Genomic DNA, 57,671 nt, shown 5'->3' with positions numbered 1-57,671 from the left:
GCTTGCGTCCTTGATGGAATCATAGGTGGCGACGAAGTAAATGGTGAGAATTGCGATGAAAAATCCACTCGCCAGCCCGTTGACCACCGAGACTCCGAAGCCGGCGACGCCGGACCCCAGCACGGCCCACACTGCTGGGTTCCTAATCTCAGTCGCGATCGAGTTGACCAGTCCGCCCAGCACACCATTGCTCGTTTCATTGGCCTGGTCAAACCATCCTTGGGCTCTCAGTTGCGAAATCTGCGCTGGGATGGCCGTGGCGAGCAACTGCATCTGGCGGATGAGAAGTGGCAGTAGTCCCCACACCAACGCCACAAATATCCCGACGATAATCAGGATGACAGTAACCATTGCCCACGTCCTGGACATGCGGTGCCGTTGGAACCAGCGCACAAGCGGATCGACTCCGACGGCCGCAAACAACGCCGGAAACACCGCCGGAAACACCGAGAAAACTATCGCCCGCAGCCCATAGAGCGCGAACCCGGCGGCAATCCCGCCGATGCCGCCCAGCGTCATGACGTAAGCGGACAGCAGTGGTCCGCTCCGTGCCCTGTCCGGCTGTGCTGCTGCTGGAGGCAGGCTGACGGCAGGGTTCTTCCTTAGCATTCTCATGTCATGGAACTTCCGTGTTTGCAGGGGCCTTGAGGCCCCCCGAAGTGTCTTTGGACAGGCTTGGACGTTTTTGGACCAGTTCCAGGATGGCGATCATAACCACGGCGATCAACAGTGTCCAGACCACCAGGCCCACCGTCAGTGGCCAGGTAAAGACGATGACCGATGCGGCGGCAATCGCCACCACTGCACGCACAAGAGCACGCAAGGAGTAGATCCACTCCCCCACCCGCCCGGTGGCAATTCCATGGTTGGCGGCCCTTTCCCGGATCCACACAACGCCCGAGACGAAGAGGCCTCTCCATTTCCTCGGACCCCTGAAGGGACCTGAAAACCAGCCGACAATGGCCACAGCCACGGCGAGCACCAGCACAGCCTTGGAGATGGCGAGCAGGGTGCCCAACGTAGTTGAGAACAGCAGAGATGCCACGTCCGCTGAAAGCGGGGCCGGGCTCACGGACGGCGGAAACAGGATGCCGCCAATTCCGGCTGCAGCCAGGATGGCTGCCAACGCCAGCGCCAGGAGAAGGGCTGCCCAGACAAGTGCCATGGATCGGCGCCGGGCCACGAGGACACCGGCGGCAAAGAAGAGCACCGCAACCCAGGGAAGCCAGGAGCCGGCGGCAAGTGCAAGGTTGTAGCCAAGCTGGATGGTGGGGACCGCATCCACTTGGGCCACGGTGATCGTCCGATCAATGGCCGGTATCTGGCTGGCGAACGCAATGCCGTGTTGCACCAAAGTTGTCTTCACGACCTCAATAATCGGTGCGAGCTGAATGCCAATCGACCCATCCGAGCCCAAGGCGACGGCTGCCTTGGGGTTGTTGGACATGGCTGCGATGAATTGGGCGTGACTGACGTGCAATGCGGTCGACCAGACAGCCGCGAAGTCCGGAAAGGCCACGAACGCAGAAACGCGGGACTCGATCAGCGACTCAAGTCCGGCGGCGATCGGGCCTTCGAACGTTTTCAAGGCCTTGGTCGCCGCGGGTCCTGTTCCCAAGTTGGTAATGCCATCGACCCCCTCCGCGGTCAATCGCTTAATGTCGACGTGCTCATTGATCACGTCCATGGTTTTGTCGGTGATGAAATCTTGAAAGGCCGGGTCCTGTGCCAGCGGCGCAAAGTTCGCAACGAAGCGTGTGGTGTCAGCAAGTTTGACCTTGCCCACGCGGAAACAACAGCAGCGGGGGCCAGCAGCGCACCAATGACTACCAGTACCGCGGCCAGCAGGGTCCAGGCCCAGCCTCGCTCACAATCAGTGTTGTCCAGCTGCGCCTTCCACAGCGCCCCCTTTAGAGTGAGAATATAGCCGATATCCGCAACCGGCGTCTTGTGGAGAGGCTTGCTGCCGTCACATCGTGCAGCCCGAGGCAGGCATCCGGGCTAAACCGCCCGCACGTCAAATTGTGCCGACGGCCAACGTCGCGCCGTCTGGGACGGGAGTGGTCTTGACGGGGTCCAGGATGCGGTACGCGAGAAGCTTGACGCGGTCGCTCGCCAACGCCCAGATGATGGCATATCCCCAGACGAATGCCGCCCATCCCCAGCCCAGCGGGGTCATAAACAGGCCGTAGACGGCGATGAGCGTTGCAAGTGCCTGGGTACCGAGCACAGCGAGCAGCAGGATGCGGGCGGGGCGGATGGACCAGAACGGGCCGCGTGTTCGGGTCAGGAAGATGGTCAGGTGCCCGGCCACCGAGAGCATCAGGTACATCATGGTCTGCAGCTGGGGATGGCCAATACCGAAGACCCGGTCTCCAAGAAAGAACAGGCCAAAGGCCGCGATCGGCCCAAGGACGCCCAGCACTGTCGCTATCCCGAGCACGAGGCGCATGTTCCACGCTTCGGGTTGGCTGCGGTAACGGACGTTGTCGTAGGCGATCGAGAGGATTGCGCCGTCGTTGAGCAAAGCGAGCATCACGATCATGATCGCGGTGACCGGGTAGAAATTGAACACGAGGATGGTGAGGGTGACGAACAGCAGCACGCGCAGCGTCTCGGCAATGCGGTACATGGCGTAGGAGTTCATCCGCTGGAAGATCCTGCGGCTGATCTTGATCGCATCGATGATCACCGACAGGCCCGGGGTGAGCAGCACAATGGCTGCGGCTGCCCGGGCGGCGTCGGTGGCGCCAGAGACGGCGATGCCGCAGTCCGCTTTCTTCAGGGCCGGGGCGTCGTTGACCCCGTCGCCCGTCATGCCGACGATGTGGCCGTGCTGCTGCAGGACGTCAACAATGTGGTATTTGTGTTCCGGGAAGACTTGGGCGAAACCGTCGGCCCTCTCAATGGACTCGGCAGTTGCGGCGCTTTCAGTCTTCGCCACCTCCCCCAGGCCGGCGGCGTCGAGGATGTTTGCTCCCAGTCCGACTTTGACGGCGGTTTCCTTCGCGATCGCCAAGGCGTCCCCCGTCACCATCTTCACTTCCACGCCCATCTTCCGGGCGGTGGTGATGGTGGCCGCAGCATCTTCACGCGGAGGATCGAACAGCGGCAGGACACCCAGAAAGCGCCAGTCTCCACCAGGGCCTGTCCGGGCCACGCCGAGGGAACGGTACCCGCGGGCGGCGAAGTCGTTAACCGCTGTGTCGACAGCGGCCTTCACCGCGGAGGCGTCCGCGGCCACGGCCATGATCACTTGTGGCGCCCCCTTGCTGACCTTGAACGTGTCCTGCTCGGTTCCCGTGCCGATGGCGGTGACGGTCGCCTCAGTACGCTTGCTGACCGGGTCAAAAGGCTGGTAGCCCGTCACGGTGTATCCGTCCAGTGCATTCGGGTCGCTGAGCCCGCCCAGGATGGCGAGATCTATGGGGTCGTCATTGTCTGCGCGGGAGGCCAGCGCCCCTGCGATGATCACTTCGCTGGCGGTGGCTCCGGCGGTGCAGAAGGGATCCCCCAGTGTCAGTGAGTTTTGGGTCAGCGTGCCTGTCTTGTCGGAGCAGAGAACGTCAACACCGGCGAGTTCCTCAATCGCCACAAGCCTGGAGACGACGGCCTGTTTCGCGGCAAGTATCCTGGCACCCACGGCCATGGTCACCGACAGCACGGTGGGCATGGCGACAGGAATCGCTGCGATCGTGAGCACCAGGGCGAACTGCAGGGTGGTCAACAGCGGATCATGCCGCAGCAGCGACACGAGAACTATCACGGCAACGAACACCGCTGCGAGAATGATGAGGTAGTTGCCGATTTTCAGCACGGCCTTTTGGAAGTGGCTGACGGTGTGCGCACCCTGCACCAGCTCGGCGGTTTTGCCGAAGTAGGTGCTGGCGCCTGTGGCGTAGACCAACCCGTCAATCTCGCCACGGCGGACAATCGAGCCGGAATACACGGGATCGCCGGGCGCACAGGTGAGCGGCAGCGACTCGCCGGTCAACGCCGATTGGTCAACTTCGATCTCATCGCCGTCCAAAAGACGGGCATCGGCGGGAATGATGTCGCCGAGCCGAAGCCTGATGACGTCTCCTGGCACCAAGTCGCGGGCCGCCGGGGTGACCCACGTTCCGTCGCGTCGGACGCGGGCTGTGACCGCCAGCTTCGCCCGCAATGCCTCGATGGCATTGCCGGCCTGGCGTTCCTCGCTCCAGCCCACAAGGGCGTTGGCCAGCAGCAGCACCAAGATGATGAAGAAGTCCGGCCAGTGCCCCACCACAGCGGACAGGATGACGGCGGCCTCGATCATCCAGGGGATCGGCCCCCAGAAGTAGGACAAGAACTTCAGCAGCGCATTCGCATGGTGCTCGGCGATCTCGTTCGGACCGTAGTGGATCAGCCGCTTCGCAGCTTCCCTCTGGCCCAGCCCATCCGGCGACGTTCCCAGCTGGCGCTGCACTTCCTGCATCGGCAGCGTCTTCAGGATGTCCGCAGACGCGGTACCGGTCCCGGAGACGGGTTTCCCCGGGTTGTCGACCGCCGGTGTCTCAGTGGCCACAGCCTGCTCCGGTGGGGTTCCAGGTCCAGTTGCGGATCTCTGGCAGGTCCGTACCGTGTTGGTTGATGTAGAGGTTGTGCTCGACGAGCTTGTTAGTCATTTCTTGCTTGAGGTAGTCCGCTGTGGCACCGAGTTGGGGCAGCCTGTCGACGACGTCCTGGACAAGGTGGAATCGGTCGAGCCGGTTTTGCACGCGCATGTCGAAGGCGGTGGTGATGGTGCCCTCTTCGATGTAGCCGCGCACGTGCAGATTGTGGTTTGTCCGCCGGTAGGTGAGGCGGTGGATCAGGGACGGATATCCGTGGAAGGCGAACACAATGTGCTTGTCCTTGGTGAACAACGAGTCGTAGTCCGCATCGGAGAGCCCGTGCGGATGCTCACTCGCTGATTGGAGCTTCATCAGGTCCACGACGTTGACCACCCGAACCTTCAGCTCGGGCAGGTGCTCGCGCAGAATCGAGACGGCCGCCAGCACCTCGAGGGTGGGCGTGTCACCGCAGCATCCAAGAACGACGTCGGGCTCGGCGCCGCGGTCGTTGCCCGCCCACTCCCAGATCCCGATTCCCTTGGTGCAGTGGATCTCGGCGTCATCCATGGAAAGCCATTGGGGCATATCGCGCTTGCCGGCGACGATGACGTTGACGTAGTGGCGGCTTCGCAGGCAGTGGTCGGCAACGGTGAGAAGGCAGTTCGCATCCGGCGGGAGGTACACCCGGACAATGTCTGCCTTCTTGTTCACCACATGGTCAAGGAAGCCGGGATCCTGGTGGGTAAAACCGTTGTGGTCCTGCTGCCACACGTGGGAGGCAAGCAGGTAGTTCAGCGAGGCGATGTCGCGCCGCCACGGCAGCGCCTTGGTGATTTTCAGCCATTTGGCATGCTGGTTGAACATCGAGTCGACAATGTGAATGAAGGCCTCATAGCAGTTGAACAGGCCGTGGCGGCCCGTCAGCAGGTAGCCTTCCAGCCAACCTTGGCACTGGTGCTCGGAGAGCATCGAGTCCAGCACCAAACCAGACGGGGCCAAAAACTCATCGTTTACTTCTGTGCGGGCATCCCATTGGCGGTCGGTGACCTCGAACACCGCTCCCAGTTGGTTGGACAATGTCTCATCCGGACCGAAGAGACGGAAGTTCCGCCGTTCCGTATTCAACGCGATCACATCGCGCAGGAAATCCCCCAGCACCAGCGTGTCCTTGGCCTCGACGGCTCCGGGTGCGGCCACGACGACGGCGTGCGTCCGGAAGTCGGGCATGCGCAGGTCGCGCAGCAGCAGCCCGCCGTTGGTGTGCGGATTGGAACCCATCCGCCGTTCACTAAAGGGTGCCAGCGCCTCCAGATCCGGCAGCAGCCGCCCGTCCGCGTCGAACAGCTCTTCGGGCTTGTAGCTGCGCATCCACTGCTCCAACTGGTTGACGTGGCCGGGGTGGCCCTCGTCCACCAGCAGCGGAACCTGGTGCGACCGGAACGTGCCCTCGACCTTCAACCCGTCAACTACCTGGGGCCCTGTCCACCCCTTGGGTGAACGCAGAACGATCATCGGCCAGCGCGGCCTGGTGGTGCTGCCACCGTCACGGGCGTCGGATTGAATGGTGCGGATGTCCGCAACGGCCGAATCCAGCACGCCGGCCATCAGCTGGTGCATCTCCTCCGGGTCGCTGCCTTCGACGTAACGCGGGTCCCACCCGCAGCCATGCAGGAACGCATCCAGTTCCTCGTGCTCGATCCGAGCCAGCAGGGTGGGGTTGCTGATCTTGTACCCGTTCAGGTGCAGGATGGGAAGGACTGCCCCGTCGCTGGCGGGGTTGAGGAACTTCGTGGACTGCCACGATGTGGCCAACGGCCCTGTTTCGGCCTCGCCGTCGCCCACCACGCAGGCGACCACCAAACCTGGATTATCAAACACCGCCCCGAACGCATGGCTGAGCGAGTAGCCCAGCTCCCCTCCCTCATGGATCGATCCCGGTGTGGTGGGGGCCACGTGGCTTGAAATACCGCCCGGGAACGAAAACTGCTTGAACAGTTTCTTCATGCCGGCCTCGTCCTGGCTGACGTCCGGGTAGATCTCCGAATAGCTGCCCTCCAGGTAGGTGTTGGCCACCAATGCCGGTCCGCCATGCCCGGGCCCGGAAACGTAGAACATGTCCAGCCCGTACTTCACGATCGCCCGGTTCAAATGCACGTAGATGAAGTTCTGTCCCGGCGTGGTGCCCCAATGCCCCACCACCAGCGGTTTCACATCCGAGAGCACCAACGGTCTCTTGAGCAGCGGATTGTCATAGAGATAGAGCTGCCCCACCGAGAGGTAGTTCGCCGCGCGCCAATACGCATCCATTCGGTGCAGCAGTTTGGCGCTCAGCGGCGACCCCGGCAGGGCACTCGCAGTGGACGCTTCGACGTCAATGTTCTCTGTCATGGCTTCATCCCTTGAGAATTCCAGCTGGACGCTGCCAGAGTGGGGTTCGGCCACACTGCGTCGTACTGGAGAATTGGGCTCAAGCCCTCAGGGACCAAGCCGCGACGTATGAAGTTCGCTGGCGGGTCCGGGCCAGCTGGGGGCTCGGCTGCGGGCCGGCCACGTTCATTCCAATTTGCGGCGGCGCTGCATTGGCTCTTCTCGTACTAAATGCCGTCGATACGATTTATCCTACGCCGGTCCGGCACACCCGCGACAAGAATACTTTTCAGCGCAGATTTCATGTCCCCGCACCAGGAGAGATCTCCGTTTCAACGGGCTCGGCAATCGAGGAGAGTCTGGCGGTCGCCACGGCCGGCAAGAGCCCTCGCCTCTAGTAAGTTGGCGCCGCACTACCCATACTGAGGAACATGACAGAACCTGCTGACCACGCGATTTGCCACAGTAGCGCCAAGGATTCGGAGCCACTCGCATGAATGCCCACCTTGAACGCCTGGCCCAGGTCGCAGAGATTCTGAGCAGACATGGACTTGGCTCTCTCGCAGCGGCGACGGGGGTGGACAGGTGGCGCGTGGTGCAGGCCATGGGATCGAAACCGCAGATCTCCAACCCCCACCGCATCAGGCTTGCACTGGAAGAACTCGGACCCGTGTTCATCAAGCTCGGTCAGATGCTGTCCACCCGCCCGGACCTGATGCCCACGGGCTACATCACCGAACTCTCCAAACTTCAAGATGGCGCGCCTCCCGTGGCAGCGGATGCTGTCCGCTCAGTCATCCAGCAGGAGTTGGGCGCACCTCCGGAGGGACTGTTCGCTGCTTTCGACGACGCTCCCCTGGCCAGTGCGTCGATCGGACAAGCCCATGTGGCGACACTTTTCGACGGCACCGACGTCGTCGTTAAAATTCGCCGACCGGGGGTTGTCGCCCAGATCAACGAGGACTTGGAGATTCTGCAAAATCTGGCCACGTACGCCAGTCATAATTGGCCGGCAGCCGTCGACTACAACGTCAGCGGAATCGCCGCTGATTTCGCAGCAACCCTGCGCGCAGAACTTGACTACCTGCAGGAAGGACGCAACGCGGAACGCTTTGCGGTAAATTTCGATGCCGTCCCTGGCATTCACATTCCCAAAATTTATTGGGACAGGACAACCTCTCGGGTGCTCACCATCGAACGGATCCGCGGGATCAAGGTCGACGACATCCAAGGGCTTGCGGACGCCGGGATCGACAGGCACGAACTTGCCGACCGCGCGGCCCGGGCCGCAGCCAAAATGGTCTTCGACGACGGCTTCTTCCACGCGGATCCACACCCCGGCAACTTGTTCGTCGAAACGACGGGCACCATTGGCCTGATCGACTTTGGCATGGTCGGCGAGATCAGTGACCCGCTCCGCGAACGTTTGGCCAAACTCCTGCAGGCCTTCACCGCAAACAGCCCCGGTCGAATCAGCAGCGCACTCCTGGAACTTTCCACAGCTCCGCCAACAACCGACCGAAGTGCACTGCACCAGGACACGGCCATATTTATCCAGCTGTACCAAGGCAAAAAATTGGGACAACTCGAAATCGCACCATTGGTGGTGCAGCTGCTGGCCATCCTGCGCAACCACCACCTCCAACTTCCACGCGAAATGGCACTGCTCGCCAAGATGCTGCTGATGACCGAAGGGATGGGTGCGCGCCTGGATCCGGATTTCAGCTTGGGGAAAGTCCTCAAGCCCTATGCCACGCGATTGGCCATGGAACGTTTTGAACCCCGCAACCTGGCCCGGGCCCTCTCCCGGCTGGGCTTGACGGTGGCCGAGCTTGGCTCGGACCTGCCGGAAAAGCTTGAAAGCCTGGTGGGGCACATGGACAACGGTGTCGAAGTGCATTTGCGCGCCTCCGAATTGGAACCCCTGGTGCTCCGGGCGGAACGCATAGGCAACCGGCTGGTTGCCGGGATGGTTGCGGCCGCATTTATCCGCGGTATTGGGGACGTGGCGACGGCGGACAGTGAGAAACTAACGACGTGGGGCAAGCCCCTTGTTGCCGGCGCAGTTGGTGCAGTGGGTGCGTTGACCACCTATCTGGCGTGGACGGGTCGACGCCGACCGCGAGGCAGACACTGACAACGGGGGTCATCACCTCAAGGCACCAAGTGATGACCGCAGCACTGCGGAATCTGTGACGGCCGCCTCCCAACCAAGTGTTCGGAGCGCAAGGTGCGCGCTTTTCACTAGGACGGAGGCACCGGCAGGGACATCAAAAACCTCACCGTCGAATTGGCCCGGCAGAGGGCACTTCAGTGCCGAATTCGTAGCGAGCAACGCTCATCTGGCGACCGAGTCCCACGGTAACGGCGCGAAGGGTCATCAGGGCCAAGGCCCAGCGCGTGCTGTGGGGCAGGTAAACCACCTCGAGCTTCCCGTCAGCGGGAATCCTGGAGTCGCTCACCGTCCCGTATTCTGCCATTCGGTGGATGTTGGCCAGAATCAGGGTGTCGAACCGGGCACGGGCCCCGTCCGGCTGCTCGATCTCAGAGGACTGCAGCCCGGGAAGTGTTCTTGCCACACCCATCAGTTCACGCACCCGTCCCCTCCCACCAATTTCAACAGGTCCATGCGGCGGATTTGCCCGGTGACGATCCCGTCGACGACGGACACTATCAGCACCGGCAACCCGAGCGGGCCTTCTCCTCCAGATTGGGAAGGCGCGGACCACTGTGCAGCCGTCCTCGCCAGCTCACGCCCGTGCGACTCGAAGACCACCACTATCCTGGAGAATCGAGCCTTGCCAACCATCTGCCATGTCATGGTTCCGTCCTGGAAAAATGAAGTAAAACTGCCCGGCGCCACACGGTGGCAAGAAACGTGAGTGCGTCCGGACATCCTACTTTTAGTAACCGGTGAATTCTTCGGTGCGGATGTCGTCGTCGTCGACGCCTGCACTGTTCAGGAGGCTGCGCATGGCCGTCACCATGCCTGCAGGCCCGCAAAGATAGTAGATCGGCGCGGCCAGGCCCTCGATGTGCCTGGCCAGCATGGCTTGGTCGATGTACCCGGTTTCCCCGGTCCAGCCATGTCGAGACTTTTCAGGCTCGGTCATGGTGGCCACGACGGTGATATTGGCTTCGCCGTCGGCGACGCGTCCCAGTTCGTCCAGAAACGCCGCATCCTCCGGGCGCTTGTTGGAGTAGAACACAATAATCCTGTGTCCGGTCTTGTCATGGACCGACTGCAAGATGATGCTGCGCACGGGCGTGATTCCAATTCCCCCGGTCAAAAAAACAGCGGGCCTGTCCACCTTGTTGTGCAGGGTGAAGGATCCGTAGGGAGCGTCCAGCTCCACCTCCGTCCCGATCGGCAGGTCCTTGAGAACCCGCTTGAATGCCGTGTCGCGCATGCGGGTTGTGCACATCAGATTGGGCTCGCACGGGGCGCTGGAGAGGGTGAATCCGCGGGTGTTTCCCTCCGCATCGGTGTCCGTCGGGTCGATCAGCGTGTAGTCGGCGAATTGACCGGCCTTGTACGTAAAGCCTTCCGGCTTTTCAAATTGGAACAGCATGGTCCCTTCAGCTGCTGCTTCCTTTTTCACGAGCTTGGTTCTTGGCAGTGACATGGTGAATTCCGTTCCGATGATGGTGTTCTACTGGCCACTGGCGGCCAGTTTGTCGCCCTTGCCTCCGATGCTGGCCAGCAGGTTCCTCCACGAGGCGTCAAAGGATTCCGTTCCTTCACGCTGGAGTTGCCCGGCCAGCTCGTCATGATCGATGCCGACCTCGGCGAAAGACGCCAAGGCCTGCTTTGCGGCCCCAGCTTTGGCCGCTGCCAGGTCGCCCACCACTCCGTGGTCTCCGAAGGCAGAAAGCGTCGCCTCCGGCATGGTGTTGACGGTGAAGGGTGCGGCCAATGCCTGAACGTACAAAATATCCGGCGCATCCGGGTTCTTCGTGGAGGTGCTGGCCCAGAGCAGGCGTTGCGGCCTGGCGCCCTCGTTGGCCAACCTGCCCCAGCGCGGCGAATCAAGCAACGTCCGGTAGGCCTTGTAGGCAAGCGTTGACACGGCGATGCCCAAACGGTCTTCAAGATGGCCCGGGACCCTGCCGTCGACAGCCTTGTCCCACCGGCTGACGAACAGCGAAGCAACCGAGGGGACAACGGGGTTCAACCCGGCGGCCACCCGCCGCTCGATGCCGCGAAGATACGCCTCGGCGGCCTTCTGATATTGCCCGGCAGAGAACAGCAGCGTCACGTTGATGGGGACACCGGCAAAGATGCATTCCTCGATGGCTGGCAGGCCCTCGTCCGTCCCGGGGATCTTGATGAAAATATTCGGTCGCGCCGACCTGGCGTGCAGCGCCTTGGCTTGCTCAACGGTGGCATCCGTATCGCGGGCCAGCAGCGGGGAGACTTCAAGGGAGACCCAACCGTCCACCCCGTCGGTGCGCGCATGAATCGGCGCGAAAAGATCCGCGGCCCGCCGCAAGTCGGCCAGCGCGAGAGCGAAGAAGACCTCCTCATCTTTCTTCCCGGCACGTTTGCCGGCGGCTATGTCATCGTCATAGTCGGCACCAGCGCCGATGGCCTTGTCAAAAATGGTCGGATTGGACGTCAACCCGGTGATCGAGTCCTCGGCAATATAGCGCTCAAGCGTGCCGGAATCGAGCAGGTTCCGGGTGATGTTGTCCACCCAGAGGCTCTGGCCGAACTCGTGAAGCTGTTGTGTGGGTTTCATCGTATTTTCTTCTCTGTCAGTGCCCGGCCAGTTCGCGCGCGGCCGCCACAATGTGTCGGCAGGATATGCCCGCGGCGTCAAGGAGCTCGGCCGGCTTGCCGGAGCCGGGCAGGCCCTGCACTGCGAGGTGTGCAACATGCAGTGCAGGCACGGAGGCATTGGCCAGCGCTTCGAGCACGGCGCTGCCCAGTCCCCCTTCGGGATAGTGGTCCTCCACCACCACCAGGCGGCTGCCGGTGACCCGGCAGGCTTCAACCAGGGCAGCCTTGTCGATGGGCTTGACCGAGTAGGCGTCGATGACCCGGGCCTTGACGCCCAGCTTCCCGAGTTCCTCGGCCGCGGCCAGGCACTCGTGCAGCGTCACACCGGCCCCGATCAGCGCCACCTGGTCCTCGGTTCCGGCATGGTGGACCTTTGAGCCACCGATCGGGAACGTCTCCCCCGCCGGGTAGATCACCGGGTAGGCGCCCCTTGTGGTGCGCAGGTACACAATTCCGTCGGTGTCTGCCATGGTCAGGGTGAGCCGGGCGGCACAGGCGGCGTCGGCTGGGTAGAGGACAACGGAACCGTGCACTGCACGCAGGGACGCAAGGTCTTCCAACGCCATCTGGGACGGTCCGTCCTCCCCGATCTCAACTCCGGCGTGGGACCCCACCAAGCGAATGTTGACTTCCGAGATCCCGGCCATGCGGATGAAGTCGAAAGCGCGGGAGAAAAACACGGCGAAAGTGGAAGCAAAGGGGACGTAGCCGCGCACCGCGAAGCCCACGGCCGATGCGACGAGCTGCTGTTCGGCGATGAACATTTCAAAGTACCGTTCCGGGCACACCTTCTGAAATTCTTCAGCGTGCGTGGAGTTCCCAACTTCCCCGTCAAGGACAACAACTTCGGGGCGGGCCGCCAGAGCGGCGATGGCTGCACCGAAGGCCACCCGGGTGGCCACCTTCTCGCCGAGTTCATAGCTGGGAAGAACGACGTCGGCACCCGGGTTGGCCTTGCTGGCCGGGTCCGCCGTGCCCGGGCTGGGCGAAGCAGTGGTGATCCGCAAGTTGGTGGGTCCGCCCAACGCTGAGATGGCCCGTTCCGCCATCTCGGGAGGGAGGGCCTTTCCGTGCCAGCCGTTCTTGTCTTCCAGCTCCGGCACGCCCTTGGCCTTGACGGTCTTCGCCAGGATTACCGTGGGCATATCGATGCTGTCGCGGGCCTGGCCCAGGGCCGCGTCGATGGCAACCAGGTCGTGGCCGTCCACGACGATGGGCCGGGCACCAAATGCTTCCACCCGGGCGGCATACCGCTGCACGTCCCATTGGAGTTCGGTGGGGCCGCGCTGGCCCAGCCTGTTGATGTCCACAATTGCGCTCAGGTTCCCCAGCTTGTAATAGCCGGCCTTGTCCAGGGCCTCCCAGATGGAGCCTTCGGCAGTCTCGCTGTCACCGCACAAAACCCACACATGGTAAGGCAATTTGTCCAGGTATTTGCCAGCCAAGGCGATCCCGACGGCATCGGGCAGGCCCTGACCCAGGGAACCCGTGGCCACATCAACCCACGGCAGTGCCGGGGTGGGGTGCCCCTCCAGACGCGCGCCCAGCCTGCGGTACGTGTTGATGAGCTCTTCCTCGTCGACCACCCCGACGGCCCGGTACATGGAGTAAAGCAGCGGGGACGCGTGGCCCTTGGAGAAGACCAAGTGATCATTGTCCGGGGAATCGGGCTTCTCCCAGTCATAGCGCAGATGCTCAGTCAGCAGGACGGCCATCAAGTCTGCCGCCGACAAGGACGAGGTGGGATGTCCGGAGCCGGCGCTGGTGCTGCACCGGATGGAATCCACACGCAATTGCACGGCCAGTCTCCGGGCAAGGTCAAACTGATCTTCATTCATGGTGGCTCTCCTGCCAAAGAGGTAATTTTGGGAAACTTCCCTGGACGTAAAAGGTCCATGGGCATAAAAGACAGGGAGCTGCAGGGTCCAGGCGGCACCTATACCCAAGCTACACCCGCGGGCACCCACCGGCCAGAGCCCGGAGCACGGCCAAACAGCGTCCCGCCGGTGCTGTTGCGGCGATTGCTGCAGCACCTGCTGCCCCTGTTGCCTTCCTGGGCAAAGTGGTACATTTCCCCCAAGGTTGCCGAGCTGCAAGGCAGCTGGAGGCCACAGCCCAAGCACCGGCCCTGCTGCGCTATTGACCACCCAAGAGGGCCAGGATCGCGGTGCACCGTGGGAACAAGTCCAGCAGGGAAAGCGGCCCCAAGCCCCGGGGCTGAAGGCAATCCCCACATGGGAAAAATCATCATCATCACCATCGCGGCCGCATTGGGCGGTCTGTTGTTTGGTTTCGACACCTCCGTCATCAACGGAGCGGTCAATTCGATCCAGTCGGACTTCAATCTAGGCTCCGCAGCAGTGGGGATCACCGTCGCCATCACGCTGATCGGGTGTGCCGTCGGCGCTTGGTTCGCCGGCCAGCTTGCCGATGTTTGGGGCCGCAAGCCCGTCATGGTTTTGGCAGCATGCTTGTTTGTTGCCAGTTCGATCGGCTCGGGGTATGCCTTCGCCATTTGGGACCTGATGTCGTGGAGGTTCATTGGCGGGCTGGCCATTGGCATCGCCTCGGTCATAGCACCCGCCTACATCGGTGAGATGGCCCCTGCACGGATGCGCGGCGCACTCAGCTCGCTCCAGCAATTGGCCATCACACTGGGCATCTTCCTGGCGCTGCTTTCCGACGCCGGCCTGGCAAGGGTTGCCGGCGGCGCCGGCAACGAGCTGTGGTGGGGCATGCCTGCCTGGCGGTGGATGCTGCTGGTCGGGGTCATTCCCGCCGTCGTCTACGGCCTGGTCTCCTTGACGATTCCCGAGTCGCCGCACTTCCTCATCCGCAAGGGTCGGAGCAAGGATGCGCTGGCCGTTATCCGCCGTGTTGCCAATCCGGCGAATCCGGACCAGCGTCTGAAGGACATTCAGGAGAGCCTGGAAAACGAACGGCGTTCCACCTACCGTGATTTGCGCGGCCCCGCACTCGGTCTGCAACCCATTTTGTGGATTGGCATCGGCATGGCTGCCTTTCAACAGCTGGTGGGCATCAATGCGATCTTCTATTACTCCACCACGTTGTGGCAGTCGGTGGGTTTCAGCCAGGAAGACTCGTTCACAACATCCGTCATCACCGCCACCATCAATGTGCTGCTCACGTTCGTTGCCATCTTCTTCGTCGACAAGGTTGGGCGCAAGCGCCTGTTGCTGGTTGGTTCCGCCGGCATGTTTGTGGGACTGATAGCGGCCGCAATCTCCTTCTCCCAGGCCACGGGTTCAGGGGACTCACTCACGCTCGCTGCGCCGTGGGGACCGATCGCGTTGGTCGGCGCCAATCTGTTCGTCATCTTCTTTGCCGCCACGTGGGGGCCGGTGATGTGGGTGGTCTTGGGGGAGGTTTTTCCGAACAAGATTCGTGGCCTTGCCTTGGGAATCGCGACAGCTTTCAACTGGATCTTCAATTTCATCGTGACACTGCTCTTTCCGATCATGAGCGCCGCCGTCGGCCTTGGCTTCGTGTATGCCGGGTTCGCGTTCTTCGCCGTCCTGTCGTTCTGGTTCGTCAAGGCCCTGCTTCCTGAGGTCAGCGGGCTGGAACTTGAGGACAAGAACAAACTGATCCGCCACAAACCATCGACGAAAACATAGCGTCCGCAAACACTGGGCCGGATCGAGCCACCGGCCACGGTGCACCGCACAAGCCCTAGCCGTTCCGGGTCTGTGAGGATACGCTCGATTTTATGGAACCTCCCCCAGGCCCTCATCCGGAACTCCCACCAGAAACGTCATCCTTCTCTCCGGAGGATGCGCACGCTCAGCTGCCGCCACCGGCAGCCGATGAGGGGCCGCACGCCTATAAGAGCTTCCAGTCGGAGCTGACGCACAAGGACGACGACGTCATCGACGCTGAGTGGGCCGGCTCGATTCCGGCACAGTACGGGGTCGCTCCCCGGGTGCGGATCGGTGCCGGCAAATGGTTCAACCTGCTCTGGCTGATTCCCATCGGTTTCGTGCTGCTTGTCATCGGGATCGCGGTGGCGAAGGGCATCCGCGGGCTCCCGGGGGTGCAGGCCTTCATGACGGCGTACCCCGGGACATCAAGCCTTCCCGAAGGTGCACCTGTGGGTTTCCCGGCATGGCTGGGCTGGCAGCACTTCCTGAACCTGTTTTTCATGATTTTCATCATCCGATCCGGCTGGCAGATCCTCGCCGACCACCCCCGGTTGTACTGGACTCGTCACAGCACCCCGGGGCGAAACTGGTTCCGGATGCAGAAACCAGTACCCTCCGATCCGCTGTACACCGCCAAGCAGGACTCCATCACCCTGCCCTCCGGTATCGGCTTGCCGGGCAGGCGCCACACCATCGGGCTGGCGCGTTGGTGGCACCTGGGCATCGACACGCTGTGGCTGCTCAACGGCCTGGTGTTCTATGTCCTGCTTTTTTCCACCGGGCAGTGGCTGCGCCTTGTCCCGCTGCACTGGGATGTCATCCCCAATTCCATCTCGGTCGCGCTCCAATATCTTTCGCTGAACTGGCCTGTGGAAACCGGCTGGACCAACTACAACAGCCTGCAGCTCATCGCGTACTTCATCACGGTCTTCGTCGCCGCCCCGCTGGCCCTAATCACAGGACTTGGAATGTCACCGGCACTTTCCACCAAATTCAGGTGGATCAGCAGCATTTTCAGCATTCAGGTGGCCCGGTCGCTGCACTTTTTGGTCATGTGCTGGTTTGTGTTCTTCATCGTCATCCACGTCACGCTGGTCCTGACGACGGGCGCGCTGCGCAACCTCAATCACATGTACGCCTCACAGGACAACGAATCCTGGACAGGGTTCTGGATCTTCGCCGCGTCCATGGTGGTCGTCATTGTCGGATGGGTGGCAGCCACCCCGCTAACGTACCGCTACCCGCGGAAGGTCCAGCGGATCGGGTACGCCCTGATTGGCCCCGCACAACGATTGTTTGAGCATATTGATTCCAAGCCGGGCCAGTACACGGAGAAGGACATCTCCCCGTACTTCTGGCACAACGGCAAATATCCCGAATCCCGGGAGTACGCAGATCTGCGGGACGGAAACTTTGCCAACTACCACCTGCAAATCAGCGGGCTGGTGGAGAACCCGGTGGACCTGGACCTGATGCAGTTGCGTGCCCTCCCCATGCATGAGCAGATCACCCAGCACTTCTGCATCCAGGGCTGGTCGGGGGTCGCCAAATGGGGCGGCGTCTCCATGGCGACCATCCTGGATCTCGTCAAGCCGGCACCGGAGGCGAAATGGGTGATCTTCTATTCCTTTGCCGAAGGATCGGACGAGGGAACGTACTACGATGCCCAACCCATCGAGCAGATGCATTATGGGCTGACAATGCTCGCATTCGACATGAACGATCAGGCCCTCTCCTACGGCCACGGCGCGCCGCTGCGGCTGCGCAACGAGGTGCAGCTCGGGTTCAAAATGGTCAAGTGGATCAAGGGCATCGAATTCGTCGAGGATTTCTCCGGAGTCGGCGGCGGCCAAGGCGGCTACAACAACGACCACGAGTTCTTTGGCTACAGCCAATCCATCTAAATGAATCACCGCTGAGTGGGGACAAGAGAAGAGGGGACATGGGGACACGGGAGACTTTCGCGATTGTTGGCGCCGGGCTGGCGGGGGCAAAAGCCGCCGAGGCACTGCGCGGAGAGGGCTTTACCGGACGCGTGGTGCTGATGGGGGAGGAACCCGAACGGCCCTATGAGCGGCCGCCGCTCTCCAAGGACTATCTGCAAGGCAAGTCTGAAAAAGAAAAGATCTATGTTCACCCCAAGGACTGGTATGCAGAGCACGACGTCGAACTACGCACCAGCACAAAGGTAACGGCCATTGAGCGTGCGGGCCATCGAGTCAGTTTGGCTGTCGGGGAACCAGTGGGTTACGACAAGCTGCTCATCGCTACCGGTGCGTCACCGCGGCTGTTGCCCGTACCCGGCGCCGACCCGCATCGCGTATATTACCTGCGGCGGATTGAGGATTGCATGCAGCTCAAGTTCGCTTTTACAACCGCGTCGCGTGTGGTGATCATCGGTGCCGGGTGGATTGGACTGGAAGTCGCCGCTGCCGCCCGGGCCGCCGGTCTTGAGGTGATAGTGCTCGAGCGCGGCGAGGTGCCGCTGCTGCACGTGCTGGGTGCCGAGGCAGCTGAACTGTTCGCGGACTTGCACCGCGCCCACGGGGTGGACCTGCGCTTGGGTGTCCAGGTCCGGAAAGTCTTGGGTGATGATCCGCGCCGGGCGGCAGGGCTGGAACTCTCCGATGGGTCGCGCATCGCTGCTGATCTGGTCGTGGTCGGCGTCGGCGCCGTACCCAACACTTCATTGGCCGAGGCTGCCGGCCTGGTCCTGGACAATGGAATCGTGGTGGATGAGCACCTGCGCACTTCAGATCCAGATGTCTACGCCGCAGGGGATGTCGCCAACGCTTTCCACCCCCTGCTAGGCAAACACCTCCGCATTGAGCACTGGTTCAACGCAATGAGCCAGCCGGCTGTGGCAGCCCGGTCCATGCTGGGCATGGATGCATCCTATGACGAAGTGCCGTACTTCTACAGCGACCAGTTCGAGTTGGGAATGGAGTACTCCGGCTACGTGGCACCGGGAGACTGCGACAAGGTTCTCTTTCGTGGGGACAGGGAAAAACTGGAATGCATTGTCTTTTGGCTCAAAGACCGCAAGGTGTTGGCTGGGATGAACATCAACGTCTGGGACCAGACCGAGACCATCAAGGCGTTGGTGCGCTGCGGCCGCCGTGTCGACACGACGGACCTTGCGAACACCGACACCGAGTTGGCAGACGTCCTGGCCGCCGCACAACACCCGCACACTCAGTAGTTCAAGGGCGTCCCGAGCAAGTCAACAAGTTCATCCCCGGCCAAGTACTTGCGGAGATTTTTCGTAAACACGGCTATCAGTCGTTCGTTCCCGTAGCGGGAAAAGGCGGCAGCAGGGGGACCGATGAAGACGTTGGACAAGGACCGGAGCGCGCTCCCGGATGACAATGTTTTAGCCGCAGACGCATCCAGAACGGCTGCTGCCGGCTGGCCGTGTTCCAGGCCCTTGACCAGCGCGTGCTCGTCAATGACAGCCCCGTGCCCAATGTTCACCAATACCGAATCGGCACGCATCCGGCTCATCGCACCGGCACCGATCATGCCCCTGGTCTTCTCCGTTAGAGGCGAGGCCAACACAAGCGCATGGGAGACCGGGAGCAGGTCCCCCAAAAACCGTGCGGGTCGCAGCTGGTCCACGTTCGGCGCCTGCCCGTTCCCTGTCCGGGTGACAGCCAGCACATGCATTCCGAACGCCTTGCCCAGCCGGGCAACTTCGGCGCCCGTCGGGCCGAGTCCCACAACAAGTAGGCTCTGCCCGGCAAGCTCAGCCATTTCAGGCTGCGCCGAGTGCCCAAGGGAAGGGTAGCCCAGCGGCGGAAGTCCCTGGGTAAAAGCGAGCAAGGCAAACATTGCGAATGCCGCCCGCTGGCCGGCAAGGATGCTTTCGAACCCGGTAATCTGTAACCGGTCTCGTTCTTTGGCGCTCAACCCGGCGGCCCCCACCCGGCTGGCCGCATCACCCACCGTTGCCTGTACCCAGCGCAGCCCGGTGTTGTTGCGCACCAAGTCCGCCAAGCCCTCCGGGGTGTTTTGGGGCCAACCCAGGACGACCTCTGCCTCGGCCAACGTTTTCTTCCAGTGGAATTCATGGTCCAGGGTCTGGTGAGATCCGCCGATCCCGCTCCCGGGCCTGGGGAAGCCCGCCGCAGGCAACAGTTGCGGTTCATAGCGCACATCAAGGCGGTCATCGACCGCCTTGATGGCGGCCACCCATCTCGGTTCGATGGCCGCAGCAACTGCCACAACGATCCGTCTGCTGTCCACCATTTTCCTATCCGTGGTCACCACTTCAGCGTAGATGAAGGCGACCATGCGGTCGAGGGGCCGGGTCGCGGTCAAGGGCGGGGTGCGACGCCGGAGTGAACACCGCTGTCTCTTCCCGTGACTTCATGCCGATGGCCGTCCTCCCTTGCCAGCTGATCATCCGAGACGCGACAACTGGCCCCTTTACGTCGCCCGGACTGGGCAATAGCCTGAGAAGGTCCACCATGGGCTCCATGGTGGGAATTGCGTTGACAGAAAAAGGAATCTTTCCAGATGAATGCAGAGAATTCGGGAAAGCCGGGCAAGTCCCGGGAGAGCGTCCCAGGTGAACGGGTTCCTTCGGGTCAGGTTGGAGGCCATCCCCTGCAACTGGCCTCGGCCGTGATGTTTGTGTCTGAACTCGACCGCTCCGTGGCCTTCTACCGGGAGTTTTTGGGATGGGATGTCACTGTCCACAATGAATCCGTGGCGTTGCTGGTCAGCACGGACGGATACCAGCTGTACTTGCGCACCAGGGGAACCCGGGCGCAGCATCCGCTAGGGCAAATCGGTCTCCAATACCTCATCTGGACGGCCCGGGATGAGGAAGACCTGGACCGCTGCGAGCAGATCCTGCGGAAGTTCTCCACCCAGGTGACCCGCCAAACAATCGATGGTTTCACTCTGGTGGAGGGACAGGGGCCGGACCGTGTTCCGGTAATGGTGACCTATCCAGGGCCGGACAAGGCACCACGGCATGAAATCGTGCAACGAATTTACGGATGGTAGGCAAGATCTCGACGACACAGCCGCCTGAGCAAAGTGTCCCCGGTCCACTCTTGTGTTTCGCCCTCGTCCAGGCTCCGACCAAACCCGACTCCGACAAGGTCCACGGTACGGTTGCCCAATCTGGTTCTAGGTGTTGTGCCGAAACCCTGCAGAATGCCGGCGCGTTGACCACGGGTGTCCTTGTGAGCCTGTTGAAGTGGCAATGATCATGGCCGGGCTCTCAAGTCGGTGGACACTGGGATGACAATCACCGGGCAGGCGGCGTGGGCCACCACATGCTGGCTCACCGAACCCAGCAACGCCCCGACGAATCCGCCATGGCCATGGGAACCCACCACCACCATGGCAGCACCCACCGCACTGAACACCAGAATCTGTGCTGGATCGCCCTCAAGTGCCTCGCAGCTGATCTTCACATCTTTTCCCGCCACTGCGGCCTTCCCGTAGCCGCTCACCTGTGTCAGCGCGGCGTCGGCCAATTGTTGCGCCGATTCCCCCGATGGCCCCTTCCGCGGGGACCAGTCGTTCGGAGACGGGTAGAACTGGGGAGGCTGCCAGGCCAGAACCGCGTGAATGGGAGCCCCACGCAGCATTGCCTCAGCCACGGCCCACGTCAAGGCCGCCATTGATCCTTCCGAGCCATCGACCCCGACCACGATCCTCCCAGTCCTCACCGGGGTGCCGGAACACGCGCTGGATCCGATTGCGTCCGGTTTACTTGCAGGCTGGTCTTCACTCATCGTGGCAGTTCCTTTCACACATTTTTTTCTTGGTCCAACATTCCATCCTTCGACAGCTGCAGCCCTCAGGTCCTGGGGCCACCGGATCCACGCCCCCGGCCCTGCCGTGGTTCTCGTGCCTGAGAGCAATGAGTCGTCCCCGATATTAGCTCAGGGGTTGTCTTCGGCCCGGTTCCACTGGGAATCCGGGATGATGACCACCGGGCAACGCGCGTGGGCCACCACATGTTGACTTACCGAGCCCAGCAGCGCGCCGACGAATCCGCCATGGCCGCGGGAACCCACCACCAGCATGGCCGCGTCCTCGCTGGCACGAATGAGAACCGCCGCGGGGTGTCCTTCAACGGCTTCCCACGTGACCGCTGCACGCTCTTTCGCGTTTACCTCGGTTCCGAGCCGGGCAAGTTCGGACGCAGCAGCATCAGCCAGTATTGCTCCCGCGTCAGCGGAAGGGTCCATGCCCAGCACCATACTGTTGCCGGCACCGTCATACCTGGGCTGCTGCCACGCCATCACGAGATGGATGTCGGCCCCGTGCAGTTGTGCTTCGGCCACCGCCCAATGCAGCGCGGCCAGTGATCTTTCGGAACCGTCCACCCCCACCACAAGAACTTGCCGGTGTGCAAGTTCCGCACCCTGGTTCTCGTTATTTTTGACCGCCTCAGGTGTGTTTGCCTTCGTAGTCATGGTTCGCTTCCTTCCAAAAGGTTATTCCAGCGTGGGCATCTCCGGGCCGTTGTCGGTGGAGCAAGCCAACGAAGACGGTCACCCCGCTGACGTCGTCAGCCTTGCAGACAGTCATCAGTGTCAGCCTCCCGGATGGGGCAGGTTCACGCGAGTTCTCCAGGGCCCACACGCGAGCGTCGGCCCGGATGTTGCTCTTGCAACCTCCGTTAAATTTAGCGAACTTGGCGGGGTCATGGTCGTACCACTTGCGTAGTTCCGTTGACGGGCGAGACCTCTTTGGACCAGGCGTACCGGAACGCCGCCCCCTTTGACATCGCCCAGCCTCCTCGCTGACGGCGCGCACGTATAGAGTGCTTGCCGTGGAACCGTGAAGCCTGAAAACCTCGACTCGGCGCCAACCGTGTGCCATTGGGTCTATTATGCTCCCACAGGGAGTCCGGGCTGAATTAGCAGCACCAAATTGTCGTTTTTCCACGCAGCCATCACGAGCGAGCAATTACCGTCAGAATGTGCAGGTGCTTAGCACCGAACGGTGTGTCCGCGGGTCCCTCGGTCTCGGTTATTTCAAAAATCTCGAACCCATGGAGAAGAAGTTCGATCCCCTCCCTACTGTGAAAGTTCATGTCGGAACGACCAAACCACGAGTCATTCAATCCGAAGAAGTCACCAACGAACCAACCGGACGGTCGAATGGACGCACGAATGGCACTCCACAGACTGGGGAATACCGCCTCCGCGCAGAAGGGCAACGACCGGCCAGCATACGTCAGATCATTGCGGGGCAGTGCATGGAGCTCTTCGAATTCAATGCGGATGGGTGTGATGCGCGCAGCATCCAACTGTGTCAAGCCGGCGACAGTTCTCGTTTGGGTGTCTGGGGCACTGTCGAAGGAATGTACACGCCAGCCGTTGACGGCGAGAAACCGGGATTCGGTACCGTCCCCGCTACCCAGGTCCACAGCTACCCCGGGGGGCGTCTGCCCGCGCAGTTCAAGTACTCGAGGAACCAGCGCCCGCACATCGCGACCCGGGGAGCCGTCGATAAAATTTGTCCAGTCCACCCCTCAATTCTAGCCATGAGGTGTGGAGTATCAGCGGGAGCACGATTGCAGTCCACACGTGCTTGGTCTTGGTAACCGAAAGCCATTCGAGCAGTTGTCGGCGTTGAAGGCGGCACCGTCTGAATGGGATCCCACGATCCAAATATTGTCCATGCGTCCTGTTTGGTCCGTATCTGATGGTCGTTGCGTAATGGCAATTCAGCATTTGTCACCGGTTCCCGCAGGCCTGTCCTCGACAGGACACACCCGCCTCTGAGCTGCATATTGCAAGCACTCGCTGCTGAACGTTCCGTATGCCCCGTACGGTGTGTCGGACACATGCGGGAAGGGATTTCGAGCCAGTGTGGGTACCTGAAATGACTATCTTCGTGTTGCCTTGGTGCTGGCCGTGGCCTGTTGGATCCAGGGCAGCCCAAGCAACGACGGGGCACGGAAATGGGTGCTGAATTTCCGCCAATGCTTGAGCTGCCCATTTGGTGGTTTGTTTTTGCTGGATCCATTCACGGTGGGCGTGAGCGCATATCGGCGCCGGGGCAGGGTTTCCGCAGGGCTGCCGGGCAATCACCCGCGCCCGCTGCAACACCAGCACCGCGTCATAGCCGTAGCCGCGCGCACGTGGCTTCCGCTTCAGCTCCCAGTCCGGCCCGCGCCGGATCAGCGCGTTGTGGAGTTGGCGGCGGGCATAGGCCCGGGCCCAGCCGATCTCGGACATCAGGCGAGTCAGCACCTCACTCTTGCCCTGCATTGAAGCCCAGGAATATTCAGCAGTTTCTTAGTTCGTGAGTCCCCTGCGCGCAGACTTTCATCAATCCATAACCCGTGCCTCCAGCACGCCAAGGGTGCCCGGCAGTGATCAGAGGTTTCATGAGCATTTCGCAGATGCGGCACGCGCCCCGTTTCGCGAGCACTTTGGCTAAGTCTCATCGCATGCTGGCGTGTTGGCTGGGCCGGGCTTATGGTTGGCACATGGGAACGGGCCAGCTGAGAAGTGTACGCTCCACCGCGGTGCGGTCATCGGTGATGTTGCATGCTGCGATGGCGGTCACCGGGCTGATCATGATCCTTTTCCTGCTGGCCCACATGTACGGCAATCTGAAGGTCTTCGAGGGCCAACAGGGGTTTGACGGGTACGCTGCGTACTTGCGGGAGATCGGTCAACCCCTGCTGCCGCACGCCGGAGCGTTGTGGATACTGCGGGTGATTCTGCTGGCCAGCGTCCTGCTCCATATCTTTTCGGCGTTCGTCCTCTGGCACCGCTCGCGCCATGCCACGGCAGGCAAGGGCGGATGGAGATACGAGACCACCAGGAACCGCCGCGGCGTCCAACGAAGCTATGCCTCGTTCACGATGCGCTGGGGCGGGGTGGTCATCGGGCTTTTCGTGATCTACCACCTCCTGCACCTGTCGGTGAATGCCATTGCCCCCGGCGGCGCCTCGGCAAGCCCGTACCAAAGAATGGTCAACGGCTTCGAAATCTGGTGGGTGGTGCTCTCCTACGTGATCGCCCTGATCGCCCTCGGTTTCCATTTGCGCCACGGGATCTGGAGCGCCTTTGCCTCCTTGGGCGCCAACAAATCAGTGGCAGGGCGACGCTTCCTCAACCAGCTGGCCACCATTGTTGCGCTGTTGATTCTGGTGGGCTTCTTGGTTCCACCGTTGGTGATCTTTGCAGGATGGGTGAGCTGATGGAGCAATTGTTCACGGTGGGAGAACCGATTCAAGATGCGAAGGCTCCCGCCGGCCCTCTCCAAGACCAGTGGGAGGCCCGCCGTTTTGGTGCCAAGCTGATCAACCCTGCCAACCGGCGCAAGCTCTCCGTCATCATGGTCGGCACCGGGCTGGCAGGCGCCTCGGCGGCAGCAACCTTGGGCGAGGCCGGCTACCACGTCAAGAGCTTCTGCTACCAGGACAGCCCCCGGCGTGCCCACAGCATTGCAGCCCAAGGTGGGATCAATGCAGCCAAAAACTATCGCAATGACGGCGACAGCATCCGCCGTCTCTTCTACGACACCGTCAAGGGCGGCGACTACCGGTCCAGGGAGTCCAACGTCTACCGGCTCGCAGAGGTCAGTTCATCGATCATCGACCAGTGCGTTGCCCAAGGGGTGCCCTTCGCCCGCGACTACGGCGGGCTGCTTGACACGCGATCCTTTGGCGGGGTTCAGGTGTCCAGGACGTTCTATGCCCGCGGCCAGACGGGCCAACAGCTGCTGCTTGGCGCCTATCAGGCCCTCGAACGCCAGGTCAACGCCGGAACCGTGGAAGTAAACACCCGGCACGAGATGCTCGAACTCATCGTCATCAACGGCAAGGCGAGGGGCGTTGTGGTTCGGGATTTGGTGTCCGGAACGCTGGAGACTCACCTGGCCGACGCCGTCGTGCTTGCCACCGGAGGCTACTCCAATGTCTATTACCTCTCCACCAATGCCATGGGGTGCAACACCAGTGCCACGTGGAGGGCACACCGCAAGGGCGCATTGTTCGCCAATCCGTGTTTTACGCAGATTCACCCGACGTGCATTCCGGTAAGCGGCGAACACCAGTCAAAGTTGACGCTGATGAGCGAATCGTTGCGCAATGACGGGCGCATCTGGGTGCCGGTGAAGGCCGGGGACACCCGTGCACCCGGGGACATTCCCGCCGCCGAGCGGGATTACTACCTCGAGCGCCAATATCCGGCCTTCGGCAACCTCGTCCCCCGGGATGTCGCCTCGCGTGCTGCCAAGAACCAGTGCGACTCCGGCCATGGGGTGGGACCGGGCGGGCGTGGTGTGTACCTCGACTTGGCGGACGCCATCGCCCGGCTGGGCAGGGACGCGATCGAGGAGAAATACGGCAACCTCCTGGACATGTACCAAAAGATCACCGACGAGGACCCGTACCGCGTGCCGATGCGCATCTACCCGGCCGTGCACTACACGATGGGTGGGTTGTGGGTCGACTACGATTTGGAGAGCTCCATCCCCGGGTTGTTCGTCATCGGCGAGGCCAACTACTCCGACCACGGCGCCAACAGGCTCGGCGCCAGCGCGCTGATGCAGGGCTTGGCTGACGGCTACTTCATTCTGCCCAACACCATCAACGACTACTTGGCCAAAAACCCGGTAGCCGCCGCCGACTCTTCCCACCCGGAGGCAGTGAAAGCGCTGGACACGGTCCGCGGACGCCTCGAGCGCTTCCTCTCCATCAACGGCAGCAGGACCGTTGATTCGTTCCACAAGGAGCTTGGGGCCATCGTGTGGGAGTACTGCGGGATGGAACGCAACGCCGAGGGCCTTGAGCATGCCGTTGGTCTGATCCGCGCGCTCAAGGAAGAGTTTTGGACGGACGTCAAGGTCACGGGTGTGAACGAGGAGCTGAACCAGACCCTGGAAAGGGCCGGCCGCGTTGGCGACTTCTTCGAACTGGCCGAGCTCATGTGCATCGATGCACTTCACCGGGCGGAATCCTGCGGCAGCCACTTCCGCACGGAAAGCCAAACGGACGACGGCGAGGCGTTGCGGGACGACGCTGAGTTCGCCTACGTCGCAGCGTGGGAATTCACCGGCGAGGACTCCCCTCCACGGCTGCGCAAGGAGAACCTGGAGTACCACAACGTCGAGCTGGCCCAGAGGAGCTACAAATGAACATCACCGTGCGCATCTGGCGCCAACACGACCGAGCCGCAGCCGGCCGGATGGTCAGTTACGGCGTGGACGGGATCTCACCGGACATGTCCTTTTTGGAAATGCTCGACGTCCTCAACGACCAGCTCACCGCCGTCGGGGATGATCCCGTCGCCTTTGACCACGACTGCCGCGAAGGCATCTGCGGCATGTGCAGCCTTGTCATCAACGGCATCGCCCACGGCCCCGAGGCTCTCACCACCACCTGCCAGCTGTACATGCGCCACTTCAACGACGGCGACACCATCGACGTCGAGCCCTGGCGTTCCCAAGCCTTCCCCATCCTCCGGGACCTCGTGGTGGATCGAAGCGCCATGGACAGGATCATCCAGGCGGGCGGCTACATCAGCGCCCCGACAGGATCGGCGCCGGATGCCGCGGCAACACTCGTGCCCAAGAAAGACGCCGACCGCGCCTTCGACGCCGCCGTCTGCATCGGCTGCGGAGCGTGCATCGCCGCCTGCCCCAATGGCTCGGGGATGCTCTTCACCGGTGCCAAGGCAAACCACCTGGGCGTTCTCCCACAAGGCCAGACAGAACGCCACGAGCGGGCACTGGCCATGGTCAACCAGCACGATGCCGAGGGCTTCGGCGGTTGCACGCAGATCGGCGAATGCACGGCCGTTTGCCCTGTCGGAATCCCGCTGGACATGATCTCATTCCTCAACGCCGACGTGCTATCCGCATTGCCCCGCAAGCAGGACTAAAACACACCGCGGGGGCGAGGTTAGTGGTCTTGCCGTTTCTTGTCCCGGTGTCCTTTGCGAACGTTGCTGAAAGCGGTGAAAAACCGGCCCTGTGGCACGGTTCCGGCTGAGGGCTTCCCTGTGCTCCCTGCGTAGTACGCCCCGCCAATCATGATGAGGAAACCTGCCACTCCCAAGGGGACGGCTTCCAGGCCCACCCCGAACAGGAGAAGAACCACCCCTGCCAGCGCCAGCAGCACGCCCCAACTCATCCGCCTTGTGGGCCGGGCATGGACGGGGCGGGGACCCAGCGACCTCGCAAACTTTGGATCCTCGGCATCAAGCTGCCTTCCCAGCTCATCCAGAACCCTCTTCTCATGCTCCGACAGTGACATGTTGCTCTCCTTCACACAGGATCGAAACGGACCCAGACAGCAGGGAAGATGGACGTCCGCGGAACGCGTTTGCGCAGGCTTCGCGTGATGATGCCAATGGGCCGTTTGAGGGGGTCCGAACCCAGCCATGGGCATCGTGCAGGGGCTGGGAGTGTTCATCCCCGAGGGTCGGGTGTAAGACGTGGCTGGCCGCGCAACCCGACAACGGAGATGGTGCCACCGGAGCTGTCATCGCTCCTTGAGCAAGCATGTCTGACGTTTGATCCATGGGATCGGTCCCCACCACTAGTGTGCAGCAAGACACCGCCGGGTCCAGGGCAGGGGCGCTATTTGGAGCGCCTACTTAATTACTTTAGTCCCGTCGGCGGGCCGGGTAAACATGCACTTCGTTCTTATTGAGGGGGCTGTGCCAGTTGCTGTTGGCGGTATGCTCATTGCGGTAGTCGCCCTTGGGGAATTTTCACCCAAGTCAAGCGCTTGTCGGCCAGGTGGGCGCCGTGTGGGGACACGGGATCGAATCGTCGCGGTGGGGTTTCGCCTCTCACCAGAAAGGGTTGAGATGTCGGCAGGCGGGCAATCCGGATTCTTGCAGAGCTGCTGGCGCCTGCTTCAGATTCCAGTCTCGACGGACCACCATGCATCGACTCCTCCGTGTCGAGACGGCGTGTTCTGCCAACGCGATCTTGGCAATTTCGATGCCGTTGATTGACGGAGGCCACGCAAACACCAAGGATTGAACAATCGAGACTGCCGACGGTGATTGAAAGGGTATTTGCCATGACACGCTTGGGGCATTTGGGCGAAGTATTCGTTGAGCTGGCTGACACACTTGTCAAGGACTTCGATGTTGTTGATTTTCTGCACAACGTCACGGTGCGCAGCGTGGAGCTGCTGGAAGTTGACGCGGCTGGATTGATGCTCGCCAATCAACGCGGTGCCCTGACAATAATGGCCACTTCGGATGATCGTGCGCAGACCCTTGAACTCTTTCAGCTTCAGCATGACCAGGGCCCCTGCTTAGACAGTTTCAGCACGGGCAACGCGATCGTCAACATCGATCTTGAATGCGAGCAGGTCAAGTGGCCACGTTTTGCGGCGGCTGCCTGCGCCGCCGGATTCAGTTATTCACATGCCCTTCCCCTGCGGTTGCGAGACGAAGTAATTGGTGCACTTAACCTGTTCTGCACCGCCCGCGTCCCGTTGACTCAAGCCGACATAACCTTGGCGCAAGCCTTGGCCGATGTCGCCACCATTGGATTGTTGCAGGAACGCTCCGTAAGAGAGCAATCGGTGCTGGCCGAGCAACTTCAAAGTGCGCTCAATAGCAGGGTCTTGATTGAACAGGCAAAAGGGGTGTTGGCCGGAAGAACCAGTTTGGACGTGACGGAGGCGTTCAGGCTGATGCGTTCGCATGCTCGCACAAATGGCCTCGGATTGAGTGCAGTCGCCGCCTCGGTCATCAACGGAACCATCGATGCGCAGGCGCTCCTCAACCACTGAGCCGGAGCCTTGTGTGGCTAACACGCCAAGAACAAAGTTTTGGCGGGATTCATCGTGCTGCACCATTCAGAGTCCATGCGGCCATGCTGCGTGCCCTGTTGGCTTGGAGCGCCACTGCGGTGCACGTTGATCCAGCAGTGAAGCCTGCACAGCCGCACCCCTGCCGCGCTGATACTGGACGGCCGAGGCACCGGGAGGGATGGAGCAATGGAGAAGCATCAGCGTGGCGGGGTTTCGCAACGGTGCGTCCGTGGTTACAGTGAGAGCAGGAACCGCCTTTTATGCGGAAGCGACAGTGCCAGCGGGCGTCCTTGCTTCCGCGGCGATCCTGCAAGAGCACAATGCAGAAGCACGGAAAACGTTCAGGCAAGGAGTCATTGATGAAAGCAAAATTAGCCTTCGTAGCAGGTCTGGCCGTTGGATACGTGGTGGGCACCCGCGTGGGACGCCGCGGCTATGAGAGCCTGAAGAAGAATGCGCGGGCCGTCTGGGAGATGGACACCGTTCAGGAGACCGTCCAGAACTTGGAAGGCTCCATCAAGGACGAAGCGAAGGAGCTGGGCTCCCGTTTGGTGGACAAGGTGTCCGGTGGCGGCCAATCCGCCGACGACACGTCCGAGTCGGGAAAATCAAGCGGTGCGGAATCGGGGCGCAGAGCCTCGCGTGACAAGCCTTCCACGGCCGCCGGGCAGAATACTCTCCCCGATGTGGAGTCCGACCCGGCCTTGAACAGTGAAGTGGGCCAGGATTGGGCCGACGAAGGCGGAGCCCTGCCTTCCGGTCCGGCAACTTAACCAAGGCGCATTGGCCAAGGCGCATTGACCAATGCATGGACGGCGGCCAAAGCGCGGACGGCCGGAAACCGCACCCACTTTCCGACCATCCCGGCAGTTCCCTATTCCCACTTCCCGTTTCCCGGGCACCAAGTAGCGTGACAACGATCAAGGAGAAGTTCATGAGCAACGATGCGACGAGCAACGATCGGGCCGACAACAAGAACCAAAAGTCCGTACCGGCAGAATCCGGCTACGGGTCCCCTGCCCCGGAGGATGAAATGCCTCCCGCAGACAGCAACAATCCAGGTTCGCCGGACCCCACGCTCCGCGGACAGGAGACGGACGCAGAAGCCCTGGATGCAGATGCCAGCTTGGGTGTGCCCGACAGGAACTTCCTGCAGGACGAAGAGACTGGAAGCGACGGTGAACCCGGTGCCGGGGCCTTGGGCGGAACCGAGGACCAGTTGCACGCCGAAATGGACGAGTCCGACGCCGATGCAGCACACGTGGACCCCGCCGATGAATCCCCCTTGGAGGCACCTTCAACCGACGCCCCGCTGGACGAAGGCAACGCCGGCCCCACGCGCTCGGGCCGTGACTCCTTCTCCTCCGAATCCGACGACGACGCATCAGGGCGCTAACGCACGGACCGGAGCCCTCCGGTCAAGCAAGCACGAACGTTGAGGCGGGGACCTGACCGGCAGAGTCCGGCTCCGGGGAGACTGCCATCCAGCGCCGGACGTGATCGAGCACACCTGGAACCCGCCCAGGAGCAGAGGCAAGGAAAAGCGCAATGCAAATAGGAATGATCGGTCTCGGCAGGATGGGGGCCAACTTGGTGCGACGGCTGGCCCGCGACGGGCACGAATGCGTCGCCTACGACCCCGACCCCAAAGCCGTCAAGGCCCTCTCGGGCGAAGGAATCACCGGAGTGGGTTCGATGGACGAGCTGGTCCAGGGGCTGGCAGCACCCCGGGCGGTGTGGGTGATGGTGCCTGCCGGGGAAATCACCACTTCCGTGATCGAGCAGCTGGCCGGTGCACTGGATGCAGGCGACACCGTTGTTGATGGTGGAAATTCCTATTACCGCGACGACATCCGCCATGCGAGCAAGCTTGCCGAGCACGGCATCCGGCTGCTGGACTGCGGGACCAGCGGCGGGGTGTGGGGACTGGAGCGAGGATATTCGCTGATGATTGGCGGAGACGACGACGCCTTCGCCCAAGTGGAACCGGTGTTTGCGTCCGTGGCACCCGGCGTGGAGGCGGCCGAGCGCACCCCGGGACGCGACGGAGAGGTGGCGCCGTCGGAGAAGGGCTACCTGCACTGCGGACCCACCGGTGCCGGACACTTTGTAAAAATGGTCCACAACGGCATCGAATACGGAATGATGGGCGCCATCGCGGAGGGCCTGAACATCCTGCACAAGGCCAACATCGGTTCGGAGACGCACCAAGGGGATGCCGAAACCGCTCCCATGGAGAACCCGGAGTATTACCGCTACGACATCGATCTTGCCGAAGTGGCAGAGGTCTGGCGGCGCGGCAGCGTCATCGGTTCCTGGCTGGTCGACTTGAATGCGGCTGCGTTGGCCAAATCACCGGACTTGGCCGACTACGCCGGCCGGGTTTCGGACTCCGGCGAAGGACGCTGGACGGCCATTGCCGCCATTGAAGAGGGAGTCCCGGCGCCCATCCTCGGTGCGGCGCTGGACTCGCGGTTCTCCTCCCGCCATCTGGATGAGTTCGCGGACCGGGCATTGTCCGCCATGCGCAAGCAGTTCGGCGGGCACGACGAGAAACCATCCGACTGAAGACGAGGGTCCACAACCATGGCACAACCACTAGCGGTGCTGTTCGACATTGATGAAACCCTGGTGCACACAGGCGGCTCCGGGGCACGGAGCTGGACCTGGGCCTTTGAGCAACTCCATGGGGTGTCCGCCGACATAGGCGAACACAGCTCCGCCGGGGAGACCGATCCCCAAGTGGGCAGGGCAACGTTCAAGGCCGTGCTGGGCCGGGACCCCGGCCATGCGGAAATGAGCCGGCTGTACTCGAAGTATCTCTGGCACCTCTCCGAGGACATCTGGACCGCGGACGGATACCGGGTGCTGGACGGTGCCACGGACCTGCTGGGCCGGCTTTCCGATGCGGGAGTGATTCTGGGAGTGATCTCCGGTGCCATGGAGGGCGCTGCTCGGATGAAGATGGAACCGGGCAACCTCAACCGGTACTTCGTCTTCGGCGCCTATGGCTCGGACTCCCCCGACAGGACGGAAGTGACAAGGCTCGCCATCGCCAAGGCCTCACGGCTGCATGGCCGGTCCTTGGCACCCCGGGAGGTGTTCGTCGTCGGCGACACACCGCACGACGTCGATTCTGCCCGCGCAGCCGGCGCCACCGCCGTCGGGGTTGCCACGGGCCACTACGCAGCCGAGGATCTGCAGGCAGCCGAGGCCGACCACGTGCTGCGATCCCTCACCGAACCATTCCCGGAATTTTAATCACACCCCCCTATCATCAGGAGCAAAACGATGTCGACACCAGCCCCGGACAACGGCACGCACGGCAGCCCCGCAGCATCACGCGCCGAGCCGCGGAGCCGCAAGGACCTTCCAGCGTGGCGGAAGCTGGAGGAGCATGCCGACCGGATGGGCGAGACAACGCTGCGCGTACTCTTTGACTCCGACCCGGAACGCGCCTCCGCGTTCGCCGTCGAGGACCTCGGGATGTACGCCGACTTCGCCAAAAACCGCATCAACGCCGAAACGCTGGCACTGCTGGCGGAGCTGGCGGAACAGTGCGGCCTGAAGGAAAAGATTGACGCCATGTTCAGCGGCGAAAAGATCAACGTCTCAGAAGACCGCGCCGTGCTGCACACCGCCTTGCGTGCCTCGCGCCAAACAACTATCGAGTTGGACGGCCACGATGTGGTGCCCGAGGTCCACGAGGTGCTGGAGAAGATGGCAGGTTTCGCCACCGCAGTTCGCAGCGGGCAGTGGAAGGGCCACACCGGCCAACGAATCCGCAACGTCATCAACATCGGCATCGGCGGCTCGGACCTGGGCCCCCGGATGGCATACCAGGCACTGCACCCGTTCACCGACCGGGACCTGCGGCTGGAGTTCGTTTCCAACATTGACGGTGCCGAATTTGCCGAAACGACCCACGGCCTGGACCCGGCCGAGACACTGTTCATTGTCAGTTCAAAGAGTTGGCGCACCTTGGAGACGCTCACCAATGCCGCCACCGCGCGCGAGTGGACGCTGGCCGCGTTCGACGGCGACGCCTCCGCCGTCGCCCGGCACTTCGTAGCTGTGTCCACCAACACCGAAGGCGTCACGGAGTTTGGCATCGATTCGGCGAACATGTTCGGCTTCTGGGATTGGGTGGGCGGACGGTACTCGGTGGATTCCGCCGTCGGGCTCTCCCTGATGGTGGGGATCGGGCCGGAGAACTTCACCGAGATGCTGGGTGGTTTCCACGACGTTGACGAGCACTTCCGCACCACGCCGCTGGAACGCAATATTCCGGCGCTGATGGGACTGATCTCCGTCTGGTACAACAATTTTATGGGTGCACAATCCCAGGCCGTGCTCCCCTACAGCAACTACCTTTCCCACCTGCCGGCGTACCTGCAGCAGCTGGAGATGGAAAGCAACGGCAAGCACGTCACCCTCGACGGTGCACAGGTGGACTACCAGACCGGCCAGATCATTTGGGGCCAGCCGGGCACCAATGGCCAGCACGCGTTCTACCAACTCCTCCACCAGGGAACCAAGCTGATCCCGTGCGACTTCATCGCCGTCGTCGAACCCTTTAGCCATTTGGAGCACCAGCACGATCTGCTGAACGCCAGCGTGTTCGCCCAAACCGAGGGGCTGGCCTTTGGCCGTTCCGAGCAGGAACTGCGCGACGCCGGCTCGCCCGAGGAACAAATCCCGCACCGCGTCTGCAAAGGAAACCAGCCCACCACCACGCTGCTGCTTGACCGGCTGGACCCGCGTAGCCTGGGCACGCTGATTGCGCTGTACGAGCACAAGGTCTTCACCGAAGGCGTGGTGTGGGATGTGGACTCCTTTGACCAGTGGGGCGTGGAACTGGGCAAGCTGCTCGCGGACACCATCGCCGGGGAACTCACCGCGGAGCACGTGGCGTCCATGGACCACGACGGCTCCACCACCGAACTCATCCGCCGCTACCGCACGGGCCGGGGACGCGGGTGAGACCCTGGGTGTGAACTCCAGCTCCATTGAATCCTTCATCGAGCAGCTGGCCGCCGCCAATCCCGGGCCGAATAGCTTCAACCCGTTTGACGGTGCCGGGGACAACAACGCCCTGCGACGGCTGAACCTGGAAAAGTACCTGCGCAAGATGGCGGACCGCGAGCCCAAGGTGCTGCTCCTGGGCGAGGCTCCCGGCTACCGGGGCATGCGCATCACCGGCGTGCCTTTCACCGACCGCAGGTTCCTGCTCGGGAACGGTTCCAGCTGCTTCGGCCTCTTCGGGCCGGATGAGGGCTACGCGGCTCCGTCGGACCTGCCCACCATCATGAACGAGCCAACCGCAGCCGTGATGTGGCGGACGCTGACGGACTTGGACTTCCTTCCGCTGCTCTGGAGCGCTTACCCCTTCCACCCGCACCGCGCGGGCCTGCCGTTGACCAATCGCGCCCCCACTGCGGCCCAGTGTGCCGCCGGCCGTTTGCACTGGCAGGCCCTGGCGGAGCTGTTCGCCATCAAGTCCATCGTCGCCGTGGGCAACGTCGCGCAACGCAGCATCGTTCTCGGTGGCGGATCGGCACCCAAGGTGCGGCACCCTGCCCATGGGGGAAACGTGAAATTCAAGGAGGGATTGGTAGAGCTGCTGGTCGGCGGCATCAATGACTGACGATGCATCAATAGCCGGCGGGCAAAGCAATTTGCCGGGAGCCGCCAGTTTAACTTGCCGGTGACAACGAACTTCGTAAGATGGGAAATGGACGTCTCACTGCTGTGGCGTCCGCGCAAAGGAAAGGATGAACCGATGTCAGAGGATCTCTACCCCCAAGCAACTCCAGAGGTGGCACAACGCCGCAAAGAGCTTTCGCCGAGTGCCACAGAGGCTTTCGAGAACTTCTCCAAGGCGGTCTTCGCCGAAGGGGCCCTGGACGAACGGACCAAGCAGCTGATCGCCGTCGCGGTGGCACACGTGACTCAGTGCCCCTACTGCATCACCGGGCACAGCAAGATGGCCAAACGGAAGGGGGCAAGCGCCGAGCAGATCATGGAGGCCATCTGGGTGGCGGCAGAAATGCGGGCCGGCGGCGCGTATGCCCACTCCACGCTCGCGCTCAACGCCATCGGTGAAGTGCCCCACGAGCCCGGGCCCCACGTCCACAGCGTGTAGACGCCGGACAGCCTGACGGACACGCTGCGGGTCAATGCCCGCAGCGTCTCCCCCGGTGAGGCCACGAGGACAAGAGGACAAGAGCCCAGGGGGGTAGTGTTCTTGTCCTGACAGAAAAAATCTACTGCAAGGAGCAGACCCACCATGCGCGGAGTCATCATGCACGCCCCCGGCGATGTGCGCGTCGCCGAACGAGAGCACCCCACCATCATCGAACCCACCGATGCGATCATCCGCGTCACGGCGTCGTGCGTGTGCGGGTCCGACCTCTGGCCCTACAGGGGTGCAGATGAGGCAGCGGACGCGCCCATGGGCCACGAATACGTCGGTGTGGTCGAAGAAATTGGCCCCGACGTCAAAACCGTCAAGCCCGGCGACTTCGTGGTGGGCTCCTTCATGGCTTCGGACAACACGTGTGAAATCTGCCAGGCTGGATACCAGTCCCGCTGCGTCCATGTTTATCCCATGGGAGGCATCGGTACCCAGGCCGAATTTGCTCGCATCCCGCACGCCGACGGCACCCTCGTGGCGACGCCCGGGATGCCCGATGCGGACTTGATCCCGTCCTTGTTGGCGGCCTCGGATGTTTTGGGCACCGGCTGGTTCGCGGCCGTCGCCGCCGAGGTTGGACCAGGCAAAACTGTCGCCGTTGTTGGAGACGGGGCCGTTGGCCTCCTGGGAATCCTGTCCGCCAAGCAGCTTGGCGCCGAACGGATCATCGCGATGTCGCGCCACGCCGACCGGCAGTCGCTGGCACGCGAGTTCGGTGCCACCGACATTGTCGCAGAACGCGGGGAAGCGGGCGTTGCGAAAATCAAGGAACTCACCGGCGGTCTCGGAGCCCACTCGGTGATCGAGGCCGTTGGCACCCAAGAGTCCATGTTGCAGGCCATGCGCTCTGCCCGCCCTGGCGGTCACGTCGGCTTTGTCGGCGTCTCACATGACGTTGAGCTTCCCGGCAAGGAACTGTTTTCCGCAACGATCCACCTGCACGGTGGGCCGGCGCCCGTGCGTCGCTTCCTTCCCGAACTCATCGCGCTGATTTGGGATCGCAAAATCAACCCTGGAAAAGTCTTCGACCTCACGCTGCCCCTGCACGAGGCAGCCGAGGCTTACAAAGCCATGGACGAACGGCGCGCCATCAAGGTGCTCCTGCAGCCATAACCGGGTTCAGCAGCCGCCGAGGGAACGACGAGCTGTGCCGTGCCGTTCACGGCGTCCCACGCCTTGGGCTTTGGGACGCGGCCAGATCGGCACGCCACAGCTTCTCATTGGCCTGGGCGCTCGCAACGGCGTCGTCGATGACCAATGGCGAAGCCGTGTCGATCTCGGTGTGGGATTCCATCGAGTAGAAGCGAATCTCGTGGCCGTCGGGGTCGTGCAGCATCGGCAGGATCCATCCGATCGTGGCGAAGTGAACCCCGGCATGTTTTTCACCAAGGCTGCTGAGGTGGGTCGCCAATGCCTCGATCCTTTCCCGGTCTGGCACTCCTATCGAGAAGTAGTCGAATCCTGCCGACGCAAGCGCCCGGTCCGGCTTCAGGTTCAGCGCGAAGTCGGGCCCGCCGTCGGGATGCGCCATTGCGACGCCAGTGAGTCGGCCGTGTTCGCGGAACTCGATGACAACGTGATAGCCGAGCCGAGAGCCGTACCAACGGATGGACTGGTCCAAATCTGAGACGGGCAGCTTGAGGTGGTGCACCCCGGATAGTGTCGGAATCATCGCAAAACCTCTCTAACTACAGTTCAACTGCATCTATACAGTTATACTGCAACTTATGAGTGAAAACGTCAAGCGGCAATCCCAGCCCACTCCAGACCTGAGAGCCATGCGGGTGGCCCGGACCGAGGCCCGGCTCATCGAGGCCGCCGGTGCGCTTTTTCTCGATCAGGGTTACGTTGCCACCACTCTTGCGCAGATCGCCGAGCACGCCGGAGTCGCTGCCCGCACCGTCTACATCCGTTTCGGGACGAAAGCAGCCCTTTTCAAGCGTGTGGTGGACCACGCCCTCGTGGGAGACGCAGAGCCAATCGATCTCGCCCACCGCGCCCGGACGCACGACGCGATGACAGCCGATACCTTGGCCGAACGGATTGCGAGCTTCGCCGACCTCTCAGTGGGCATCGCGGGCCGTGCAGGGGCTCTGTTCGAAGTGGCCGCCCAGGCTGAGGGTCTCGAACGGGAGCTCGCCGAAGCCGCCCAGGCCGGACGCCGCGCCACCAGCGGGCTGTGCAGGTCGTTCTGGGACGATGCTGCCGCCGATGGCCTCATCACGGAGGACTTCAACCCTGAACGCCTCGCTATCCTCACTGATGTGCTGCTCTGCGCAGACACCATCGTGCACCTTCGCAGGACCCACGGCTGGTCTGCCTCCGCGCACCGGTCGCTCATCACCGACACGCTGACCGCACTTACACATCCCCGCGCATGACAGCCGTCCGGTGGCCTCCCCAGCCGGACGAAAAAGTTTCCGTTTCCCTGTGGGGCGGAGGTCGCGGCGCCGTAAATGCGACTGGCCCGGGAGCGACTTTCCACGGCATTCAAACCCTCGTCCGTCCGGCGGCGGCCTTGGCGCGCCCCGCCGGACGGGCGTCGGATTGCTTAGCTCTCCGGGACCCAAGACGGGGCAGCGGCCCCTGCGCCGGTGAGAGCGTCGCAGCGGACAAATTGAGTTCCGATCCTGGTCTGCTTGCAGTGTTGGTTGGTTACAACCGTCACCGTGCCTTCCAGTGTTCCGGGATCCTGGCGAGCATTTGCCGTGGCTGGGACGGTGAGGGACATCAGCAGGGCTGCGACTGCAATGCTCGCCGGACGCAATGCCCGATGTGTTGCATTCATGGTCTTGCCTTTCATTGAGTGTCTTTTGCGATACCTCTACAGTCCTCCCCGGACCGCCCTCGACGCATCGGGGCTTCCCCCTCAGAAATCCAACAAAAGCCCTCAGATTCCCTCCCTTCTGGCACAGCTGTGGGAAACTTGTAAAGTGAGCCAAAACGTGGAGGCGATTGATCCCGACCTCGTGGGGCGGGCGACGGAACTGGCTGCAGCAGGCGCCTTTCTGGCCAGCGTCTGCACCGGGACGGCAGGAACGCTGGTGGTCTCCGGGGACCCCGGCGTCGGAAAGACGGCACTCGTGCAACGCGCCTGCGCTTCCCTTCACTCCCCGGCCTGGGTTCTCGCCGGGGCTTGTCTGCCGTTGGCGTCAATGACGGTCCCGTTCTTGGCCCTCCGATCGGCATTTCGCCGGGCCCCACAGTTCGACGGCGTTGCTTACCCCACGCTGAGAACTGCCGGTGAGGCGTCCCATGACGTGCCGGGCAGGATTGACGACTGGCTGGACGAGCTCTGCTTGCTCCGGCCGGTGGTGCTGGTGATTGACGATCTGCAATGGGCGGACCAGAGCACCCTGGATGTACTGATGTACCTCATCGCCGGGCCACCCGAACGGCGCCTGGGCATCGTCGCCACCTTGCGCAGTGGCGAAGTCGGCGAGGGCCACCCATTGCAGCGCTGGCTCGCCGACATCCGGCGCATGCCTCGAATCCATTGGATGGCACTGGGACCTTTGGACCGCTTGGACACCGGAGCCCAAGTCTCACATCTACTGGGCGCTCCCCCGCACCAGACCTTGCTGCAGGAGATCTTCACCCACACCGCAGGAAACGCCTACCTGAACCGCCTGCTGGTTTCGGGCATTCCTCCGGAGGCCCGGCACCTGCCTCCGAAGCTGCCCCTGGACCTGAGAGCTGCGGTCCTGGCGTAGCCTCTCCCCCGAAGCCCGGCAGCTCACCGCGCTCATGGCTGTTGGTGGCCGGCCACTACGCGCTCAGGATCTCGCCGCCGTCGCACATCCACAAAGAAGCCAGGAGAACGTCCTCGCGCTCCTGAAAGAGGCAGCCGATGCGGGTATCGCGGAGTGCGGCGCGGACGGAACGCACTGGTGGTTTCACCATCCGCTGATCGTCGAGATCCTCGAGCAGGAGCAGGACGCGGACGGGCGGCAAAGCTGGCACGCAGCCTTCGCCGCCCACCAGCAGGACCAGATCAACGCTGAGAATACACCGAACTTTGAGTCACTGGTGGCGCTGGCGGATCACTATTACAGCGCAGGTCACACAGCCGATGCTTACCGGTGGGCCCTGCGCGCTTCCACTGCTGCGGGGGATGCCGGAGGTGCGGCAGAGATGCTGCGCCTGCTCCGCCGCGCCGTCGCTCTTCGTAAAGCTGTGCCAGAGGCGCATGAAAGCGAGCTGGAGTTGTGGTCCAGGCTGCGCGCTGCCGCAGAGACGACTGGGGCACTGGAGGAGGAACTGACCGCGGTACAGGAACTGCTGGCAAGGATCGACGTCGGCGCCCAGCCATTGGATGCAGCCGAACTGCTGGTGCGCCGGACGCACCTGCTCTTTTCCACGGGACGGTCCTTTATGACCGTCGAAGACATGCGCGAGGCCCTCCGGCACGCCAGCGCAGACCAGTCCAGCTGGCAATATGCACTGGCACTGGCTGAACTTGCCCACGTCGAGCTGTGGAAAGACAAGCCCGACGCCGGAAGCCACGCAACCCGAGCGCTCACCATTGCCCGCGCTGCTGGCAACCCCCGCGCACTTTCTTACGCACTCACGGCAAATGTCATGGCCTCGGTGATCAAAGGCAACTCACTGTCGGCCCTGGCTTGGGGGCTCGAGGCCATGGCGGCCGCTGCGCAGGCTCGGGACTTTTGGGCCTTTGTCCACGCCGCGATGTGGCATGCCAATGCCACCGAGACGTGGACCAGCGAGCAGTTCGCCAACCTCATGCACAAGGCGCGGCAACAGCTGGCGACGGTCGGGGCGCCGCACGTCTATATCGCGAAAATCGCCGCACAAGAGGGGGACAGCTATTTGGCCATCGGCCGCTGGCGAGGATGTGAGCAGGCCCTGCGAGTGGCACTGGGATCGGACCCCGGCACCATCGGCGATGTTGCCGCCCGGTTGTCGGCCGCGCGTCTAGCCCTCTGGCAGGGCCGTCAGGTGGAGGCTCAGGCGCACCTTGCCCGGGCGGAAGAGCTCTACGCACATACTTCCGACTTCATCAATATGAACTTCGATGCCATCCGCGCCGAGGTCTGGCTGGGGGCCGGAAACCCCGAGGCCGCCTACGCTGCCGCCATGAATGGCGCCACCGCCACTGGCATGAAGCCGACCATGTGCGAATGGCTCATTCCCCTTGCGGCCCGATCCCTCGCCGACCGCATCCAGCATGCCCACGATGCTTCCGCCCCCGCGGACGGCATCATGGTACTCGTTGACGAGCTCGTGCGTCGCTTTCCGGCCGCACTCCGGGAACCTGGCGACGGCACCGAATTATATGACCTGCAGGTTACAGCCTTCAACCAGCTCTACATCGCCGAGGTGGGCCGCGCCCGCAACAGCGCCAACAATGCCAAGGACTGGACCTGCGCCGCCGACGCCTGCCGAGCAGCCACGCTTCCGTGGGAAGAGGCCTACTCCTGCTGGCGGACCGTGGCATCGCTGCTGTTGCACGGACACGGCCAACGCGAGCAGGCCAAGTCCTTCCTGCGGCGCGGCCTGGTGCTCGCCGAGGACCTTCATGCCGAGTCCATTCGGACGCAGCTGGTTGCATTTGCTGCCCGGGCCCGGATCAACATCACCCTTCCGGCTGCAGGGACACCACAGGGCGCCCACGCCGAGCTGCCGGGACTCACACCGCGGGAACGGGAAATTCTTCACTACGTTGTCGCCGGACGAACCTATAGTGAAATTGCACGGGCCCTGGTGATCAGCGAGAAAACGGTGAGCTCACACATCTCCAACCTGTTGCGTAAAACGGGAACCTCGAATCGGCTGGACCTCTCGCGTCTGGCGACCCTGCCAGCCAGTGGCACAGCTGGGGGAATCCCGGGCGTTGGCTGACAGATGGTGATCTTCAGAATCCCGCGTCCGCTTCGTTCAGCGGCGCGGCCAAGCCGTGCTGGAGCGCATAGAGGCTCGCTCCGACCCGGTTGCTCGCCCCGACCTTCGTGTAGGTTCGTTCAACGTGGTTGCGGACGGTTTTTTCACTCAGGAACAACCGGCGGGCGATCTCGCGGTTGGAGTATCCGCGGGAGACCAGTCCCAGGACCTCGCGTTCGCGTGAGGTAAGCAGGTCATCTCGCCGGAGCCGGAGCCTGGGCGTGGGCGTGCGGTGCCCAGCGACGCTGAGGATCGCTTCCACACAATCGGGATCGAGCAACCCGGACGCACTCCGGCCCAGCAACCGCTTCTTCGCCTGCTCGGGGTTCATCGCTTCGCGGTACGGCCGTGGCTCCAACGCCGACTGGTAGGCCACAGCTGCGGCGAGGATACGCTCGCTGCGCCCGAGCATCGAACCCACGGCCCCGCGCTGGTACCCGGTGCCGTCGAGATGCTCATGGTGCGCACGGGCTACGGTGCGCACATCGGCCAGCCCGGGGATCCGGTCCAGAACACGCTCGGTCAGGTAGGGGTGCAGCCGCACCCGCTCCCACTCCGAGGGACTCAGCTCGCCGGGCTTGGACCACACTTGGTTGGAGACCCCGAGCCTGCCGAGGTCATGCAGATGTCCCGCCTGTTGGAGCGTGCGGATCTCCGCGGCACCCAGGCCCAGCTGCTTGCCGGCCGACGCCGAGAGTGTCGCCACTGCCCGTGAGTGGCCCAGCGTGAACGGGCACTTGAGATCGACGAAGTCGCCGATCGCGCAGACCAGCCGGTCGAAGTCGCCGTTGTTCATCCGCACCTCCGGGTCGGGCGCGTGGCCGAGGGCTTCCTCCCACACATCCCCGTGCGGAGAGGCGGCAAAGATCCCTTCAGGGGAGGCTAGCACGGCGTCGACCACGGCGGGGTCGAAGTGGCCTCCGCGCCTGCTGCGAGCCATCGCCGTCACCGCGTCCAGTCCGTACATCCGGTGGTGCACCTCGGCCGTGTCGGCGAACTGCGCGATCCTCATCTCGATGGGGATCATGTCCCCTGAAGCACCGACCGGCAGCCCTTCGCCGTCGTACCGTTCGAAGGTGTAGGCGAGTGCGTTGGCAACCTCCTGTGACAGGCCGATGTGCGCAGCCAGGACTGCCGCCGATGCGCAGTGCGAATGAATCAGTTTCGCCAGCTGTCCGCGGGCGTCCCGGAAGAGCGTGCCCATCACCTTCAGCCGCTGCGGCAGCGGTTCACCCTTGCCGACATTGCCAAGCAGGAAAAACATGTAGGGCAGGCCGGACCAGTCGACCAGATAGGATTCGCGCCGGACCGCGATGTCGTCACCGAACCAGCGGGCGTACTCTTGGGAGTCGGCGTGGCAACCGATCCACATCACCAACGTGGCGTAGTAGACGGTGCGCAGCTGCTCACGATCCAACCCGAGCCGGTCGGCAAGCCGACAGGCGATCGTTGCCGAGCGAAGCATGTGCTCAGCGGGTTGGCCCAGGCCCAGATCGATCGCGACGGAAAGCCCTGCCAGTACTTCGACCCGGCGGGGATGATCTTCGCCGCCGTTTTTCGCCGGACTCGTCATGATTCATTTTACGCCCGTGCAACTCCACTGGGAGTTCGAAGTTCATCAAAGTTCTCCTGCAGCGTCCGGGTCCAGACCACACTTCCAGGGCCCCGTTGAAGTTTGTTTCCGCGTTCAGCCATTCACGGGCGCAGTGGCCGCCGAGGCGGTGAACCGTGCCTGGCCAACGAAGAACAGGCCCCGCTGGGGAAGCCAAAAGTCGCCAAGCCGGGATTGTTCGGCCAACGGACCCAGGGCACCCAGACTGGTTCCGTCCAACTCGGCGTCTCCGTCAATGACTCGCCACACTTGAAGTGGCGCTGCTTTGAAGCCTTGGCCGTTGGGGGTGCGTCCGTGCAGCCGGACCCGCCCGGAGCGCAGGACACCGCCCGCCATCGGTCCCATCGAGCCCAGCACAGCGTCACTGTTCCAGGCACGCTGCGGCATCACGGCGCCCATCGTCGTCATGGCACGGGTCGCCGATGTCGCCTTCAGAGCTAGCCGCCACGAGAGGCGGGTGCCCATGGTGGCGTGGACCCTCCAATCGTCCCGCCAGCTGACCACTATCGAGGGGACTTGTTCGACCTCGGCCACCGAGCCGAAGTAGCGAGGACAACTAACAGCCGGATCTGCTGTCGTGAAGGTAGTCCACCGTCCGGTCGGATCTCGATGCCAGATCGACCGGCACGCCGTACCAAGTGAGCTCGCCAGCATGTCCCGAAGGACTAGATAGTGCCCGCTGGCGTAGGGCACTCCCATCACCCCGTACCCGGTGAATCGTTCGTCGGCCCCTTGGACGAGTCGTGGGCCGGCTGCAGCTGCAGTGACTGATTGTCGTGGTGTAGTTTTCATGTCCCCAGTATCGTTCCGGAATCTGCACCGTGGCGTGAGGCATCCGCCTCAATTCCTGGAATGCCTGCTGGCTTGCCCAAGTTCAATGAAGCAACTGTTCAGTGCAGCAACTGTTCAGTGCAGCAACTCGCCCTACCGGCGGGAACCGGATGGTGAAACAATTGTGGGAGAACGCAAGGAGGATCTTCCATGTCCATCATCAACACCCCCGACGAATCCGACGATGGCGTGGCCGACCTGTATGGCCCCGAGTTGGAAGACCTTGGTTACGTGCCGAGCCACACCCGCAAGATGGCCGCCAATCCCGAGGCTTTCCGTGCCTTCCAGCAGCTGATGCGCACCATTGTGTCGCAGCTTGGCGAACGCCGATTCGAGCTCGCGACGCTGGCCGCCGCGGACGCTGTGGGCTCACAGTCGTGCCGGCACGCCCACGGGCGCAAGTCGCTGAAGCTATTCGAGGAGGAGCAGCTGGAGCGCATCGTCCGCGACTACCACGACGCATCCCTCAGCGAAGCGGACGTTGCGCTGATGGACTTCGCCACGAAGCTCAGCAAGGACTCGTCGTCGATGACGGACGCAGACAGTCTGCGGCTAAGGAAGGCAGGGTTCACTGACCGCGAGATCGTCGACATCGCCCTCGCGGCATCCGCACGCAACTACTTGAGCCGCGCCCTGCAGGCGCTCGCCGTCGAGGTCGATGTTCCACCCGGACTCAGCCTGACTCTCAAAGACGCACTCACTTCGAAGTGACCCTGAATGAGCAGGGCAGACTGGTCTCGAGCCATACCCGATGGAGCTAGAAAGCCGTGTTGATGGCAGTCCAGCCGTTCCCCACCTGGACTCGGGCAACCCACGTTCCTTGTGCAGTGCGCGGGTACAGCCAGAGTGCGCCATTGGAGTCGTACCCCAGAACATCTGTTGTCCCATCCCCGTTGAAGTCACCGGGGCTCATCAGTGACGGTAGGGAATTCCAGCCGTTTCCTATGAGTACTCGCGAATTCCAACCACCCGCAACCTTTCGTGGATACAGCCACAACAGGCCCGTGGCGCGTTCACGTGCCAAAATGTCAACCGTCCCATCGCCGTTGAAGTCACCGGGTCCCAGCAACGTGTTGAATATGCCCCAGCCGACACCCACAAGAACTGGAGGGAGCCAACCGCTGCGTCCATTGCCCGGGTACAGCCACAGCCTTCCCGTCGCCGTTTCACGCGCCAACACGTCAACCCTTTGATCACCGTTGAAGTCTCCGGGCCCCACAAGGGAGTCGAACCCGATCCAGCCGTGCCCTATTTGAAGAGGAGGCAACCATCCGCCCTTGCCATTGCCTCGGTAGAGCCACAACAGGCCTGTGGCTGGAACCCGAGCGATCACGTCGCCATAGCCGTCACCGGAGAAATCGCCAACCGTCTCCAGCACATTGAAACCACCCCAACCCGTTCCAATAGTCGCAGCCTGCCCGAACGTGCCGCGGCCCGTTCCCGGATACAGGCGCAGCTCATTCGTCGTTGCCACCCGGCCCAGAACGTCATTGTTCCAGTCACCGTTGAAATCCGCAGTGGAGCCGGGCAAGACCGAACCCGGCATCGGAAGCGCCAACATCGCATAGTTTGAACACGTGATGTCGTAGTCGCGAACATCGTCATACCACTGGGACAAGTAGACCCGACCGCCGGAGAAACTCGGCTGCACGCAGCGGTCTTGAGCCTCCGTGGGGTAGTCCAGGCGACCTGCGGTGGCCCAGACCGGCACACCCGGGAGGTGCCAGGAACCAGTGATGGACTGCCAACCGCTGGCATAGGAGTACAAACCGTAGGAGTAGCCAGCATCCCGCAGCGCCCGCATCATCCCTTCAACAATGTGACGATTTTCACGCTGCGCAGCAGCGCTCGCAGTGGGCCATGGCTGGGCGGGGCGTGGTTCGACGTCGATCCAGACCATGGCGGGGCGGAAACGGTTCCGGGCCATGCTGGCCACGGCGGATGATGCCTCGGCATAACCGACATTGGATAGTTGACCGGCCCTGGTAGTTGCAGACCACGGACCCTTCGAACGGTAGTTCAGAAGTTGCGCTGCGGTGGGGAAGGCCGCCATGGCGTACGCATGGGCAACTTTTGAGTGAGTCCGCACCCACGTGAGTTGGCTGCCCAAGCACGGATTCTCTGTAAACGGCAGACCCTGAGTCAAACCAAGAACAACAAATTGTGTTGTAGTGGGTGGCATCGGCAAGCCGTACCCTCCAACCGCGGGGGAACATTGAGGCCAAGAAATATCATGTCCTGAAAGTGGTGTGGCTTGGGCTGGTGTTGCCGCGACGAGGACACTCATGATCAGTCCGAGGGCGACAATCATGCTTTGTATCAGAACCCGGGCTGGCACCTGCGCCATCGGGGATCGCCGCTGACGTCTGGTTCCGCCGTAATATCGGTGCATGATGTCACTTTCCACACTTAGTTAACCACTTGCGGGCGCTGTGCGCCAGATGTCTTTTTGACCATGCCCTGAGCTACCAAGATCTGGATTTTTTACGATCAGTCCGGGTTGGGAAGCTCATCGTGAATGGCATCCACACTGCATGGCATTCACCCTGCAAAGTCGGCGGCAAAGCTGAACACGGCACCCACTCCCACCTTGAGTTTGAAGGCATCGTTCGGCTGCCCTTTCCGAGCTCAGTATCCAGTGCCGCGGGCGGGCTGGGGAGCGATAAACTTGTGTCAGTGACGTGCACACCATTCTCTGCAGTGTGTGCGCAGGAATGGGACATCCATGACACCTCAGGTGATTGCAAGCAAGCTGTTCATTCCCACGCTGAAGCACGGCTTCGTTCCTCGCCCAAGGATTGGTGGGCCGCTGCACCAGGGAGCTGAATCACGGCTGACGCTGCTCTCCGCACCGGCGGGGTTCGGCAAGACGACTCTCCTGACCCAGTGGCTGCACCAGACAGCTGGCGAAGACCGTAGGGTGGCGTGGCTCTCGCTCGAGTCCTCAGACAGTGATCCTGGGGTATTTTTCACGTGCGTCGTGGCCGCACTCCAAGCGGTGGTGCCAAGCCTTGACCCGTCGTCGCTTGACCAACTGGCGGCTTCGCCCTTGCAAATGGAGCGAGTACTCACCACCGTGCTGAACGAGCTCGCCGCGGTGACGCATGAGGTGTGGCTGGTGCTCGATGATTACCATTTGGCCGATGGCCGCGAGGTCGGCGAGGGCATGACTTTCCTGCTGGAACACCTTCCGCCACACGTGCACGTCGCCATCAGCACCCGTGCTGACCCCGAGCTGCCTCTCTCCAAGTGGCGCGTGCGTGGGGAACTGGTTGAAATCCGTGCTGCGGAGCTCCGCTTCACCACCGAGGAGACCGCTGACTACTTCAAGGCCGTGCCGGGACTGGATTTGACCGCGGAGGAGATCACAGTCCTCTCTCAACGAACGGAAGGGTGGATTGCCGCACTTCAGCTCGCTGGGCTCTCGCTTCAGGGACGCACGGACGTTGCAAGTTTCATCTCCCGGTTCGACGGGGATGACAGGTACGTCCTGGACTACCTCCTCGAGGAGGTGCTGGCCCATCAACCTGAGCAGGTCCGCAGTTTCCTTCTGCAGTCATCAGTTCTGGATCGGCTGACCGGTTCACTGTGTGATGCCGTGACCTACCGGGCCGATGGCAGCGGCACGCTCTTGGCCTTGGAGCGCGCCAACCTGTTCCTCATCCCGCTGGACGACCGGCGAGAGTGGTATCGCTACCACCGCCTCTTTGCCGATGTGCTTCGGGCACGCCTGCGCAGCGAGCAGCCTGAGCAGGTTCCGCTGCTGCATCAACGTGCCAGTTGCTGGCACGAACAGCATGGCATGACTCATGGCGCAATAGAACACGCTTTGGCCGCACTGGACCTTGACCGCGCCGCGCACCTCATGGAGCTGGCCGCTTCCCGGATCCGGCGCAACCGGCAAGATGCCCTGTTCCTGGGCTGGCTGAGGGTACTGCCCGAGGCCGTCATTCGGCACAGTCCTGTACTCAGCGTTTTCCAGGCATTCAGTCTCATGGCTTCCGGCAAGCTCGAGAGCGTTGAACCCCGGCTCCGGGATGCCGAGCACGCCATGGCTGGCGCACAGCAGGGGCACCTCCCCCTGGTCCGACATCGAAGAGTTCCAGACGTTGCCGGCGACCATCGCCATCTACCGTGCCTCCGTGGCGCAGGCGCGAGGCGATGAAGCCGAGACGATGAAGCAGGCGCAACACGCACTGGCGCTTGCCGGTCCGGGCGATCACCTGGTTCGGGGTGCAGCGTCCGGTTTTCTGGGCCTCGCCGCTTGGTCTCGGGGCGAGATTTCAGCGGCGCTGGCGACGTTCACCCAGGCCGTGGCAAGCCTGCATAAAGCCGGCAACCTGGTCGACGAGCTGGGCAGCACCGTGGTGCTCGCGGACTTGTGGCTTGCCGCAGGCCGCCCTGGCAAGGCCCGAAGGATCATGCTGCCCGCGCTAAAAACAGCCCAGGGGCAGGGTAGAACCGCAGACCGGGCGGCGGCTGAGCTGCACGTGGGGCTGAGCGAGATCGACTGCGAGGCGGGAAATCTTGGTGGCGCCCGGCTGCACCTTGAGACCGTCGCCGCCTTGCAGGAACGCACCCCATCGACTGAGAGCCGCTACCGGTGGTTTGTTGCAAGCGGGCTGCTCGCCCGTGCTGAGGGGGCTCCGGAGCGGGCCGTTGAGCTGTTGGAGCAGGCGGAACCGCTCTACCGGCTCGGGTTCTTTCCGGAAGTACGCCCAATCCCGGCCATGACGGCACGGATCTGGATCGCGCAGGGCAGGCTTCTCGATGCCGAGGACTGGGCACACGCTCGGGGAGTGTCCGTCACTGACAGGGCGAGTTATCCGAGGGAGTTCGACCACCTCACTTTGGTGCGCCTGTATATCGCCCAGCACCGGGCGCATCCCGGCTCTGACATTGCCGTGGCCGCCGGTGACTTGCTGGACCGGTTGTTCGACGCCGCCCGGGCTTCCGGACGTGCCGGAAGCCTGGTGGAGATCCGCATGCTTCAGGCCCTGCTACATGAGGTGCAAGGACACCGGCCCCAGGCTCGACAAGCATGGTGGCTCACGCTCGCAGAAGCACCCGAACCCGGTGAGTTGGTGCGGCTCTTCCTTAACGAGGGCGTCCCCATGACGGCACTGCTGCGCGATGTAACCAACGACGCCGGGCACGACACCGGTCCCGCCGGTGAGCACACCCTCCGCTTGCTCCGTCTGGCAGCTTCGGCCACAGCCGTAGCCGACGGTTCAGTGCCGGGCCAGGGGCCGACGTCTTCCGCCGGCCTGCTGAGCGAACGGGAGCTGCAGGTGCTGCGACTCCTCGGCGGCGGGCTGAGCGGTCCGGAGATCGCCGACGCGCTATTCGTCTCGTACAACACCCTGCGCTCCCACACGAAGCACATCTTCACCAAGCTCGAGGTTGGCAACCGCAGGGCCGCCGTCCGCCAAGCACGCGAACGCGGCCTGTTCTCACTCCGCCTGTAACCTCTGGGGTCAGGGATCTCACCCCGTCATTCACATCATTGGGTGATGCCGTTTCACCCTGCGGCTTCCTACATTTGAGTTATCCCCCGGCGCCCCGCCGCGGACACTGCGAAACCAGGAGTCGACATGTCCATCACCACCTCCACGCTCATCCGCACGGCCGGACTCAGCGCCGTCGCAGCAGGACTGCTGTTCATCGGCATCCAGATCAACCACCCGCACCTGGATGCCACCTTCGCCACCACCGCCGAGTACACGATCAGGCAGTCCTTGAAGATTTTGATGGCCGTGCTCTCGCTCATCGGTATCACCGGAATGTATCTGCCGCACGTGAAGAAGACGGGTGTGCTTGGCCTCCTCGGCTATCTGGTTTTCGGCGCCGGCTACCTAATCATGATGAGCGTGGAAGTCATTGGGGCCGTGGTTATTCCCGCTATCGCGAGCAGTGCGCCCGGCTACGTCAATGACGTTTTCGCCGTAGCCACCGGCGGCTACCCAGCAGGCGACATAGGCTTGTTGCTGCCCCTCAACACGGCTTTGGGCTTGACGTACATCGCAGGCGGCGTCCTATTCGGGATCGCACTCTTGCGCGCCAACGTCCTTGCCCGGTGGGCTGCGGCCGTCTTGGCCGCCGGCACTGCCGCCACCATGGCGATCCCGCTGCTGCCGATGGTCAATGAGAGGTTGTTCGCCCTACCGACCGGTGTGGCCCTGATTGGGCTCGGCTACTCATTGTGGCGCCGGAGGAGTTCTTCCGCTGTTTCCATGACGCAGGCAGCTGATACGGCGCTTGACCCGGCTGGCACCAAATGAGCACGGAGGCGCTTTCCTGGCCGGACACGACAGGAACGTGGGTGCCATTCGCACTTATCGCGCCGATCCTACTCCCCGCCATGGCAGGCTCCTTCCAGCTGCTGAAGCTGTCCGGCGGCCCGCACCTGATGCCCACGAATCCGCAGCTGACAGCCTCGCCGATTCCCGTCATCGTGCACATCACCAGCGCCATCAGCTGCGCCGTCCTTGGCGCCGTCCAATTCTCCCCGGGCTTTCGTCACCGCCACCCGAAATGACACCGGCTGTCAGGGCGGGCTGTGGTGATTTTGGGTTTGGCCGTGGCGTTCTCGGCGCTGTGGTCGACACGTTTCCACACCGCCCAGCCCGGCACCGAAGTCTTGCTCTACCTGTTCAAGCTCGCCTTCGGCTCAGGCCTGGCCCGCTGCCTCGTGCTCGGTTTCGCCGTCATGAGGCACGGTGGTTTGGCCCGACACCGGGTGTGGATGATACGGGCCTACGCGCTGGCAGTAGGCGCCGCCACGCAAGTGTTCACCCAAAGGATCGGCAATGCCCTCTTTGGTACCAGCGGACTGACCACCACACTCATGATGGGGCAGGCTGGGCCATCAACCTGGCTGTGGCGGAATAATTCATCCGTCGCGGCGGCCGGGCAGGTCCCCGCTGGGCGAGACATCACAGACCAGGCGGAACGACGGCGGAGGCCTGAACCTCATGACACGCTCCCCCGGCCGGTGGCGCCCGCCGCCTACCGTCTTCAAGTCGCGGGCCACCTCGACGACCACTGGTCGGCCTGGTTCGACAAACTCACGCTGGACCAGCAAAGCGACGGCACCACGAATCTGGCCGGGTTCATTTCCGACCAGGCGGCGCTGCACGGACTGCTCAACAAGATCCGGGACCTTGGCCTTGTCCTGGTCTCCGTGGAATCGCTCCGCCTGCGCGGCCAGTCCGCGCCGCCCCGGACAGGCCCGAGCACTTGATGGTCCCACCGCGCTCCCTGTCTTAGTCGTGGTGGGACTTCGCATGAACGGCAGCCAGGACGTGGCTGGCGTTGAAATTGTTCCACCTCAGAATCTTCCACTCGACTCTTCAGGTTTTCCAACCATGTGTCCTGGACAAGATGGCATTTGCATGGTCCATGTTTCAGGTGCGCCATTGAACTTCAAGCAGACCGGCGGGCCAGCCTTTCCAGGACAAGTTCACAGGCGCTCGGTATCGGTTCAATGATGGCCGCGACCTGTTCGGCACTGAGCCTGCGGGCGGTGCCGCTGAGCGGGCCACCCGCAGTTATGACCGCTTCGGCTCCAGCGTCGACCGAAGCCAATACAGCTTCCCGGAGTTCAACAAACTGCTTCTCCGGATCAGCTGCCAGCACCAGCGGGTCTGAGGCCGTCAGCTGCACACCGCAGAACTGGGCATCCCGCCCATGTTCAGATACCAGCCGGGACAAGGAATCCACCAAGAGCGGGGTGCTGGTGGCCATTCCAAAGTTCCGCCCGTTCTTGGATGCCGACCAGATCGCGGCTTCCCCGATTCCGACCACGGGAATTCCCAGCTCGTTGCCCAGCTCCCGGCGCCCGGGGTCGCCCATGGCCGCCACCATCACGGCTGCCACATCCGATCCATGGAGACCGGCGAGGTAGGTTCGCACCACTGCTTGAACGTATTCTCCGGAAGCAGCCAAGTCCTCCGGGCCTACGAGCATCCTCGGCCCCTGAAGAGCCGTCATGCCCACAACTTCCAGTCCGGTCTCGGACAGTTCTGCGGCGGCCAAATCCCTCATCATTCGGGTGGTTGACCCGTTCGTGTTGGGGTTGACGAGCAAGAGAACAGGATGCCTGGTGGACATTGATGGCCTTCTCATCTTCTTCCGTTGGTTTGCCCACCGTTTTTGTGGGAACTTCATGACCCACGCAAGAGCGCCGAACCCATGCCGTCCCGTCCGCGGAATCCCTACAACGGTACCGTGTCCGCATAGACCAGCCGCCGCACCAGCGAATTGGCATCCCCGGGTGTCTCCGGGTCGGCGTCGAGCAACTCGTGCTCCTCCACCAACACCCGCCACTGTGACGGCGCACCCCCGGGCCGGCGCAGGCCCGGGTATCCGGCGGCATCCCCATCCGGGGTCCCGGCAGTTTCGGGCAGGGCCACCGCTCCGGTCCAGCTGGCGTGGCATTCCCCGGTCTCCTCAACGCTGACCGCGAGCAGCACAGTGCTGGAAACCGTCTCCCACTCCAGGTCCCCGGCGCCCGGGGCTCGACTTTGCACAGTTGCGCGCACTGTCCGGGACTGTTGCAGCCGCGAGGCCCTCGTGGCCGCCTCCCCCGTGGGCGTGTCGGCACTGAGCAACTCCGCGGGGAACTCCGGCGCACCGTGCGGATCCCAGCGCAACCAGCTGACCACGCCCGTCAGGGTCACTTGGACGTGTGTCCTGTCCGGCCGGCCCACAGTCAACGTCCGTGCGGGCAGCGGCTGCACCCAGCTGGAGAGCGCCACCGGTGAAAGCTCGCTGCCCGGGATCGACTGCGGCTGGTACCGTGCCACGGCCAGCCGCACGAACGGCCACAATGCGGGGGTCTCCTGCAGCGCGATGTCCACAAACCAGCGGCCTTGCTCCAGGTCATACTCGGGTTGGTATCCCAGCACCCGCACAGAAGGGTGCTCGCGCACATCGCGCAGCGGCAAGATAGCAGCTGCAACCGGGTTGCCCGGGCCCTTGGGCCACCCGCGGTTGCGCCCACCGGGCATTTTCCCGCCGAGCGGAGGCTTGACGCCGGCCCCTGAAGCCGCGGCCGTCTCCGCCTCATCCAGCACCAGCTGCCCGAACGTGAGCAGCGGCGGCACCGTGGCTTGCGTCGCGGTTCCGCCGTGCTGCATGATCGGATCGGCCCCCCAGAGGCTCGTGGCCCCGTCCGGCGCTTGCACGTCCTTGGCCCGCGTCCTCCAAGATCCATCCGGCAGCTCCACCCACTTCTGCGGATCGAAAACGAGGACTCCCAGCAGTTCGCCCTCCCCCGAGGAGAACCACGGGCGCGCCAGCCACAGACGGACGCCGGAACGGCGCACCTGCCGCCAGCCGAACGGATCCCCCGACTCGGCTCCCTGCTCCCAGCGCAGCAGCGGCACAGCGTCCAGGACCAGCGGCGCGGCGGGCCTGGCCGACGAAGGAATGTCCAGCACCACAGGCGCCCCAGCGAGACCTTGGTCATCGGGGATGGGCCGCTGCGGGAAGTATTCGGCGTACCTGGTTGTCCCGGACGGCACGTAGGTGACTCGCCTGTAATGCGTGTTGGTGAACGCCTGCACCATCTTGTGGAAGCCCATGCCGTCCAGTTGCCGTACCAACGCCGCTGCGGGCAAAAAGTCGAAGAGATACAGCACCCCGGTGCGTTCCCCGTCTGCGACCGACGAGCGAACAACGACGTCGGACTTGGCCACCACCTGCGGACCGGCAGCCGCCACGTCGTCGATGGTTTCGCTCCACTGGGCCCGAACCAGCAGCGTGTCGGTGCTGGCACCATGGACGTCCACCAGTCCCGTGAGCGCAGCCACCGATCGCCCGGGCGGACGCAGGAACACCTCAAGCCCCCGCAATTCCGGGGCGCGCACCGGAACAGGCACGGCATGGACCAGCCGCACTTCCGCCGCCGGGGTCAGCCACCACGTCCAGCCGGAGGTCGCCGCGCGCATGAGCGCGGCCGCGGCCACCACCTCATCGGTGGTGTAGCCGTCCTCCGCGGTGGCCACGCTGGCCAGGTGCGAGCGCCACAGCCCAAACTTCTCCAGCGAGGCCGGAACCAACGTGCTGGACAAAGCAACGCGCACCTGCTCGCCGGGAGGAACGCTCACGCGGATCTCGTGACCGGCCACGGTGGCACCCAGCACCTCCCCGGGCACTAGCACCAGCCGCAGCGGCTGCAAGGAGGGCCATTGCCCCGGGTACGGGACCGTGACAGATTGCAGGGCTTGCGGCTCGGGCAGTGCATGCGGTGCTCCGGCTGCATAAAAGACCAGCGACACCCCGGAGGCGTAGGGGTCCGGAAGGTATGGGAGCCGCAGGGCATCCGTATCGTGGATGACATACTGTCCTTCCCCGATGGGCCGGCCACGGTCCGCGGTGATCTGTGCCAGAGTGGCCCGGTGTGCCGAGCCCGTGTCCGCCCCGGGCCGTTCCGCGAGGGCGATCCCGGGCTGTTCCTCAGTGGTGCGCGCGTCGGCGAGGCTCGGCGCGAACTGATCCAGCAGGGTGCCCCGTTCCGCGAGTGCGACGGCGTACAGCCGGCGGATCTCTGCAGCGTCCCCCGTACCGATGGCGGCATCGAATTTTCCGGCCGCCTCAGCCTCCAGCTGCGTCGCCTTGGGAGGGGCCAGGTGTCGTTCGGCCGAAGTGCGGGTGTCAGCGCCCTCCCCTTCCGCGTCTTCTCCCGCCGGCATGCCGCTGCGGACCACGAGGAGGGCAGTCTGCTCGCCCGTGCCCAACTCGACCCGGGCAACAATCGCCGGCGCCGGGACCGGCTCCCACCGCAGATACGGCCGCGGGGCCGTGACCATCGCCGCAGTGGCCAGGCGCAGTGCGTCGGGAAGTTGCAGGTCTTCATTGCGGGCAAGCCGGGCAAAGGCGTCTGCACCGATGTCCAACTGCGGGCGCACCCGCGGCGCCCGACGCGATTCCGCAAGGATGCGCGAGGCGGCCAGCAGTCCGTGGAACAGGCCTTGGGCAGGTGCCGGATGCCGGAGCTGCGCAGCCTGGGCCACAAGGTTTTCCAGTGTTGCGTCCAGCCGCTCATCGCCGGAGCGCAGCTCCCCGGGCAGCCCCGCATTGCCGCGTGCCCGCCCTTTCGTGCGCAGGTGCTCGATCACCGCTCCGCGGAGTCCTGCTGCCACGCCCGCGCCGTCCCGCCGCGCGTACCCGGCACGGAGCCGGTCCAACTGTGCTTGGGCAGCGTCCACCGCGATCTGCTCCGCGGGTGCCGCGGGGAGGGGCTGGGGCGGTTGCGGGATGGAGTTGCCGGCGAGATCGACGGCGAGCACCCGGAACGCGTAGGACGTCCCGTAGCGCAGGCGCGGAAGAGACGCGGGTTCCACCCGTGAGGTGACCTGTGCGCCGTCGAGCGGTGGATCCGGCACGGTGGCAACAACTGCCTCGGTGGCGCCGTCCGGCGCGGGAGGTTCCACATGCACGATCGTCAGCCCGGGTCGAGGCGCGGACAGGCTCCAGCCATCCCAGCCGGCCACCACCTCATGCAGGTAGTACCCGGCCGCTGCACCGCCGGGCCCGCTGTTGAGCGCCGAGAGCTGCAGGAATCCAACGTCGAGGGTGTCATCAAGCACCGCCACCCCGCCGGGCTCCGCCGTCACCCCCACCGTGCGCCGGTGCAGGCTGTGCCACTGCTCCGTCGCGTCGTCCCACACCTCCACGCGGATACCGCGCACCACGTCGTCAAGCAACAACTCGTGCCCGCCGTCGTCGGCCAGTGTCTCGGCCGCCTGCACACGCCCCCGTACTTGGGCCGCGCGGTCCCGGCGGGCAATGGCAAAGCCGGTGGCGCGCAGCGTCCCGGGCGCGGACGTGGCTGGGTCGCCATTGGCTTCACTCGCATACTGCCTGCTCAGGTTGCGTGCGTGCTGGTCCAGCTTGAGCCCGGACGCGTCGGGGTCGGTATCGAGCACCACCCACTCCTCCCTGCCCAGCGGCAGCGCACCGCCCACCCACGCCGGGGTGGACTGGGCGGTGAACACCGGGCCGTCCACCTGCGCCGCGGTACGCCGCGGTGGGAGCACCTCGAGATCGGCGTGCGGGGAGCTGATCGAAACACTGACCCACGTGGCCCCCGCGAGTGCTGCGCGCGCGGAAGCTCCGTCAAGGCCGTCCAGCACCACATCCACCGCCAAGCCGAGCCGACGCAATAGGACCGGAGTGGAGCCGAATGCGGCTGCTTTGGCGTGGAAGTCATGTTGGGGCCGGTCCGGGCGCGGCGTGGGTGGTGCGTTCGGATCCGGTTCGGTCCGCGGTTCCGGTTGGGGCTGCTCCGGCCGCTCGTAGTACCGGCGCATTGCATGCGCGTCGGTGATCAGCTGCAGCTTCGGGTCCGCGGACAAATCCTCGCCAAGGAGCCCGTCGAGCTGCCCAGTCACCCGCACGTCGGCGTCCCGGTCATCCAGCAACAGCTGAATCGGCGAGGGCGTATCGGCGATCTCGGACTGGTACGGCGGCAGCGGCGGCAGCGCACGGCCGTGCAGGCGGTCCGGAACTGTCTCATCGAATTCATCCAGCGGACCGAGGGTTGTGAGCGCGTCCCGCAGCCGTTGATCCGGCAGCGCCAGCGCGCGCCGGGCGCGGGCATCGGCGCCCTGAAGCAAACGATGCAGTGGCCCGCCCTGGTCGAGGTTGGCCAGCGTCTCCAGCAGCCCCCCGGCCACCGGGTCCCCTTCCAGCCCGGGCCGCAGCGCCGGAGCGGCGGTGATCGCCGCCAAATGCAGGTCAACGGCGTGATCGCTCATGCGGCTTGCGGGGTTGGTACGCCAGGTCTCCCCGGAGAGCACCGGCGTCGGGAAGGCTGCCACCGGGGTCTCCGGCGGCAACACCGCGGTCCAGGCGGCTGAGTCCGGCACGGACACCACGCGCAAAGGCAAGGATGCATTCGGGTCCAGCGACGTCACCAGGTCGAACGTGCATCCGGCCAGCGTGTCCACCCACCCGGCAGCGGCGGGGTGGTCGGAGAGCAGGGCTCCCCCGCCCACCAGCTTGTGCGTGATGAAGACCGTGAGATGAAAGGGCGCGTCGTCGGCCAGTGAGTACGGCAGGGCTGTCGCTAGAACCGTGGTGGACATGGGTGTCTCCTTTTCTTGGGCCGCAATGACCTTAGGCCGACAGCGGCGTGAACGCGGCGCAATACTGGGCCCAGTCGGTGTTCATGCCGCTGGCGTCCGGCGGCATGACTTGGAACATGGTGGGATCGCCCTTGGAGCCGGCCAGCTTGCGCTCAACCGTGATCTCCACGGAGGCCGAGAAGAACAGCACCTCCACCTCAACCACCAGGGAGGCCCGGCCCATGAGCTTGCCGGTCTCGAAGTGGTAGATCAGCGATAGCTCCAGTGTGATGGAGGCACTGATCAGCCCCAGCACGTCAACCTCCCCGCGGATCCGGAAGTATGCGGCAAGCAGCCCCTTGTCCGCTTCGAGGCGCAGGTACACGCCAACGGCGATGGACACCGAGCCGGAAGCAACGCCGAGGTCTACCGAAAGGCACGCGCAGGCCTCGAGCCCCAGCTCCAGCAGCACCAGCCCCTTGGGTGAGGCCCGCAGCACCAGCCAACCGCCTCCGCCAATGCACATCACGGTGAGGCGGAACGGGGAATCCTTGGAACAGAAGTGGAACCCAATGGTCATCGCGTCGCCCAGGAACGGGATGCGGGCATCGGCGCCGAGGGCTATGTTCTCCAGGCTGAACATACCAACGGAGAGGTTCGGCAACGCGAGGTCGAAGCCCGCGGTGACACCCTCCGGGGAGACGTCCACATGCGGCGGGTCCGAAAAGCCGTCGAACGGGATGAGTTCGCGCAGCCGGTCCACGAAGGAGAGCGGACCGAGGAACCCAATGCCGCCAAACACCACGTCGACCTCCGGCTTGCCGCTGGAACCGGCGTGGAAGCCGATGCGCCGGAACATCAGCTTCATCAGCCCTGCGGCACCGTCACCGATGAGGTTCAG

The 57,671-nt window shown here is 63.4% G+C and carries 48 protein-coding genes (2 of these 48 cut by a window edge); 26 read left to right on the top strand and 22 right to left on the bottom strand.

Annotated elements, in window-relative coordinates; all coding sequences use genetic code 11:
* The 4 genes from QMG25_RS10100 to QMG25_RS10085 all read right to left on the bottom strand — a co-directional run.
* A protein-coding gene (locus tag QMG25_RS10100) for an AI-2E family transporter (RefSeq protein ID WP_283459878.1) crosses the window boundary here: on the bottom strand, nt 1-615 show its 5' portion. 498 nt of this gene lie to the left of the window's left edge; 615 of the gene's 1,113 nt are visible here — the first part of the coding sequence; the start codon lies at nt 613-615; the stop codon falls past the left edge of the window.
* Nucleotide 616: 1 nt separating this feature from the next.
* Nucleotides 617-1,786 (bottom strand): hypothetical protein, encoded by a 1,170-nt coding sequence (locus QMG25_RS10095; RefSeq protein WP_283459876.1) that lies wholly within the window; start codon nt 1,784-1,786, stop codon nt 617-619.
* Nucleotides 1,787-2,017: 231 nt separating this feature from the next.
* The gene (locus QMG25_RS10090; RefSeq protein WP_283459875.1) at nt 2,018-4,549 is read right to left on the bottom strand and encodes a plasma-membrane proton-efflux P-type ATPase; all 2,532 of its coding nucleotides are present in this window, start codon (nt 4,547-4,549) and stop codon (nt 2,018-2,020) included.
* Nucleotides 4,539-6,965, bottom strand: coding sequence for a phosphoketolase family protein (locus tag QMG25_RS10085; protein WP_283459873.1), 2,427 nt, complete (start codon nt 6,963-6,965; stop codon nt 4,539-4,541). The genes QMG25_RS10090 and QMG25_RS10085 overlap by 11 nt, the downstream gene beginning before the upstream one ends.
* Before the next feature lie 472 nt (nt 6,966-7,437).
* On the opposite strand from QMG25_RS10085, the gene QMG25_RS10080 reads away from it, so the two are divergent.
* Nucleotides 7,438-9,081: an ABC1 kinase family protein gene (locus QMG25_RS10080; RefSeq protein WP_283459871.1), complete on the top strand. Its 1,644-nt coding sequence runs from the start codon at nt 7,438-7,440 to the stop codon at nt 9,079-9,081.
* Between the two features lie 142 nt (nt 9,082-9,223).
* On the opposite strand, the gene QMG25_RS10075 is transcribed toward QMG25_RS10080, so the two are convergent.
* The 5 genes from QMG25_RS10075 to QMG25_RS10055 all read right to left on the bottom strand — a co-directional run bounded on the left by QMG25_RS10075 (nt 9,224) and on the right by QMG25_RS10055 (nt 13,565).
* Complete coding sequence (locus QMG25_RS10075; protein ID WP_283459868.1) at nt 9,224-9,523, bottom strand: hypothetical protein; 300 nt, start codon at nt 9,521-9,523, stop codon at nt 9,224-9,226.
* A gap of 5 nt (nt 9,524-9,528) precedes the next feature.
* Nucleotides 9,529-9,765, bottom strand: coding sequence for a hypothetical protein (locus QMG25_RS10070; protein ID WP_283459866.1), 237 nt, complete (start codon nt 9,763-9,765; stop codon nt 9,529-9,531).
* Between the two features lie 82 nt (nt 9,766-9,847).
* A complete protein-coding gene (locus QMG25_RS10065; protein WP_283459864.1) occupies nt 9,848-10,570 on the bottom strand; it encodes an FAD-dependent oxidoreductase in 723 nt (240 codons plus the stop codon).
* Nucleotides 10,571-10,597: 27 nt separating this feature from the next.
* Complete coding sequence (tal, locus tag QMG25_RS10060; protein WP_283459862.1) at nt 10,598-11,686, bottom strand: transaldolase; 1,089 nt, start codon at nt 11,684-11,686, stop codon at nt 10,598-10,600.
* 16 nt (nt 11,687-11,702) lie between these two features.
* Entirely contained in the window at nt 11,703-13,565 is a 1,863-nt protein-coding gene (locus tag QMG25_RS10055; RefSeq protein WP_283459859.1) for a transketolase, read from the bottom strand.
* A 396-nt stretch (nt 13,566-13,961) separates the two neighbouring features.
* Between QMG25_RS10055 and QMG25_RS10050 the strand changes: the two genes are divergently transcribed.
* The 3 genes from QMG25_RS10050 to QMG25_RS10040 all read left to right on the top strand — a co-directional run bounded on the left by QMG25_RS10050 (nt 13,962) and on the right by QMG25_RS10040 (nt 18,591).
* Nucleotides 13,962-15,365 (top strand): sugar porter family MFS transporter, encoded by a 1,404-nt coding sequence (locus QMG25_RS10050; RefSeq protein ID WP_283459857.1) that lies wholly within the window; start codon nt 13,962-13,964, stop codon nt 15,363-15,365.
* A gap of 92 nt (nt 15,366-15,457) precedes the next feature.
* A complete protein-coding gene (locus tag QMG25_RS10045) occupies nt 15,458-17,293 on the top strand; it encodes a molybdopterin-dependent oxidoreductase (protein ID WP_283459856.1) in 1,836 nt (611 codons plus the stop codon).
* A 38-nt stretch (nt 17,294-17,331) separates the two neighbouring features.
* Nucleotides 17,332-18,591 carry an NAD(P)/FAD-dependent oxidoreductase gene (locus tag QMG25_RS10040; protein ID WP_283459854.1) on the top strand — a complete coding sequence of 420 codons (1,260 nt, stop codon included), beginning with the start codon at nt 17,332-17,334 and terminating at the stop codon, nt 18,589-18,591.
* Here QMG25_RS10040 and QMG25_RS10035 read toward each other — a convergent pair.
* Complete coding sequence (locus tag QMG25_RS10035) at nt 18,585-19,709, bottom strand: NAD(P)-dependent oxidoreductase (RefSeq protein WP_283459852.1); 1,125 nt, start codon at nt 19,707-19,709, stop codon at nt 18,585-18,587. The two genes, QMG25_RS10040 and QMG25_RS10035, sit on opposite strands and share 7 nt — an antisense overlap.
* Nucleotides 19,710-19,907: 198 nt before the next feature.
* Here QMG25_RS10035 and QMG25_RS10030 point away from each other — a divergent pair, with 198 nt between their 5' ends.
* Nucleotides 19,908-20,402, top strand: a complete 495-nt coding sequence (locus QMG25_RS10030; RefSeq protein ID WP_283459849.1) for a VOC family protein — start codon at nt 19,908-19,910, stop codon at nt 20,400-20,402.
* A gap of 206 nt (nt 20,403-20,608) precedes the next feature.
* On the opposite strand, the gene QMG25_RS10025 is transcribed toward QMG25_RS10030, so the two are convergent.
* The 3 genes from QMG25_RS10025 to QMG25_RS10015 form a co-directional block, all read right to left on the bottom strand.
* Nucleotides 20,609-21,142, bottom strand: coding sequence for a universal stress protein (locus QMG25_RS10025; protein ID WP_502866380.1), 534 nt, complete (start codon nt 21,140-21,142; stop codon nt 20,609-20,611).
* A 150-nt stretch (nt 21,143-21,292) separates the two neighbouring features.
* The gene (locus tag QMG25_RS10020) at nt 21,293-21,829 is read right to left on the bottom strand and encodes a universal stress protein (RefSeq protein ID WP_283459847.1); all 537 of its coding nucleotides are present in this window, start codon (nt 21,827-21,829) and stop codon (nt 21,293-21,295) included.
* Between the two features lie 482 nt (nt 21,830-22,311).
* Complete coding sequence (locus tag QMG25_RS10015; RefSeq protein WP_283459845.1) at nt 22,312-22,890, bottom strand: class I SAM-dependent methyltransferase; 579 nt, start codon at nt 22,888-22,890, stop codon at nt 22,312-22,314.
* Nucleotides 22,891-23,856: 966 nt separating this feature from the next.
* Between QMG25_RS10015 and QMG25_RS10010 the strand changes: the two genes are divergently transcribed.
* From QMG25_RS10010 to QMG25_RS10000, 3 genes are read left to right on the top strand one after another with little or no spacing between them, the layout of a single operon-like run.
* The gene (locus QMG25_RS10010; RefSeq protein ID WP_283459843.1) at nt 23,857-24,576 is read left to right on the top strand and encodes a succinate dehydrogenase cytochrome b subunit; all 720 of its coding nucleotides are present in this window, start codon (nt 23,857-23,859) and stop codon (nt 24,574-24,576) included.
* On the top strand, nt 24,576-26,516 hold the full coding sequence (locus QMG25_RS10005) for a fumarate reductase/succinate dehydrogenase flavoprotein subunit (protein ID WP_502866379.1): 1,941 nt from the start codon (nt 24,576-24,578) through the stop codon (nt 26,514-26,516). The genes QMG25_RS10010 and QMG25_RS10005 overlap by 1 nt, the downstream gene beginning before the upstream one ends.
* Complete coding sequence (locus QMG25_RS10000) at nt 26,513-27,262, top strand: succinate dehydrogenase/fumarate reductase iron-sulfur subunit (protein WP_283459839.1); 750 nt, start codon at nt 26,513-26,515, stop codon at nt 27,260-27,262. Before QMG25_RS10005 ends, QMG25_RS10000 begins: the two co-directional genes overlap by 4 nt.
* Before the next feature lie 20 nt (nt 27,263-27,282).
* On the opposite strand, the gene QMG25_RS09995 is transcribed toward QMG25_RS10000, so the two are convergent.
* Nucleotides 27,283-27,636 (bottom strand): DUF3040 domain-containing protein, encoded by a 354-nt coding sequence (locus tag QMG25_RS09995; protein ID WP_283459837.1) that lies wholly within the window; start codon nt 27,634-27,636, stop codon nt 27,283-27,285.
* Nucleotides 27,637-28,341: 705 nt separating this feature from the next.
* Here QMG25_RS09995 and QMG25_RS09990 point away from each other — a divergent pair.
* The 9 genes from QMG25_RS09990 to QMG25_RS09950 all read left to right on the top strand — a co-directional run bounded on the left by QMG25_RS09990 (nt 28,342) and on the right by QMG25_RS09950 (nt 36,466).
* Nucleotides 28,342-29,136 (top strand): GAF and ANTAR domain-containing protein, encoded by a 795-nt coding sequence (locus QMG25_RS09990; RefSeq protein ID WP_283459835.1) that lies wholly within the window; start codon nt 28,342-28,344, stop codon nt 29,134-29,136.
* Between the two features lie 380 nt (nt 29,137-29,516).
* A complete protein-coding gene (locus QMG25_RS09985; RefSeq protein ID WP_283459833.1) occupies nt 29,517-29,930 on the top strand; it encodes a hypothetical protein in 414 nt (137 codons plus the stop codon).
* Nucleotides 29,931-30,091: 161 nt separating this feature from the next.
* Entirely contained in the window at nt 30,092-30,553 is a 462-nt protein-coding gene (locus QMG25_RS09980; protein WP_283459831.1) for a hypothetical protein, read from the top strand.
* Between the two features lie 152 nt (nt 30,554-30,705).
* Nucleotides 30,706-31,725, top strand: a complete 1,020-nt coding sequence (gnd, locus tag QMG25_RS09975; RefSeq protein ID WP_283459829.1) for a phosphogluconate dehydrogenase (NAD(+)-dependent, decarboxylating) — start codon at nt 30,706-30,708, stop codon at nt 31,723-31,725.
* A gap of 18 nt (nt 31,726-31,743) precedes the next feature.
* Complete coding sequence (locus tag QMG25_RS09970; protein WP_283459827.1) at nt 31,744-32,418, top strand: HAD family hydrolase; 675 nt, start codon at nt 31,744-31,746, stop codon at nt 32,416-32,418.
* A 30-nt stretch (nt 32,419-32,448) separates the two neighbouring features.
* Entirely contained in the window at nt 32,449-34,140 is a 1,692-nt protein-coding gene (pgi, locus tag QMG25_RS09965; protein ID WP_283459825.1) for a glucose-6-phosphate isomerase, read from the top strand.
* A 10-nt stretch (nt 34,141-34,150) separates the two neighbouring features.
* Nucleotides 34,151-34,804 carry a uracil-DNA glycosylase family protein gene (locus tag QMG25_RS09960; RefSeq protein WP_283459823.1) on the top strand — a complete coding sequence of 218 codons (654 nt, stop codon included), beginning with the start codon at nt 34,151-34,153 and terminating at the stop codon, nt 34,802-34,804.
* A 135-nt stretch (nt 34,805-34,939) separates the two neighbouring features.
* On the top strand, nt 34,940-35,302 hold the full coding sequence (locus QMG25_RS09955) for a carboxymuconolactone decarboxylase family protein (protein ID WP_283459821.1): 363 nt from the start codon (nt 34,940-34,942) through the stop codon (nt 35,300-35,302).
* 144 nt (nt 35,303-35,446) lie between these two features.
* On the top strand, nt 35,447-36,466 hold the full coding sequence (locus QMG25_RS09950; RefSeq protein ID WP_283459820.1) for a zinc-dependent alcohol dehydrogenase family protein: 1,020 nt from the start codon (nt 35,447-35,449) through the stop codon (nt 36,464-36,466).
* 46 nt (nt 36,467-36,512) lie between these two features.
* Here QMG25_RS09950 and QMG25_RS09945 read toward each other — a convergent pair whose 3' ends face one another.
* Nucleotides 36,513-37,025, bottom strand: coding sequence for a VOC family protein (locus QMG25_RS09945; RefSeq protein ID WP_283459818.1), 513 nt, complete (start codon nt 37,023-37,025; stop codon nt 36,513-36,515).
* 55 nt (nt 37,026-37,080) lie between these two features.
* Here QMG25_RS09945 and QMG25_RS09940 point away from each other — a divergent pair, with 55 nt between their 5' ends.
* Nucleotides 37,081-37,734, top strand: a complete 654-nt coding sequence (locus tag QMG25_RS09940; protein WP_283459816.1) for a TetR/AcrR family transcriptional regulator — start codon at nt 37,081-37,083, stop codon at nt 37,732-37,734.
* Nucleotides 37,735-37,904: 170 nt separating this feature from the next.
* Here QMG25_RS09940 and QMG25_RS09935 read toward each other — a convergent pair whose 3' ends face one another.
* On the bottom strand, nt 37,905-38,141 hold the full coding sequence (locus QMG25_RS09935) for a hypothetical protein (protein ID WP_283459814.1): 237 nt from the start codon (nt 38,139-38,141) through the stop codon (nt 37,905-37,907).
* Nucleotides 38,142-38,286: 145 nt separating this feature from the next.
* Here QMG25_RS09935 and QMG25_RS09930 point away from each other — a divergent pair, with 145 nt between their 5' ends.
* Together QMG25_RS09930 and QMG25_RS09925 are read left to right on the top strand one after the other, a co-directional pair.
* Nucleotides 38,287-39,066: an AAA family ATPase gene (locus tag QMG25_RS09930; RefSeq protein WP_283459812.1), complete on the top strand. Its 780-nt coding sequence runs from the start codon at nt 38,287-38,289 to the stop codon at nt 39,064-39,066.
* Between the two features lie 34 nt (nt 39,067-39,100).
* Nucleotides 39,101-41,215: a LuxR C-terminal-related transcriptional regulator gene (locus QMG25_RS09925; RefSeq protein WP_283459810.1), complete on the top strand. Its 2,115-nt coding sequence runs from the start codon at nt 39,101-39,103 to the stop codon at nt 41,213-41,215.
* 13 nt (nt 41,216-41,228) lie between these two features.
* Here QMG25_RS09925 and QMG25_RS09920 read toward each other — a convergent pair whose 3' ends face one another.
* Nucleotides 41,229-42,827 carry an HD domain-containing phosphohydrolase gene (locus tag QMG25_RS09920; RefSeq protein ID WP_283459808.1) on the bottom strand — a complete coding sequence of 533 codons (1,599 nt, stop codon included), beginning with the start codon at nt 42,825-42,827 and terminating at the stop codon, nt 41,229-41,231.
* 114 nt (nt 42,828-42,941) lie between these two features.
* On the bottom strand, nt 42,942-43,658 hold the full coding sequence (locus QMG25_RS09915; protein ID WP_283459805.1) for a hypothetical protein: 717 nt from the start codon (nt 43,656-43,658) through the stop codon (nt 42,942-42,944).
* Nucleotides 43,659-43,847: 189 nt separating this feature from the next.
* Here QMG25_RS09915 and QMG25_RS09910 point away from each other — a divergent pair, with 189 nt between their 5' ends.
* Nucleotides 43,848-44,408 carry a carboxymuconolactone decarboxylase family protein gene (locus QMG25_RS09910; RefSeq protein WP_283459802.1) on the top strand — a complete coding sequence of 187 codons (561 nt, stop codon included), beginning with the start codon at nt 43,848-43,850 and terminating at the stop codon, nt 44,406-44,408.
* Between the two features lie 46 nt (nt 44,409-44,454).
* On the opposite strand, the gene QMG25_RS09905 is transcribed toward QMG25_RS09910, so the two are convergent.
* Nucleotides 44,455-45,786, bottom strand: a complete 1,332-nt coding sequence (locus QMG25_RS09905) for an FG-GAP-like repeat-containing protein (protein WP_283459800.1) — start codon at nt 45,784-45,786, stop codon at nt 44,455-44,457.
* A gap of 636 nt (nt 45,787-46,422) precedes the next feature.
* Here QMG25_RS09905 and QMG25_RS09900 point away from each other — a divergent pair.
* The 5 genes from QMG25_RS09900 to QMG25_RS09880 all read left to right on the top strand — a co-directional run bounded on the left by QMG25_RS09900 (nt 46,423) and on the right by QMG25_RS09880 (nt 50,940).
* Nucleotides 46,423-47,862 (top strand): winged helix-turn-helix domain-containing protein, encoded by a 1,440-nt coding sequence (locus QMG25_RS09900; RefSeq protein ID WP_283459799.1) that lies wholly within the window; start codon nt 46,423-46,425, stop codon nt 47,860-47,862.
* Complete coding sequence (locus QMG25_RS09895; RefSeq protein ID WP_283459797.1) at nt 47,840-49,165, top strand: LuxR C-terminal-related transcriptional regulator; 1,326 nt, start codon at nt 47,840-47,842, stop codon at nt 49,163-49,165. The genes QMG25_RS09900 and QMG25_RS09895 overlap by 23 nt, the downstream gene beginning before the upstream one ends.
* A 126-nt stretch (nt 49,166-49,291) precedes the next feature.
* A complete protein-coding gene (locus tag QMG25_RS09890; RefSeq protein WP_283459795.1) occupies nt 49,292-49,978 on the top strand; it encodes a hypothetical protein in 687 nt (228 codons plus the stop codon).
* A gap of 41 nt (nt 49,979-50,019) precedes the next feature.
* Nucleotides 50,020-50,235 carry a hypothetical protein gene (locus QMG25_RS09885; protein WP_283459793.1) on the top strand — a complete coding sequence of 72 codons (216 nt, stop codon included), beginning with the start codon at nt 50,020-50,022 and terminating at the stop codon, nt 50,233-50,235.
* Between the two features lie 6 nt (nt 50,236-50,241).
* The gene (locus QMG25_RS09880) at nt 50,242-50,940 is read left to right on the top strand and encodes a DUF8691 family protein (RefSeq protein WP_283459930.1); all 699 of its coding nucleotides are present in this window, start codon (nt 50,242-50,244) and stop codon (nt 50,938-50,940) included.
* Nucleotides 50,941-51,122: 182 nt separating this feature from the next.
* On the opposite strand, the gene QMG25_RS09875 is transcribed toward QMG25_RS09880, so the two are convergent.
* The 3 genes from QMG25_RS09875 to QMG25_RS09865 form a co-directional block, all read right to left on the bottom strand.
* Entirely contained in the window at nt 51,123-51,809 is a 687-nt protein-coding gene (locus QMG25_RS09875; protein ID WP_283459792.1) for an aspartate/glutamate racemase family protein, read from the bottom strand.
* Nucleotides 51,810-51,913: 104 nt separating this feature from the next.
* Nucleotides 51,914-56,791, bottom strand: coding sequence for a hypothetical protein (locus QMG25_RS09870; RefSeq protein WP_283459790.1), 4,878 nt, complete (start codon nt 56,789-56,791; stop codon nt 51,914-51,916).
* Between the two features lie 31 nt (nt 56,792-56,822).
* On the bottom strand, nt 56,823-57,671 hold the final stretch of the coding sequence (locus tag QMG25_RS09865; protein WP_283459787.1) for a hypothetical protein. The gene runs 2,445 nt beyond the window's last position; the window shows 849 of its 3,294 coding nt (coding positions 2,446-3,294); its start codon lies off the right edge, out of view; the stop codon is at nt 56,823-56,825.

It is taken from the genome of Arthrobacter sp. H35-D1 (assembly GCF_030063185.1).
In the GTDB taxonomy this organism is placed as follows: domain Bacteria; phylum Actinomycetota; class Actinomycetes; order Actinomycetales; family Micrococcaceae; genus Specibacter.
The sequence above is the reverse complement of the archived record's forward strand: the minus strand, read 5'-3'. Positions and strand labels throughout refer to the sequence as shown.

Coding starts and splice junctions, on each gene's coding strand:
- QMG25_RS09910 (WP_283459802.1), top strand. CDS start 43,848: ATGTCCATCATCAACACCCCCGACGAATCCGACGATGGCGTGGCCGAC.
- QMG25_RS10020 (WP_283459847.1), bottom strand. CDS start 21,829: ATGACTACGAAGGCAAACACACCTGAGGCGGTCAAAAATAACGAGAAC.
- QMG25_RS09900 (WP_283459799.1), top strand. CDS start 46,423: ATGACACCTCAGGTGATTGCAAGCAAGCTGTTCATTCCCACGCTGAAG.
- QMG25_RS10070 (WP_283459866.1), bottom strand. CDS start 9,765: ATGACATGGCAGATGGTTGGCAAGGCTCGATTCTCCAGGATAGTGGTG.
- QMG25_RS09935 (WP_283459814.1), bottom strand. CDS start 38,141: ATGAATGCAACACATCGGGCATTGCGTCCGGCGAGCATTGCAGTCGCA.
- QMG25_RS10010 (WP_283459843.1), top strand. CDS start 23,857: ATGGGAACGGGCCAGCTGAGAAGTGTACGCTCCACCGCGGTGCGGTCA.
- QMG25_RS09945 (WP_283459818.1), bottom strand. CDS start 37,025: ATGATTCCGACACTATCCGGGGTGCACCACCTCAAGCTGCCCGTCTCA.
- QMG25_RS09985 (WP_283459833.1), top strand. CDS start 29,517: ATGAAAGCAAAATTAGCCTTCGTAGCAGGTCTGGCCGTTGGATACGTG.
- QMG25_RS10045 (WP_283459856.1), top strand. CDS start 15,458: ATGGAACCTCCCCCAGGCCCTCATCCGGAACTCCCACCAGAAACGTCA.
- QMG25_RS10030 (WP_283459849.1), top strand. CDS start 19,908: ATGAATGCAGAGAATTCGGGAAAGCCGGGCAAGTCCCGGGAGAGCGTC.
- QMG25_RS09920 (WP_283459808.1), bottom strand. CDS start 42,827: ATGACGAGTCCGGCGAAAAACGGCGGCGAAGATCATCCCCGCCGGGTC.
- gnd (WP_283459829.1), top strand. CDS start 30,706: ATGCAAATAGGAATGATCGGTCTCGGCAGGATGGGGGCCAACTTGGTG.
- QMG25_RS09915 (WP_283459805.1), bottom strand. CDS start 43,658: ATGAAAACTACACCACGACAATCAGTCACTGCAGCTGCAGCCGGCCCA.
- QMG25_RS10000 (WP_283459839.1), top strand. CDS start 26,513: ATGAACATCACCGTGCGCATCTGGCGCCAACACGACCGAGCCGCAGCC.
- QMG25_RS09950 (WP_283459820.1), top strand. CDS start 35,447: ATGCGCGGAGTCATCATGCACGCCCCCGGCGATGTGCGCGTCGCCGAA.
- QMG25_RS09940 (WP_283459816.1), top strand. CDS start 37,081: ATGAGTGAAAACGTCAAGCGGCAATCCCAGCCCACTCCAGACCTGAGA.
- tal (WP_283459862.1), bottom strand. CDS start 11,686: ATGAAACCCACACAACAGCTTCACGAGTTCGGCCAGAGCCTCTGGGTG.
- QMG25_RS09870 (WP_283459790.1), bottom strand. CDS start 56,791: ATGTCCACCACGGTTCTAGCGACAGCCCTGCCGTACTCACTGGCCGAC.
- QMG25_RS10065 (WP_283459864.1), bottom strand. CDS start 10,570: ATGTCACTGCCAAGAACCAAGCTCGTGAAAAAGGAAGCAGCAGCTGAA.
- QMG25_RS10050 (WP_283459857.1), top strand. CDS start 13,962: ATGGGAAAAATCATCATCATCACCATCGCGGCCGCATTGGGCGGTCTG.
- QMG25_RS10055 (WP_283459859.1), bottom strand. CDS start 13,565: ATGAATGAAGATCAGTTTGACCTTGCCCGGAGACTGGCCGTGCAATTG.
- QMG25_RS09980 (WP_283459831.1), top strand. CDS start 30,092: ATGAGCAACGATGCGACGAGCAACGATCGGGCCGACAACAAGAACCAA.
- QMG25_RS09955 (WP_283459821.1), top strand. CDS start 34,940: ATGTCAGAGGATCTCTACCCCCAAGCAACTCCAGAGGTGGCACAACGC.
- QMG25_RS10040 (WP_283459854.1), top strand. CDS start 17,332: ATGGGGACACGGGAGACTTTCGCGATTGTTGGCGCCGGGCTGGCGGGG.
- QMG25_RS09970 (WP_283459827.1), top strand. CDS start 31,744: ATGGCACAACCACTAGCGGTGCTGTTCGACATTGATGAAACCCTGGTG.
- QMG25_RS10085 (WP_283459873.1), bottom strand. CDS start 6,965: ATGACAGAGAACATTGACGTCGAAGCGTCCACTGCGAGTGCCCTGCCG.
- pgi (WP_283459825.1), top strand. CDS start 32,449: ATGTCGACACCAGCCCCGGACAACGGCACGCACGGCAGCCCCGCAGCA.
- QMG25_RS10005 (WP_502866379.1), top strand. CDS start 24,576: ATGGAGCAATTGTTCACGGTGGGAGAACCGATTCAAGATGCGAAGGCT.
- QMG25_RS10025 (WP_502866380.1), bottom strand. CDS start 21,142: ATGAGTGAAGACCAGCCTGCAAGTAAACCGGACGCAATCGGATCCAGC.
- QMG25_RS09875 (WP_283459792.1), bottom strand. CDS start 51,809: ATGTCCACCAGGCATCCTGTTCTCTTGCTCGTCAACCCCAACACGAAC.
- QMG25_RS09925 (WP_283459810.1), top strand. CDS start 39,101: ATGGCTGTTGGTGGCCGGCCACTACGCGCTCAGGATCTCGCCGCCGTC.
- QMG25_RS10080 (WP_283459871.1), top strand. CDS start 7,438: ATGAATGCCCACCTTGAACGCCTGGCCCAGGTCGCAGAGATTCTGAGC.
- QMG25_RS09890 (WP_283459795.1), top strand. CDS start 49,292: ATGTCCATCACCACCTCCACGCTCATCCGCACGGCCGGACTCAGCGCC.
- QMG25_RS09995 (WP_283459837.1), bottom strand. CDS start 27,636: ATGTCACTGTCGGAGCATGAGAAGAGGGTTCTGGATGAGCTGGGAAGG.